Annotated in this window: 51 protein-coding genes, 3 tRNA genes, 1 rRNA gene, 1 other RNA gene and 1 other annotated feature; of the genes, 30 read left to right on the top strand and 26 right to left on the bottom strand. The window is 39.0% G+C overall.

Translation table 11 applies throughout. From position 1 onward, the window contains the following. Positions 1-266: 266 nt before the first annotated feature. The 15 genes from FZF09_RS20340 to FZF09_RS20270 all read right to left on the bottom strand — a co-directional run bounded on the left by FZF09_RS20340 (position 267) and on the right by FZF09_RS20270 (position 14482). Positions 267-341 (bottom strand) — tRNA-Glu (locus FZF09_RS20340). A 10-nt stretch (positions 342-351) separates the two neighbouring features. Continuing rightward, positions 352-427 (bottom strand) — tRNA-Lys (locus tag FZF09_RS20335). A 677-nt stretch (positions 428-1104) separates the two neighbouring features. Beyond that, the gene (locus tag FZF09_RS20330; RefSeq protein ID WP_158738395.1) at positions 1105-2394 is read right to left on the bottom strand and encodes an adenylosuccinate synthase; all 1290 of its coding nucleotides are present in this window, start codon (positions 2392-2394) and stop codon (positions 1105-1107) included. A gap of 329 nt (positions 2395-2723) precedes the next feature. Continuing rightward, entirely contained in the window at positions 2724-4091 is a 1368-nt protein-coding gene (gene dnaB / locus FZF09_RS20325; protein ID WP_158738394.1) for a replicative DNA helicase, read from the bottom strand. Between the two features lie 24 nt (positions 4092-4115). Further along, entirely contained in the window at positions 4116-4559 is a 444-nt protein-coding gene (gene rplI, locus FZF09_RS20320) for a 50S ribosomal protein L9 (protein ID WP_091586373.1), read from the bottom strand. Next, positions 4556-6526, bottom strand: coding sequence for a DHH family phosphoesterase (locus FZF09_RS20315; protein WP_158738393.1), 1971 nt, complete (start codon positions 6524-6526; stop codon positions 4556-4558). Before FZF09_RS20315 ends, rplI begins: the two co-directional genes overlap by 4 nt. 11 nt (positions 6527-6537) lie before the next feature. After that, positions 6538-7476 carry a YybS family protein gene (locus FZF09_RS20310; RefSeq protein WP_158738392.1) on the bottom strand — a complete coding sequence of 313 codons (939 nt, stop codon included), beginning with the start codon at positions 7474-7476 and terminating at the stop codon, positions 6538-6540. Positions 7477-8229: 753 nt separating this feature from the next. Beyond that, positions 8230-9354, bottom strand: coding sequence for an IS110 family RNA-guided transposase (locus tag FZF09_RS20305; RefSeq protein WP_158738391.1), 1125 nt, complete (start codon positions 9352-9354; stop codon positions 8230-8232). Positions 9355-9592: 238 nt separating this feature from the next. Beyond that, positions 9593-9733, bottom strand: coding sequence for a hypothetical protein (locus FZF09_RS20300; RefSeq protein WP_158738390.1), 141 nt, complete (start codon positions 9731-9733; stop codon positions 9593-9595). A 283-nt stretch (positions 9734-10016) separates the two neighbouring features. Further along, positions 10017-10244, bottom strand: coding sequence for a 30S ribosomal protein S18 (gene rpsR / locus FZF09_RS20295; protein WP_091276909.1), 228 nt, complete (start codon positions 10242-10244; stop codon positions 10017-10019). 54 nt (positions 10245-10298) lie between these two features. Beyond that, complete coding sequence (gene ssb / locus FZF09_RS20290; protein ID WP_158738389.1) at positions 10299-10790, bottom strand: single-stranded DNA-binding protein; 492 nt, start codon at positions 10788-10790, stop codon at positions 10299-10301. Positions 10791-10814: 24 nt separating this feature from the next. Further along, on the bottom strand, positions 10815-11102 hold the full coding sequence (gene rpsF, locus FZF09_RS20285) for a 30S ribosomal protein S6 (protein ID WP_158738388.1): 288 nt from the start codon (positions 11100-11102) through the stop codon (positions 10815-10817). A gap of 199 nt (positions 11103-11301) precedes the next feature. Then, positions 11302-12402 (bottom strand): redox-regulated ATPase YchF, encoded by a 1101-nt coding sequence (gene ychF / locus FZF09_RS20280; protein WP_158738387.1) that lies wholly within the window; start codon positions 12400-12402, stop codon positions 11302-11304. 190 nt (positions 12403-12592) lie between these two features. Beyond that, positions 12593-12793 (bottom strand): DUF951 domain-containing protein, encoded by a 201-nt coding sequence (locus FZF09_RS20275; RefSeq protein WP_158738386.1) that lies wholly within the window; start codon positions 12791-12793, stop codon positions 12593-12595. A 672-nt stretch (positions 12794-13465) separates the two neighbouring features. Then, positions 13466-14482: a YkvI family membrane protein gene (locus FZF09_RS20270; protein ID WP_158738385.1), complete on the bottom strand. Its 1017-nt coding sequence runs from the start codon at positions 14480-14482 to the stop codon at positions 13466-13468. 102 nt (positions 14483-14584) lie between these two features. Here FZF09_RS20270 and yyaC point away from each other — a divergent pair, with 102 nt between their 5' ends. Next, entirely contained in the window at positions 14585-15289 is a 705-nt protein-coding gene (gene yyaC, locus FZF09_RS20265; RefSeq protein ID WP_158738384.1) for a spore protease YyaC, read from the top strand. A 369-nt stretch (positions 15290-15658) separates the two neighbouring features. On the opposite strand, the gene FZF09_RS20260 is transcribed toward yyaC, so the two are convergent. From FZF09_RS20260 to rpmH, 10 genes are all read right to left on the bottom strand, one after another. Continuing rightward, a complete protein-coding gene (locus FZF09_RS20260) occupies positions 15659-16522 on the bottom strand; it encodes a ParB/RepB/Spo0J family partition protein (protein WP_158738383.1) in 864 nt (287 codons plus the stop codon). Further along, positions 16515-17276 carry a ParA family protein gene (locus FZF09_RS20255; protein ID WP_158738382.1) on the bottom strand — a complete coding sequence of 254 codons (762 nt, stop codon included), beginning with the start codon at positions 17274-17276 and terminating at the stop codon, positions 16515-16517. The genes FZF09_RS20260 and FZF09_RS20255 overlap by 8 nt, the downstream gene beginning before the upstream one ends. Before the next feature lie 370 nt (positions 17277-17646). Next, positions 17647-18510: a nucleoid occlusion protein gene (gene noc, locus FZF09_RS20250; RefSeq protein WP_158738381.1), complete on the bottom strand. Its 864-nt coding sequence runs from the start codon at positions 18508-18510 to the stop codon at positions 17647-17649. Positions 18511-18654: 144 nt separating this feature from the next. Beyond that, on the bottom strand, positions 18655-19371 hold the full coding sequence (gene rsmG / locus FZF09_RS20245) for a 16S rRNA (guanine(527)-N(7))-methyltransferase RsmG (RefSeq protein ID WP_158738380.1): 717 nt from the start codon (positions 19369-19371) through the stop codon (positions 18655-18657). A gap of 127 nt (positions 19372-19498) precedes the next feature. Next, entirely contained in the window at positions 19499-21388 is a 1890-nt protein-coding gene (mnmG, locus tag FZF09_RS20240) for a tRNA uridine-5-carboxymethylaminomethyl(34) synthesis enzyme MnmG (protein ID WP_158738379.1), read from the bottom strand. 30 nt (positions 21389-21418) lie between these two features. Beyond that, positions 21419-22795 (bottom strand): tRNA uridine-5-carboxymethylaminomethyl(34) synthesis GTPase MnmE, encoded by a 1377-nt coding sequence (gene mnmE / locus FZF09_RS20235; RefSeq protein ID WP_158738378.1) that lies wholly within the window; start codon positions 22793-22795, stop codon positions 21419-21421. Positions 22796-23551: 756 nt separating this feature from the next. Beyond that, a complete protein-coding gene (gene jag / locus FZF09_RS20230; RefSeq protein WP_158738377.1) occupies positions 23552-24175 on the bottom strand; it encodes an RNA-binding cell elongation regulator Jag/EloR in 624 nt (207 codons plus the stop codon). Next, entirely contained in the window at positions 24172-24948 is a 777-nt protein-coding gene (gene spoIIIJ, locus FZF09_RS20225) for a YidC family membrane integrase SpoIIIJ (RefSeq protein ID WP_158738376.1), read from the bottom strand. Before spoIIIJ ends, jag begins: the two co-directional genes overlap by 4 nt. Positions 24949-25124: 176 nt before the next feature. Beyond that, complete coding sequence (gene rnpA / locus FZF09_RS20220) at positions 25125-25478, bottom strand: ribonuclease P protein component (RefSeq protein ID WP_158738375.1); 354 nt, start codon at positions 25476-25478, stop codon at positions 25125-25127. A 92-nt stretch (positions 25479-25570) separates the two neighbouring features. Next, complete coding sequence (gene rpmH / locus FZF09_RS20215; RefSeq protein WP_091586336.1) at positions 25571-25708, bottom strand: 50S ribosomal protein L34; 138 nt, start codon at positions 25706-25708, stop codon at positions 25571-25573. Positions 25709-26371: 663 nt separating this feature from the next. Here rpmH and dnaA point away from each other — a divergent pair. From dnaA to gyrA, 7 genes are all read left to right on the top strand, one after another. Next, positions 26372-27724 (top strand): chromosomal replication initiator protein DnaA, encoded by a 1353-nt coding sequence (gene dnaA / locus FZF09_RS20210; RefSeq protein WP_158738374.1) that lies wholly within the window; start codon positions 26372-26374, stop codon positions 27722-27724. Positions 27725-27874: 150 nt separating this feature from the next. After that, complete coding sequence (gene dnaN, locus FZF09_RS20205; RefSeq protein WP_158738373.1) at positions 27875-29017, top strand: DNA polymerase III subunit beta; 1143 nt, start codon at positions 27875-27877, stop codon at positions 29015-29017. Between the two features lie 216 nt (positions 29018-29233). Continuing rightward, the gene (gene yaaA, locus FZF09_RS20200; protein ID WP_158738372.1) at positions 29234-29458 is read left to right on the top strand and encodes a S4 domain-containing protein YaaA; all 225 of its coding nucleotides are present in this window, start codon (positions 29234-29236) and stop codon (positions 29456-29458) included. Positions 29459-29469: 11 nt separating this feature from the next. After that, the gene (gene recF, locus FZF09_RS20195) at positions 29470-30591 is read left to right on the top strand and encodes a DNA replication/repair protein RecF (protein WP_158738371.1); all 1122 of its coding nucleotides are present in this window, start codon (positions 29470-29472) and stop codon (positions 30589-30591) included. A gap of 18 nt (positions 30592-30609) precedes the next feature. Further along, positions 30610-30894 carry an extracellular matrix regulator RemB gene (gene remB / locus FZF09_RS20190; protein ID WP_158738370.1) on the top strand — a complete coding sequence of 95 codons (285 nt, stop codon included), beginning with the start codon at positions 30610-30612 and terminating at the stop codon, positions 30892-30894. A 333-nt stretch (positions 30895-31227) separates the two neighbouring features. Next, positions 31228-33144, top strand: a complete 1917-nt coding sequence (gyrB, locus tag FZF09_RS20185; RefSeq protein WP_158738369.1) for a DNA topoisomerase (ATP-hydrolyzing) subunit B — start codon at positions 31228-31230, stop codon at positions 33142-33144. 357 nt (positions 33145-33501) lie between these two features. Beyond that, the gene (gyrA, locus tag FZF09_RS20180; protein ID WP_158738368.1) at positions 33502-36036 is read left to right on the top strand and encodes a DNA gyrase subunit A; all 2535 of its coding nucleotides are present in this window, start codon (positions 33502-33504) and stop codon (positions 36034-36036) included. 128 nt (positions 36037-36164) lie between these two features. Here the strand turns inward: gyrA and FZF09_RS20175 are convergent, their stop codons facing one another. Further along, positions 36165-37106, bottom strand: a complete 942-nt coding sequence (locus tag FZF09_RS20175; protein ID WP_158738367.1) for a YaaC family protein — start codon at positions 37104-37106, stop codon at positions 36165-36167. A 414-nt stretch (positions 37107-37520) separates the two neighbouring features. Between FZF09_RS20175 and guaB the strand changes: the two genes are divergently transcribed. The 22 genes from guaB to FZF09_RS20065 all read left to right on the top strand — a co-directional run. Next, a complete protein-coding gene (guaB, locus tag FZF09_RS20170) occupies positions 37521-38978 on the top strand; it encodes an IMP dehydrogenase (RefSeq protein WP_158738366.1) in 1458 nt (485 codons plus the stop codon). Between the two features lie 239 nt (positions 38979-39217). Then, positions 39218-40531 carry a D-alanyl-D-alanine carboxypeptidase family protein gene (locus FZF09_RS20165; RefSeq protein ID WP_158738398.1) on the top strand — a complete coding sequence of 438 codons (1314 nt, stop codon included), beginning with the start codon at positions 39218-39220 and terminating at the stop codon, positions 40529-40531. 187 nt (positions 40532-40718) lie between these two features. Then, complete coding sequence (pdxS, locus tag FZF09_RS20160) at positions 40719-41603, top strand: pyridoxal 5'-phosphate synthase lyase subunit PdxS (RefSeq protein WP_091586318.1); 885 nt, start codon at positions 40719-40721, stop codon at positions 41601-41603. A 43-nt stretch (positions 41604-41646) separates the two neighbouring features. Beyond that, positions 41647-42252: a pyridoxal 5'-phosphate synthase glutaminase subunit PdxT gene (gene pdxT, locus FZF09_RS20155; RefSeq protein ID WP_158738365.1), complete on the top strand. Its 606-nt coding sequence runs from the start codon at positions 41647-41649 to the stop codon at positions 42250-42252. Further along, positions 42250-42462: a binding site (T-box leader), on the top strand. Its footprint overlaps the gene before it by 3 nt. 117 nt (positions 42463-42579) lie before the next feature. Then, complete coding sequence (gene serS / locus FZF09_RS20150; RefSeq protein ID WP_158738364.1) at positions 42580-43860, top strand: serine--tRNA ligase; 1281 nt, start codon at positions 42580-42582, stop codon at positions 43858-43860. A 319-nt stretch (positions 43861-44179) separates the two neighbouring features. Next, positions 44180-44632, top strand: a complete 453-nt coding sequence (locus FZF09_RS20145) for an Lrp/AsnC family transcriptional regulator (RefSeq protein WP_158738363.1) — start codon at positions 44180-44182, stop codon at positions 44630-44632. Between the two features lie 30 nt (positions 44633-44662). Further along, positions 44663-45700 (top strand): ABC transporter ATP-binding protein, encoded by a 1038-nt coding sequence (locus tag FZF09_RS20140; protein WP_304503075.1) that lies wholly within the window; start codon positions 44663-44665, stop codon positions 45698-45700. Further along, positions 45678-46700: an ABC transporter ATP-binding protein gene (locus FZF09_RS20135; RefSeq protein WP_158738396.1), complete on the top strand. Its 1023-nt coding sequence runs from the start codon at positions 45678-45680 to the stop codon at positions 46698-46700. The genes FZF09_RS20140 and FZF09_RS20135 overlap by 23 nt, the downstream gene beginning before the upstream one ends. Before the next feature lie 73 nt (positions 46701-46773). After that, positions 46774-48570 carry a peptide-binding protein gene (locus tag FZF09_RS20130; RefSeq protein WP_158738362.1) on the top strand — a complete coding sequence of 599 codons (1797 nt, stop codon included), beginning with the start codon at positions 46774-46776 and terminating at the stop codon, positions 48568-48570. Positions 48571-48672: 102 nt separating this feature from the next. Further along, entirely contained in the window at positions 48673-49638 is a 966-nt protein-coding gene (locus tag FZF09_RS20125; RefSeq protein ID WP_158738361.1) for an ABC transporter permease, read from the top strand. A gap of 10 nt (positions 49639-49648) precedes the next feature. After that, positions 49649-50530, top strand: a complete 882-nt coding sequence (opp4C, locus tag FZF09_RS20120; RefSeq protein WP_158738360.1) for an oligopeptide ABC transporter permease — start codon at positions 49649-49651, stop codon at positions 50528-50530. Positions 50531-50734: 204 nt separating this feature from the next. Continuing rightward, positions 50735-50827: transfer RNA gene (locus FZF09_RS20115), tRNA-Ser, on the top strand. 202 nt (positions 50828-51029) lie between these two features. Next, entirely contained in the window at positions 51030-51185 is a 156-nt protein-coding gene (locus FZF09_RS20110) for a hypothetical protein (protein ID WP_199256834.1), read from the top strand. A gap of 43 nt (positions 51186-51228) precedes the next feature. Beyond that, the gene (tadA, locus tag FZF09_RS20105; RefSeq protein ID WP_199256835.1) at positions 51229-51723 is read left to right on the top strand and encodes a tRNA adenosine(34) deaminase TadA; all 495 of its coding nucleotides are present in this window, start codon (positions 51229-51231) and stop codon (positions 51721-51723) included. 73 nt (positions 51724-51796) lie between these two features. Continuing rightward, the gene (locus tag FZF09_RS20100) at positions 51797-51961 is read left to right on the top strand and encodes a YycC family protein (protein WP_158738358.1); all 165 of its coding nucleotides are present in this window, start codon (positions 51797-51799) and stop codon (positions 51959-51961) included. Positions 51962-52115: 154 nt separating this feature from the next. Next, positions 52116-52381: signal recognition particle sRNA large type (ffs, locus tag FZF09_RS20095), an RNA gene on the top strand. A gap of 306 nt (positions 52382-52687) precedes the next feature. Next, positions 52688-54406 carry a DNA polymerase III subunit gamma/tau gene (gene dnaX / locus FZF09_RS20090; RefSeq protein WP_158738357.1) on the top strand — a complete coding sequence of 573 codons (1719 nt, stop codon included), beginning with the start codon at positions 52688-52690 and terminating at the stop codon, positions 54404-54406. Between the two features lie 36 nt (positions 54407-54442). Next, positions 54443-54754, top strand: coding sequence for a YbaB/EbfC family nucleoid-associated protein (locus FZF09_RS20085; RefSeq protein WP_158738356.1), 312 nt, complete (start codon positions 54443-54445; stop codon positions 54752-54754). Between the two features lie 12 nt (positions 54755-54766). Beyond that, the gene (gene recR / locus FZF09_RS20080; RefSeq protein WP_158738355.1) at positions 54767-55363 is read left to right on the top strand and encodes a recombination mediator RecR; all 597 of its coding nucleotides are present in this window, start codon (positions 54767-54769) and stop codon (positions 55361-55363) included. A gap of 14 nt (positions 55364-55377) precedes the next feature. Then, the gene (locus FZF09_RS20075) at positions 55378-55599 is read left to right on the top strand and encodes a YaaL family protein (protein ID WP_158738354.1); all 222 of its coding nucleotides are present in this window, start codon (positions 55378-55380) and stop codon (positions 55597-55599) included. 124 nt (positions 55600-55723) lie between these two features. Further along, positions 55724-55990 carry a pro-sigmaK processing inhibitor BofA family protein gene (locus tag FZF09_RS20070; protein ID WP_158738353.1) on the top strand — a complete coding sequence of 89 codons (267 nt, stop codon included), beginning with the start codon at positions 55724-55726 and terminating at the stop codon, positions 55988-55990. Positions 55991-56348: 358 nt separating this feature from the next. Further along, a 16S ribosomal RNA gene (locus FZF09_RS20065) occupies positions 56349-56415 on the top strand; the annotation flags it as partial.

Here is a 56415-nt window from a genome sequence, read left to right as displayed (position 1 = left end):
AAAAAGACCGATTAGCTTTAGGACGAATCTCTTCGTCAGCTGCTCTCGTTCTGTCAGTCACGTACTTTAGTACGCTCCTTCCTTCTCTCCTTTGCTTCCTCGACCTTCTTGATTCTTATTCAAAAAAGACCGATTAGCTTTAGGACGAATCTCTTCGTCAGCTGCTTTCATTCTGTCAGTCACGTACTTTGGTACGCTCCTTCCTTCTCTTCTTTGAAAAGGCAGTTGGATGAAGAAAAGGTTGTACTTAACTGTAATAAATAATATGGTGACCCGTAGGGGATTCGAACCCCTGTTACCGCCGTGAAAGGGCGGTGTCTTAACCACTTGACCAACGGGCCGTTTTGAAAATGGTGAGCCATGGAGGATTCGAACCTCCGACCCTCTGATTAAAAGTCAGATGCTCTACCAACTGAGCTAATGGCTCTTATTTATAAATAGCACATTTATTTACTATGCATACCTTATCTTTATTAAGGCGTTTTTTATTTTTGTCCCTCACTGCGTGAAGAACGAAAAATAAACATGGTTGATGCTTATTCATTGATGTCTTGTGCTCGTCGCGTCATGCTTCGCATCACTGCTCCTCGCAAACCTACATTGTTGACTACTCAGTGGGGTTTACGGTTCGCTAATGGCTCTTATTTATAAATGGTGCATTTATTTACTATGAATACCTTATCTTTATTAAAGCGTTTTTTATTTTTGTCCCTCACTGCGTGAAGAACGAAAAATAAACATGGTTGATGCTTATTCATTGATGTCTTGTGCTCGTCGCGTCATGCTTCGCATCACTGCTCCTCGCAAACCTACATTGTTGACTACTCAGTGGGGTTTACGGTTCGCTAATGGCTCTTATTTATAAATGACACATTTATTTACTATGCATACCTTATCTTTATTAAAGCGTTTTTTATTTTTGTCCCTCACTGCGTGAAGAACTTAAGTGATCATGGTTGATGCTGCTTCCTTGACAGCGACAAGATTAATAATACCACGTTGATTTTTTATTTTCAAGGAGTTTTCTTAAAAAAATTTCCCCCGTCTGCTTTTTCATGTAACAAGCTTAAAAAGCAGACGAAGAAAGAGGGAAATGAAGTGTTTTTAAACACCCCATACGCCCCTGACCATATTCGTTTGATTGCGATCCGGACCAACAGAGAAAATGCTGACAGGAATATTCGTCAACTGCGAAACCCGCTCCAAATAATGGCGAGCATTCTCAGGAAGATCTTCCAATGATTTTACTTCTGTGATGTTTTCGTTCCATCCAGGCATTTCTTCATAAACAGGCTCACATTCAGCTAGTACCTTAAGACTAGCTGGAAATTCTTCAATAATTTCTCCACGGTATTTATACGCCGTACAAATTTTCACCTTATCTATTCCAGTGAGAACATCAATGGAATTAAGGGATAAGTCAGTTATCCCGCTGACTCTTCGTGCGTGTCGCACAACGACGCTGTCAAACCAGCCTACTCGACGCGGCCGCCCTGTAGTTGTTCCATATTCATTACCTACTTCACGAATTTTGTCCCCGATTTCATCCGTAAGTTCAGTCGGAAACGGACCATCTCCTACTCTTGTGGTATAGGCTTTCGATACACCTACAACATGATGGATTTTAGAAGGACCCACACCAGACCCAATGGTCACTCCGCCTGCAATAGGATTAGAAGATGTAACGAACGGATATGTCCCTTGATCGATGTCTAGCATAACCCCTTGTGCTCCTTCAAAAAGAACCCGGCGTCCTGTGTCAATGGCATTATTTAACACCACGGACGTATCACAAACATAGTCAGCAAAAAACTGGCCGTATTCATAATATTCGTCAAGAATATCTTCTTTTTGGAACCCTTCTACTTCGTATATTTTTTCAAGTAGACGATTTTTTTCTTGCAATGTTCTTTCTAGCTTTTCACCAAATTCTTCTTTATCTAGTAAATCTGATATACGGATCCCTGTTCTAGCTGCTTTATCCATATAAGCAGGGCCAATTCCTTTTCGAGTTGTCCCGATTTTATTCGATCCCTTACTTTCTTCTTCCACAGCATCTAGTTTCACATGGTATGGCAAAATGACGTGAGCACGATTACTAATCCGTAAGTTGCTAGTGTCCACACCGCGTTCATGCAAATATTTCAACTCTTCCACTAAAGCTTTTGGGTCTATTACCATGCCGTTTCCAATGACACAAGTCTTGTTATCATAAAAAATACCTGATGGAATAAGGTGCAGCTTATACTTTTTACCATTAAAAACAATCGTATGGCCTGCATTATTTCCACCTTGATACCTTGCAACGACTTCTGCATTTTCTGAAAGATAATCCGTGATTTTTCCTTTTCCTTCGTCTCCCCACTGGGTACCAACAATTACTACTGACGACAAATCGTCCACCTCCGGCACCTGTATTAACAGGCTGCTTTGATAATTCACTATCTTTTATATGTAGTTAGTTACAATCAGAATAAAACCCTCAAATAGTGTATCAATTTCGCAGAAAGAAGTCAATCAAACACGAACATTATGTATTAAAATCTATAAATATGTTCGTGATAAATAGAATGGAAAGCTGATCTTTGCTTTCCATTGACGAACCGAAGGAATCTCGAGCGAGTAGGCGCTGGAGCTAGACATGTAAAACGCCAAAATTTATACTTTCTTACCTAATAAAAAAACCCGAATTGGTATGTGAAAATCCAATCCGGGTTTTATATTCATGCACCAGGCGGCGCTTGACTTTCATCATGACGCCGGTCCAAGTTCACAAATTTATTATACTCTTTTATAAAAGCAAGCTCTACGTTACCTACCGGGCCGTTACGCTGTTTGGCAATGATTATCTCGATGATGTTTTGATTTTCAGCTTCTTGATCATAGTAATCTTCTCTATAAAGAAAAGAAACAATATCAGCATCTTGTTCAATACTTCCAGATTCACGAAGATCCGACATCATTGGACGTTTATCTTGCCTGGATTCTACTCCACGTGAAAGCTGGGACAAGGCGATAACAGGAACATCCAGTTCACGAGCAATTCCTTTCAAGCTTCTTGAAATCTCTGAGACTTCTTGTTGACGGTTTTCTCCACTTTTTGAACCGGATCCTTGGATTAGCTGCAAATAATCAATCAAGATCATTCCGAGACCGCGTTCTTGCTTAAGCCGCCGGCATTTAGCTTGTATATCATTTACTTTAATCCCCGGAGAGTCATCAATGTATATACCTGCCGAAGACAGACTGCCCATTGCCATTGTGAGTTTTTCCCAATCCTCTTCTTCTAGTGCTCCGGTTCTCATTTTGGTTGCATCAATATTGCCTTCTGCACAAAGCATCCGTTGAACAAGCTGCGATGCTCCCATTTCCAAACTAAATATAGCTACATTTTCCGACGTTTTCGTGGCTACATTTTGAGCAATGTTTAAAGCAAAAGCTGTCTTCCCCATAGAAGGCCTTGCAGCTACTATAATTAAGTCGCTCCGTTGAAAACCAGCTGTCATATGATCAAGTTCAGCAAACCCGCTTGATATACCAGTAATATCATTTTCACGGTTTTGAAGCATTTCAATATTATCATAGGTTTCTATTAAAACATCTTTAATAGATACGAATGCTCCGGAACTTCGCTGCTGTGCAACTTCTAAAATAGACCGTTCTGCATCGTTTAAAATATCTTCTACTTCTTCTTCGCTTTCATAACCTTCAGATGCAATATCAGTTGCAGCACGAATGAGCCGGCGCAGTATTGATTTTTCTTGTACAATTTTGCTGTAGTATTCCACGTTTGCCGCAGTGGGCACAGCGTTAGCAAGATCTGTTAAGTAAGAGATGCCTCCTACTTCTTCCAACCATTGATAATCTTGAAGAGCAGATGTGACTGTGACGAGGTCTACCGGACTTCCTTTCTCACCGATTTCAACCATTACACGGAAAATTCGCTGATGAGAGACACGATAAAAGTCTTCAGGTGTGAGACGCTCTGTCGCTGTAACGAGTGCTTCTCCTTCAAGAAAAACAGCCCCAATAACGGCTTGCTCCGCTTCGATGTTTTGAGGCGGCTTCCGGTCTGTTAACACATCACTCATGACTGCCCCTCCTGCCTTTCATTCTTACTCTTCTTTGACGTGAACATCTACCGTTGCAGTTACTTGCGGATGAATTTTAATGGGAACCTTTGTGACTCCCAGAGTACGGATTGGATTATCAAGCTCAATTTTTCGTTTATCTACTTTCAAATTCATGCTTTTTAATGTCTCTGCGATTTGTTTTGTTGATACTGCCCCAAACAAGCGGCCGCCATCTCCAGCTTTTGCTTTTATTTCTACTTTGGTCTTTTCTAGTTTTTCTTTATATTCTTTTGCTTCTTCAAGCTGCTGCTGCGCTTTTTTATTTTCACTTTCCTGCTTGGCTTCTAGGTTTTTAAGGTTTCCTTTAGTTGCCTCTACAGCAAGATTATTTGGAAATAAGTAATTTCTCGCATAACCCTCAGATACGTTTTTTACTTCCCCTTTTTTCCCTTTTCCTTTTACATCTTGATTAAAAATTACTTTCATTCTTTTGTTCCTCCTTCCAAGTACTCATCTATAGCTTGCATTAATTTGTCTTCTGCTTCTTCGATAGATACACCCTCAAATTGGGTAGCTGCATTGGTTAGATGGCCGCCGCCATCTAATGCTTCCATAATTAGCTGCACATTCACTTCCCCTAAAGAACGGGCACTGATACTTGTTTTTCCATCTTGTCTTTTAGAAATCACAAAAGATCCTTTTACATCATTCATCGTAAGAAGGGTGTCTGCTGCCTGAGCAATAAGTATTTGATCATACGTTTCTTCTCTAGAAGCTTTTGCAATCGCCATACCATCACGATAAATGGACGCCTTTTCGATTAATCTTGATCGTCTCACATATTGTTCAATGTCTTCTTTAAGAAGCATTTGTACTAATGTTGTGTCTGCTCCATGAGACTTTAAAAACGAAGCAGCATCGAAAGTCCGCGAGCCTGTACGAATCGCAAAACTTTTCGTATCCACGATAATACCAGCAAGCATCGCCGTTGCTTCTAACACATCCATGTTCAATTTCTGAGGCTGATATTCTAATAGTTCCGTTACTAATTCAGACGTAGAAGAAGCATAGGGTTCCATGTATACCAGTACCGGGTCTTTTATAAACTCTTCTCCTCTGCGGTGGTGATCGAGTACAACGACCCGGTCGACCGCATCAACTAACCGCGGTTCTATAACAAGAGATGGTTTATGCGTATCTACTACGACCAGTAAGGTATGGCGAGTCAGTTCATCTAATGCTTCATCCGGTGTAATAAATTGAGACCAAAGATGTTCATGTTCTCCCACTTCGTCCATGAGTTTCTGAACATCAGGGTTAATATCATTAGGGTCAACGACAACATAAGCATCAGTATTATTAACGTCTGCAATCTTTAACACACCAATTGCTGCCCCAATCGCATCCATATCTGGATTTTTGTGTCCCATAATAATCACTTGATCGCTTTCTAAAACGAAATCACGAAGAGCATGTGAAATGACACGGGCACGTACACGGGTTCTTTTTTCCATGGCATTAGATTTTCCGCCGTAAAAACGGACTTTCCCATTTGTATCTTTAATTGCTACTTGATCTCCGCCTCTTCCAAGAGCAAGATCAAGACTTGATTGAGCAAGATTTCCTAATTCTCTTAACGAAGATTCTCCACTGCCTACTCCAATGCTTAATGTAATGGGAACTTTTTCTTTTCCTGTTACTTCTCTAACTTCATCGAGCAGCTCAAACCTTGTTTTTTCAAGCTCATCTAACGCCTTTTTATTCATAACTGCTATAAAACGGTCTGAAGCAATGCTTCTAAGCAGAATTTGATACTCATTGGCCCAGTAATTTAATGATGACGTTACGTGACTCATTAGTTTACTGCGGATCTGATCATCCATTCCTTGTGTCACTTCATCATAATTATCTAAATAAATAAGCCCAATCACTGTTTGCTCGTCTTGATACAGTGACCTTGTTTCTGCTGTGTCTGTCATATCAAAAAAGTACAAAAGGCGTTCCTCTTGCCTTATATAAACAAAGTAATGCCGTTCATTTAGGGTCAGCTCTGTTTCATAATCCCCTTTTTTGATAGCTGGAATAAGCCCGTCGGAAATCTTTTCTAGTGATTCTCCTAAAAATTCCCGCGGCAGAAAGTTCATCATAAACGGATTTGCCCATTGTACTTCATACTCTTCATTAAACAATAAAATCCCTATCGGAAGTTCTGTCACCGCTTCTTCCCCAGCTTTATTTACTCGGTGAGAAAGCGTTGATATATATTTCTCCAAGTCTTTTTCAAATGATTTTCTAGCCTGAATGATATATATCACTAAGAGGCTTAGCAAAAAGTAACCGAGTAAACCAAGCTGCCATTGGTAAAAAGTCAAAAAAGCGATAAAAAGCACTGCTACAAAAAACAGAGACACCACATGATAACCGTGCCACCGCCTCAATAAAAACCTAGGCATAATGTCAACCCCTACTTCGTGTCAGGTTTCAGACGTTTTTTCAATTGAAATCCTAAATCAATTATACCCAAAATACGAGCAAGAAGAAGAACAAAGGGTAAAAATAATCCAGAAATAAGCAATATTATAGGAAAAACTTTATGAATAGACTTAACATAACAATAATAAAACACAACCGTAAACCCCTGCAAAGCCATTGCTGTTTCCAATAACGGGAATAGGTTCCACATAACTACATACAACGCTGTTCCTTCTTCAGTTCCTATGAAAAAAATGATAGAAGTAATTAGATAATACCAAAGCAAGGAACGTGGAAAATTCCACTCTCTAAGAGGAGGGAAAGGCTCTACACTGACTTTTATCCGCTGCAAAACCATATGGGCAGCTAATTGTGTAATTAATCCATATACAACACCTGTAAAGACAATCAATACCGGGCCAAGATACCCAATTTGATTAATCATTTCCTCCCAAATTTCCAGGTTTTCAGAAGGCTCTTGTCCAAGTGCCCCCAGCATAGACTCTGCTTGCTGTGTTGATTGCCGCATGACATCTTGCATCGCATTTATAGGATCTATATCTAATATTAGAATGGACCCGGCATACAGCAGTACAAGTACACCTATATAAGCAATACTGCTTCCAGCGAGCACAAATAAAGCTTCTTTCTGACGACGAATAAGTTCACCAGCAGTAAGCCCGCCCGCTCCAGCTAGTAATGCATGAGGCAAACCTATAACTCCTCCAATAATCCCTGAAAGTAAAATAGTTACTGCAAACATGATAAATCCGGGTTTTAACCCATGCCGTACTGCAAAAACAATAAATGGAAGAGGTAAAAACCACATCAAAATAGTAATAAGGAAAGGCACAAAAATAGAAAGAAGCAGCATAACTATAAATACACCACTTAATACTGCACCTTCCGTTAATCCTCTTGTTTGCCGCAACACCGTCACCTCATCTATATTTCCGTAATCACATTTTTTAATATAAATCCATTCGTCTATTGTAATTGATTCTTTTTAAAAAAGAAAGATTATATGAAATTGCGTAAGTACTTTGGTCAAAATACTGCCTGCGAAAAGACGTTAACAGATAGAAATACGTGGTTTGTCGAACGGGGCTTTATAACATTAGAAAACTCGGCTTGCCGCCAACTCCAAATGATGAAATCATAGTATTGCTTATACTGATATGAACGAAACTGTCAAATTCCCCTCCAATTTATTTAAATATACATTTTTTGGATAACCTTAAGTAAAGAGTCTTTCACGGCTCTTTTTTTGATTTATATTCTGTAAGCAGTAATATGCTACAATATCTCCTTCTTCTTAGCTTAACAACCTTTCCTCAACCCACTGATTGATAGTCAAGGAAAGCACTTGACAATCAATCAGTGGGTTGAGACACTACAAAATGCTAAGAAGCACGTAAGGTTATCTCCTTTCTTTTATATATAAAGGAGATAACTACACGGCACGAAGGCAAAAATCTCTACTCCGATGAGCATACTGGTATCCGTGGGTTTTCACATTTTATCTCTCCGTCTAAGGAGCTTTCACGAACTTTGAGCGTGCATTCACCAATTCATGGCTAGCACAAGTATAAGTCGTGCGTTCTCCTTTACGGTTTTCACCTTTGCCTCCGAGCCCTATATTCATTCCCTTTTTACATCATCTTTTTTCTAGTTTATTCGTAACTTAATCCGCACCATTCGTTTGAACTTCACCATCAAACTCATGGGAAATCGCCCAAATGAAACCTGCTAATTCTCTCGCAATGGCCGTAATGGCTTTCCCACTCTCTTTTCCGCGTCCTAATAGACGGAAATATTTTTTATGCAAGCGATTTTGAGCCTTCCATGAAATGCCCAAAATATTAGTCGGGTGTCCTTTTTGTCGTTTTTTCAACTCCCCTTTGACTGCAGGTTGATATCTATAGCTCCACGCGGCCTCTATCAACAATATCCGTACGTGCCGATTCCCTGTTTTGGTTATGCTACCTAATCTCCGGCATTCCCCACTGGAACTTTCACTTGGTACCAGCCCTGTGTATGCCATAAATTGTGTTGGAACCTGGAATCTCTTAAAGGATCCGATTTCCGCAGCCAAACTAGTCGCTGTATTAACGGCTACTCCTCGTAATGTCATAAGAGTTTGGATCATTGGGGCATGAACACCTTCTTTGGCTTGCTCTTCAATTTCCTTTTCCAATACGTTTAATCGTTGCTGAAACTCTTTTAGTTGCTGCAAATATTCTTGGAATACCACCCGGGATGCCGATCGTTTAAATGTCAATTTATCCAGCCAATCCCAATATTTTACTGTCCATTTTTTTGTGCCTCTAGGCGGTTTGATTTCATTTCTTAGAAGGAATTTTGTTAGTCTATGCTTAGCTCTTAACTTATCTTCTTTTACATCCTCCCGTGCTCGAACTAAATCACGTAAGGCCTCATCATCTTCTGTTGGTACATAGATAGGTGTCAATTCTCCAGCACGATAAAGTTTGGCAAGATTAATGGCGTCGCGTTTGTCGGTCTTTACACGATCGCCGGGCTTCTGTGGGATCAACGATGGGGCAATGACTTCACATTCAATACCCATACTCTTCAAAAGTCGATAGAGTCCGTATCCAGTTGCTCCAGCTTCATAACAAACTCGAAGTAGTTCAGGTTCTCCTAGTTTTTTCATTTGTTTTCTAATGTCCTCTACCGTATAGGGAATCATACCAACATATCTTGGGTTAGAACGACCCTCCTCTGCTACCGCTACTGCAATTTTTTCCTTTGATACGTCTAAACCTACGTATTTTGTGATATCATTCATATTACTAGCTCCTTTCGTATTGTAGCTCTGCTTTGGTAATGTTTACTAGTCATTTAGTATTACCAAATTAATCTACGTTGTTACGATTAGGGGCTAGTTTCGTTCATGATAACTTTGATCTTTTAACAAATGTAAATTTTCTAAAGTACAAAAAACCCGAATCACAGACGACCATTTTTGCGTCTATCATTCGGGCTGCTGCCGTTTCCTTTATTAATTTTTGAAATAATCAAACTTTTTATTTCGCAGTAGGAAGTTTAAAACTAAAGGATGTTGCAGGAAAAACCGAACGATCAAAATCTGCTATTTCCTTCTCCTCTTTCTTTTTCAACTCTTCTAATTGATCATTAATGCGAGTAATGTATTCTTTTACTTCCATTTTTTCTTCCTCCTTAACATTTTAAATATATTTTGAAGAAATCAACTATGTTTTTGTAAAATGTTTGCTGTTATTCATATTCCTACCCATAACCCGCACTTCCTCAAACTTCTCCGTTGATAAATAAGAAAAAAGGACTATCGATTCCAGACAACAAAACCCAAAATTGTCTTACACACTTTATTCTTTTAGAATAGTTATACTTTGATCCTTTAACAAAGGTAAACTTTCCTGAAGCACAAAAAACGTTCCCCGGAAGACGGCCGGGGAACGCTGAAAGAATTTACTGCTCTTTAACGTAAGGAAGCAATGCTACGTGACGAGCACGCTTAATTGCTTTTGTCAATTGACGTTGATACTTAGCGGAAGTACCAGTTACACGACGCGGTAAAATCTTACCACGTTCAGAAATAAACTTTTTCAACAAATCTACATCTTTATAGTCAATTTTTTCAATTTTATTGACTGTAAAGTAACAGACTTTTCTGCGCTTTCCTCTACGACGTGCCATCGTTTCAACCTCCTTTAAGAAAGATTATTATTTATAGACGCGGGAGAATGTTTCCTAGAATGGTAAATCGTCATCAGATATATCAATAGGCTGGCCATCGTTAGCAAAAGGATCATCATTAAGGTTAGAGGAGCCTCCTCCTTGGTTCTGTTGACCGTACCCTTGATTTCCTCCGCCTTGAGCACCTGCATAATCATTACGAGGGCTTCCGCTGCCGCCAGAAGCGTTGCGTGGTTCTAGAAATTGTACACTTTCCGCCTGAACTTCTACAACGTTTACACGACGGCCTTCCTGATTTTCATATCTGCGGCTTTGCAGTCGGCCATCAATACCGGCTAGGCTGCCTTTTTTCAAGTAATTTGCAACGTTTTCCGCCTGTTTTCTCCAAACGACACAGTTAAAAAAGTCAGCTTCTCTTTCCCCCTGCTGGTTTGTAAACGGACGGTTGACGGCAATCCCGAAATTTGCGACAGCCACACCATTTGGTGTATACCTTAATTCGGGGTCGCGGGTCAGACGGCCAACCAAAACGACACGATTTATCATCGGAACCCCTCCCATTTTAGGTCATTATTCTTCATCTTTTACAACAATATGACGGATGATATTATCATCCATTTTCACGAGACGATCGAATTCGTTTGTTGCTTCTGGGCCAGCTTTTGTGTATACCACAACGTAATAACCGTCTTTTAAATCATTGATTTCATAAGCAAGACGGCGCTTTCCCATTTCTTCGACTTTCTCGACTTCAGCTCCATTATTTGTTAAAACGTTGTTGTAACGTTCAATGGTTTCTTTTACACCATTTTCGTCAACGCTTGGAGCAATGATATAAAGCACTTCATATTTACGCATGCTGCGTCACCTCCTTTTGGTCTTACGGCTCTTTTTCAAAAAAGAGCAAGGAGCAAAATACGGTTAATGAATTTTACTCACAATTAATGATTATAGCAGAACGAGTATCCCGTGACAATAATACAAAGTTAAACATTCCTAAAGTATAAAAGAAAAAGCTGGACATAACACTCATTACCGTCCAGCTTATTGATACATGTTATACATTAAATCGGAAATGAACGACATCTCCATCTTTCACGACATAGTCTTTACCTTCTAACCGCACGTTACCTGCTTCTTTGGCAGCATTCATATTACCAGCAGCAACAAGGTCTTCGTAGCTTACTACCTCCGCACGAATAAATCCTCTTTCAAAGTCCGTATGAATCACACCAGCAGCTTGAGGTGCCTTTGTTCCGCTGCGAATGGTCCAAGCTCTTACTTCTTGTTCACCGGCAGTAAAATATGTTTCTAACCCAAGAAGAGTGTAGGCAGCTCTAATTAATTGATCTAATCCTGCTTCTTCTATACCGAGCTCCTCAAGAAATTCTTGTTTTTCCTCCCCTTCAAGTTCAGCGATTTCCGATTCTATTTTTGCACAGACTGTGATTACCTCAGAACCTTCTTTAGAAGCATAATCTTTTACAGATTTTAAATAGTCATTGTCTTCATCACTGAGTAAGTCCTCTTCGCTTACGTTAGCTGCATAAAGGACAGGCTTCATCGTAAGCAGCTGGAACCCATGCACAATTTTTTTTTCTTCCTCTGTTAAATCCAGGCTTCTAGCAGGTTTTTCTTCTTCAAAAGCAGTAATCAGCTTTTGCAGCACTTCATGTTCAGCTATAGCATCTTTATCTTTTGACTTAGCAAGCTTAGCTACTTTAGCTGCTCGTTTTTCTACCGTTTCCAAATCAGCAAGTATAAGTTCGAGATTAATAACTTCAATATCACGAATCGGGTCCACACTTCCCGAGACATGAGTAATATCTCCATCATTAAAACAGCGGACAACATGAGAAATTGCATCTACTTGACGAATATGAGATAAAAATTTATTTCCTAAACCTTCCCCTTTGCTGGCTCCTTCTACAATTCCTGCAATGTCGGTAAATTCAAACGCCGTGGGAACCGTCTTTTTAGGATTAACAAGTTCAGTTAGTTTTTGAAGACGATAATCAGGCACTTCCACAATACCGACATTAGGATCTATCGTACAAAACGGGTAATTGGCAGATTCAGCCCCCGCTTGGGTAATGGCATTAAATAATGTAGACTTTCCGACATTTGGAAGGCCTACAATCCCTGTTGTTAAAGCCATATAAAGTCACTTCCTTTTCCATTACATTAACCAATTATTGGTTTATTATAAAGACAGCTCTGTTCCATTTTTGTTGTGTTTATCCTTCCCAATTATAGAAAGAACTTTATAAAAAGACAAGGATATATGTTTTTACTACGTATGTAAGAAGGAGCAAGTCTTTTTAGACTGCCCCTTGCTCATTCATTTCTTATGCATTTTTCTCGCTTTCTAAGACTTTCTTTATCTTTTTTCTGAACTCTCGGCGGGGAAGCATGACACTATGGCCGCATCCCTGACATTTGATTCGGATATCAGCGCCCATGCGAATAATTTTCCACCGGTTTTCACCGCATGGATGCGGTTTTTTCATTTCTACAATATCATTTAATGAAAACGGAATATCCGGCATTTCCGTCACCTCATTTCTACATACCTTCCTTTTTAATTAACCAGCACAAACTCCAGTAAAACCTGCTAAGGCAGAAGTTACATGTCTATTTATTATCCTATCCTATCTCTTTAAAAGAAACAATCATTCCATAAGAAAAGTGCAAGCGCCCTGGTCAGCGCGACAGGTTCTGGAGCTTTCGCGCAGGGTCGCCTGCCGCCCGGAGTCGAAAGGGAAGACATCAGACGTTCAGCTCATTTTCATGAACTTCTACTAAGATCGCACACGTCGACGCATAGGATGTGCGAATGTCGCCAATGCCACAGGACGTGGCGTTTTTGGCGACGAGTGTGCATCGTGTGGAAGTACGTCTGTGACAACGCTGAACTGGCTTACACAGGAGGTGTTGACTTTTGCGTTGCAACAGGACGTTCACGGTTTTAGCAAAAGTTCCTCTTTATCATGTGCGCCTGAGCGGCTGGGCGCTGGAGCTAGACATTTAAAACGCCAAATATTTATAATTTCTTACCTTTTTAGAAAAACTTGGCTTTGCACCAAGTCCAAACGGCTGAAGTTGTAATTTGCTTATACTTTAATCCTTTAACAAAAGAAAACATTAAAATATAAATCATTTCCCAGGTAATTAGAACCTTCATATCGAAATATATCTTTAAAAAATATTTAAAAATAGGTTTAAGATCTTTTTTTTAGGTAAAAAGGATGAATTAAGACAACAACCAGCAAGTATAAATTTACAAAACCGTATAATGGGTATAGAAAAGCAATTAAACTTGAAAAACCAATTCGAGTCACTGGAATCATTAAACATAAAAGCACAAGAGCCAGTGCCCAAAGAGGAAGAGGGATAATAGAATGAAGCCTGCTTGATAAGCCAAATAACCCTGAGGCCGCGGTTGTAAAGATCGCTGTCCACAAAAGAACGGCCATAAAAGCGGTCATATAATCTGGGTAGGATTTCAATAAAGCAAACAAAGGTATTTCATACAACATGATATCTTCTGCGGCTGCAATTAATGACTCATTATATAGAAATGATATTCCTCCTAGAGTTACTCCGCTTCCAACACTAGCTATCCATATCTCACCATAATTCCTTATTTGTTTACCTGTAGCTGATAATACAGCAACAAGCGGAAGTAAGTTCAAAGAAGTAAAGGTAAATGCAGCTGGCCAATTATGTTGTGTTTTCCAATCTATTCCTTCAATGTCGGCATTAAACCAAAAAAAGGATAAAAGTGTAACTGCTAAACTAATAATTAACACAGGCATCAAAAAACTATTAACTCCTGTCAACCCTTTAACTCCACGAACGGCTACAATGAGAAGCAGCACACACATAAATATTACTCCGGCTGAAAAGGGAACATGGAAAAATTCAAGAGCTGCTCCACCTCCTGCTATCATGATGCCCGTCGTTGTAAATAAATAAAATACAATAATAACATCATATCCCTTTGAAAAACGCGGTCCCATCAATTCTAAAAGTACTTCTGCATAATCATCGGTTTGATGACGAAAACTTATGCTTAATACAACATGGCAGCTTGTAACAAAAAGAAGAGTAAATAAAATAATAGCCAGTCCACTTTCATGACCAAAAAATTGCCATATTTCACGTCCTGAAGCATATCCTGCACCAATAGTTGTACCAATAATTAAAAACATCCATTTTAATCCATTGACTATCATCTGCTCTCTCCCTTTGTCTAGGCTCACCTTCTATAGAGGCGAACGTATAGAAATTGAAAAAGGTTCCTATACTGGGACTAATATGAAAAAGGAGAGACCAATATGCTTGGAAAAAAACCCGCTTCCACTCGAATTCCCTTTTCTTATCAAGTTCATTCAGAAGAAAACGGGGCAGCTTCTAGACTAGCTTCCCAGTTAGCAGAGCAACTGGATAAGGTTCCATCCTACCGTGATATTGTGGTTGTTTGTATTGGCACAGATCGATCAACTGGTGACTCTTTAGGACCTATTATCGGTTCTTCTTTAGAAAAGAGTTCTCTTAAGCGGCTATATGTATATGGAACTTTAGCCAAACCCGTTCATGCGGTTAATTTAGAGGAAACTATAGAAATGATTCATTGTTATCATCACCGTCCATTCATAGTAGCTATTGACGCTTGTCTCGGCCGAGTCAAAAATGTAGGGAAAATAAATTTTTCCGAAGGTCCAGTCATCCCTGGAGCAGCTATGAAAAAGAAGCTTCCACACGTAGGAGAAATGCACGTGACAGGTATTGTCAATGTTAGTGGAATGATGGAATATTTTGTTTTACAAAATACGAGGTTATATACAGTAATGGCAATGGCAGATTGTATATCCCAAGGCTTCATATTAGCTGATAATAAATTAAAAGTTCATTCTGGCTCTATTACAAAAAATAATGTTTCCCAAACACCAGTTCACACAAAAGGGTTATCCAAAACAGAGTTAGCTTTTTCACTTCAACAAAGTCTTCATAAAGAAAACCCGCCGAGTGACGAGTCTTAAACATGTAAACAGAGGGGGCGACTGTACTTATACTGCCTTTGAAAATCACTTAAAATTCTGACTAATTATAATTTGCAAACAATGGATACTGCTGTTATCTCAAATGCTCATCAAGCCCCCACCCCTCACAATTATTGCATGGAAGAGCAACGATAAGCAAAAAACAACCAATTTACCCTATTGAAAGATTTTGAACCGCTTCCACTACAAGTACTTACTGTCCTATCCATTGTGGATGCAATTAGAAGAACTTGGCTTGCCGTCATGTTTAAAGGAGGCCGTCCAGGTAAAGGAATATCTACTAAACGTTCACGAAGCACAAAAAAAGCCCCTTTTTGCGGGACTTTACCATTGTTAGACAGAAAAAGATTATTTTTTCTCTTCTTGCTCTAATAATTCAAGAATTCTCTCCAAATCATCCTCTGTTATAAATTCAATTTCAATTTTTCCTTTTCTTTTTCCTTTTTTTATAGAAACAGATGTCCCGAAATAAGAACGTAATTCTTCTTCTTTCGATTTAATAAATATAGAGGTATTGTCAGACGTTTTAACTTCTTTTTGTTTTGTTTCACGTGAAACATTATTTATTTGTTGAACTAATTCTTCTGTTTGACGGACATTTAAAGATTGTTTTTCGATTTTATTTAATACTTCGCTAGCCTTTGTCTTATCATTTAACCCTAAAAGCGTTCTACCGTGCCCCATTGAAATTGTTTTATCTGCAAGTTTATGCTGGACATCTTTAGGAAGCTGCATTAAACGCAGGTGATTTGCAATATGAGGCCTGCTTTTTCCCAGTCTCTTTGATAACTCCTCTTGCGTAACCCCTAAATATTTCATTAACTTCTCGTACGCTCTAGCTTCTTCTAATGGATTTAAATTTTCTCTTTGTAAATTTTCAATAAGGGCTACTTCCATCATTTTTTCGTCTGAGAATTCTTTTTCTACAGCTGGCACTGTCTTTAACCCTGCTGCTCTTGCCGCTCTGTACCTTCGTTCGCCGGCTACAATTTCATATCCTTTAATACTTTTTCGTACAATAAGCGGTTGAAGTACTCCATGCTCTTCAATCGACTCTTTTAGCTCTGAGATTGCTTCTTCAGTGAAAGATTGTCGAGGCTGATAAGGGTTAGGACGTAAATCTTTTATTTTTACGTCTTTAATAACGTTATCTTGTCCCTTCGTCTCGTCAGGAAAAAAAGCATTTAACCCCCTGCCAAGTCCTTTACCCACCGGCCACCACTTCCTTTGCTAGGTCTAAATATACTTCCGCCCCTCTTGATTTAACGTCATACAAAATAATCGGGAGTCCATGACTAGGTGCTTCTCCTAAACGCACATTTCTTGGAATAATAGTATTAAACACTTTTTCTCTGAAGTATTTCTTCACTTCTTCAATCACTTGCAAACCTAAGTTGGTGCGTGCATCCAGCATCGTCAACACCACCCCTTCAATAGCAAGGTCTGTATTCAAATGCTTCTGTACTAAACGAACGGTATTTAGAAGTTGACTTAATCCTTCGAGGGCATAGTATTCGCATTGTACAGGAATTAACACAGAGTCAGAAGCCGTTAATGCGTTAATCGTTAATAAACCAAGCGACGGGGGACAATCTATAATTATATAATCGTACTCCCCATCAACTTCACTTAGTGCTTTTTTTAAACGAATTTCCCTGGAAATAGTCGGCACTAATTCTATTTCTGCTCCTGAGAGTTGAATAGTAGATGGAACAACATGCAAGTTTTCTACACTTGATTGTTTGATAACTTGATTAATTTTTGCATCCTCTACTAAAAGGTTATAAACACATTCATCAACATCCCCTTTTTCAATACCTGCACCGCTCGTTGCATTACCTTGCGGATCAATATCTACCAGAAGTACTTTTTTCCCTATGTATGCTAGGCACGCACTTATATTCACGGCAGTAGTAGTCTTCCCTACACCGCCTTTTTGGTTTGCGATAGCAACTACTTTTGCCATCGGGACACCTACTTTCCTTTCTAGCTGCTTATCTTTTTCACTTGATATAAAATAATTATTTTTATTCATTGTCTTTTATTTTATCATGTTTTCTGAATAATTTCGCAAAGGTTTTTTCGACAACTTTTCCGGTTCATTTTTGAAAAAGTGCGATTAAAAATGGACGTGAAGTACAGAACGTGATTTTAGTAAGAAAAGCGCAAGCGCCTTGGTCAGCCGCGACAAGTCCTGGAGGGTCAGCTGATCTTTGCTTTCCATTGACGAACTGAAAGGTTCTCGAGCGAGTAGGCGCTTGCGTTAGACATGTAAAACGCCAAATATTTATAATTCTTACCTTTTAAAAAAATAATCTACCGTTTGCTTTGGTAGATTATTTCTTCGGGATTCGTATCGTAAATTGATAATATTCCTCATTTTCTTCTTCATCCGTCTCAATATTCATTCCGCTTTTGGTCACCATATCTACTGATTGCCTTATAGTATTCATTGCAAGACGAGTATCTTTGGAATAATGTTTCCTGGTTGGTTTTTTCTTTTTAGGTTTTTGTTCTTTTCCTTGAAAGTTTTTTATTAGCTCTTCTGTTTGTTTAACATTTAATTCATTATTAATAATTTCTTTTAATATTTTTTCTTGTTTTTCTGCGTCCTTAATAGGCAGAAGAGCCCGAGCATGCCTTTCGGTTATTTTTCTTTCTTTCAAGGCGTTCTGAGCGTTCTCTGTTAGATGGAGAAGCCTGAGTTTATTTGCAACAGTAGACTGGCCTTTACCGAGGCGCTGTGCCAGACTTTCCTGTGTTAATCCGTGTAAATCCAGAAGCTTGGCGTATGCAGCAGCTTCTTCAATAGCAGTTAATTCTTCTCGTTGGAGATTTTCAATAAGAGCAACAGAAGCTGTCTGCGTATCATTAAAATCTTTAATTATTGCTGGAATCTCTTCCATGCCAATACTTATTGCTGCACGCCACCGGCGTTCTCCTGCTATTATTTCATAACGGCTTTCCCGCTGTCGTACAGTTATTGGCTGCAACAGCCCATGAGTGCGAATCGATTGTGCAAGCTCCGCAATCTTTTCCTCTTGAAAAATCGTACGCGGCTGAAATGGATTGGCAATAATATTATCAACAGGAAGGTATTTCACTTCCTCTTGCGGACGTTCCTCTTGTTCCACTTTTTCTTCTTCCTTGCCATCATCTTGGTCTCCAAGGCCAAACCACTTTTGAAGCGATTGCTTCATTGCCTGACACCACCTTACTAGAAACTACAATATATCATTTTCGCCGCTGCCGTGCGAAAACCCTTCTTTTAACCTTCGACCTTTTCTGCATATATTTTACCACGCTTGAATCCTTTGTCTACCATGTTAAGGGCAGACATAACTTTAAACCAGCGGTTTTTTTGATGGCGTTCCAGGTTTTCGAGGATAAGTTTTAGGAGTAGAATCAATTTTTTCCATCCGAAGAATATACCTTTCACTCTTTTCATTTGGAAGTTTCAACGAACAGGGATCCAGCCATTTTCCACCAAGTGTCCGACATGCTTTACCAGCTTCTTCTTTTTCCTCTAATCCAGTTGATCCTTTCATAGCCAAAAGTGTCCCGCCTCTTCTTACAAATGGGAGACAAAGTTCTGTTAGTACAGACATCTTCGCTACTGCCCGAGCAATCGCGACATCATATTTTTCACGGTGTGCAGGATTGTGTGCTAATTCTTCGGCACGTCCATGCAATAAGTCAATATTTTGCAGTTGTATTTCCCCTGCAAGCTGTTCGAGAAATCTCGTTCTTTTTTGCAATGAATCGACAATAACGACTTTAAGGTGAGGGAAACATATTTTTATTGGTATACTCGGAAAACCAGCACCTGCGCCAATGTCCACCAAGTCATTAACGTTATGGAAGTTATGGGAAAATACAGCAGTTAATGAGTCATAAAAATGTTTTTCGTACACTTCAGCTTCTTCTGTAATCCCAGTCAAATTAATCTTTTGGTTCCAATCTACCAGCATTCGGTAATACACTTCAAATTGTTTCTCCTGCTTTTCTGTCAGTTGTATTCCTTCTTTTTGCAGCCAGCTTCCAAATTGATGCTTACTCATTAAAATAAGCCACCTTTACCTGTTAAAGTATAAAAGTCTCCAAATTTCACTTAGATTTTTTTATGTAAGATAAATAACTCCAGCGCCAACCCAAACTTTAAAGTAAATAGGGGCGCTGGAGCTGCTATTACGCTTCAGCTGTTTTTGCCAATCTTCCCTGCTCCAAATATACAAGTAAAATCGAGATGTCAGATGGATTCACACCTGAAACTCTAGAAGCCTGGCCTACCGAAATAGGACGAACTTCAGCAAGTTTTTGCCTTGCTTCTGTTGCGATTCCAGAGATTTGTTCGTAATCCAGGTTTTCTGGAATTTTCTTTTTCTCCATCTTTTTCATACGCTCTACTTGTTCTAATTGTTTCGTAATATATCCTTCATATTTTGTCTGAATTTCTACCTGTTCAGCGACATCTGGAGAAACATTTTCTTCTCCTGAAGCAAACGGAATAATATCTTCATACCCAAGTTCCGGACGTTTAAGCAAATGAGCAGCTGATACTGCTTCTTTCATTGGTGAAGATTGTTTTTCCTCAAGTAATTGCTGCAATTCATCACTTGGTTTAACAATCGTTTTTTCCAATCGGGCTTTTTCTTTTGCAATAGAATCTTTTTTATTGTTGAAGCGTTCATAGCGCTCTTTTGGAATTAGACCAATACGATAACCAATATCGGTTAGACGAAGATCAGCATTATCATGACGCAATAACAGACGATATTCTGCTCTTGATGTTAGCAAACGATACGGTTCATTTGTTCCTTTTGTCACCAAGTCATCAATCAAAACGCCAATGTATGCATCTGAACGATCTAAAATAACTCCATCTTTACCTTGCGCTTTGCAAGCTGCATTTATTCCGGCCATAATGCCTTGACCCGCTGCTTCTTCATATCCGGAAGTGCCATTAATCTGTCCTGCTGTAAACAAATTTTCTACTTTTTTCGTTTCAAGAGTCGGCCAGAGCTGTGTCGGCACAATTGCATCATACTCAATTGCATAACCTGGACGCATCATTCGAACATTTTCAAGCCCAGGAATTGTTTTTAACATTTTAAATTGTACATCCTCAGGTAAGCTGGTTGAAAGTCCTTGTACATAAACCTCAGACGTATTTCTTCCTTCTGGCTCGAGGAAGATTTGATGCTTTGGTTTATCATGAAAACGTACTATTTTATCCTCAATCGATGGACAATAGCGTGGTCCTGTGCCTTCAATCATTCCACTGTACATCGGGGACCGTGTTAGATTTTCGTTAATAATAGAATGTGTTGTTTCACCTGTATACGTCAGCCAGCAAGGCAGCTGATCCGTAATATATTTTGTCGTTTCATAGGAAAAGGCACGAGGTTTGTCGTCTCCAGGCTGAATTTCAGTTTTATCATAATCAATACTGCTTCCATTTACACGTGGAGGAGTTCCTGTTTTAAATCTCACCATCTCAAAACCTAGCGACTTTAAACTATGAGAAAGGTTGACAGATGGCTGCATATTATTCGGTCCGCTTTCATACGCTAAATCTCCGAGAATAATTTTACCGCGCAAATACGTTCCTGTTGTAACGATAACCGTTTTCGCATAATAAGAGGCACCAGTATTGGTAACGACTCCCTTACAAATTCCGTCTTCGACAATGAGTTCTTCTACGAGCCCTTGACGAAGAAGAAGGTTTTCTTCCTCTTCCAATGTTTTTTTCATTTCATGTTGATATAAAAACTTATCGGCCTGAGCACGCAATGCCCGTACAGCTGGACCTTTCCCTGTATTAAGCATTCTCATTTGAATATGAGTTTTATCTATATTCTTCGCCATTTCACCGCCTAGCGCATCTATTTCACGAACGACAATACCTTTAGCCGGTCCACCAACGGAAGGGTTACATGGCATAAACGCTACGGCATCCAAGTTCAGTGTAAGCATTAAGGTCTTTGAGCCCATTCTAGCAGCAGCAAGACCAGCTTCTACCCCTGCATGACCTGCACCAATAACAATGACATCAAATTCGCCGCCTTCATAATGCATCCTTATTACCTCCTTTTAATTTTTACTTTCTTATTTTCCTAAACAAAACTGTGAAAACAGCTGGTCGATAAGGCTGTCATGAACGTTATCTCCTACAATTTCACCTAACTGCTCCCACGCTCTCGTAATATCTATCTGCACCATGTCTACCGGAACTTCCAGGTCTGCCGCTTCTAATGCTTCATCAATCGACCTTTTTGCTTGATTTAACAATCCAATATGGCGAGCATTTGAAATATAACTTAAATCCGCGGTTTCAACCCCTTCTTCAAAGAACATCCTTGAAATAGCTTGTTCTAGCTCTTCAATTCCTTCATCTTTTAATAAGGAAGCCGCAATAATCGGTCGGCCAGAAGCTAATTCTCGAACTTTTTCCACATCGATTTTTTTATCGAGGTCAGTTTTATTCATAATAACGACTGCATTTAAACCTTGAATCGCTTGAAATAGAGCTTTGTCTTCTTCTGTCAGATCTTCTGCGCTGTTAATTACTAATAAAATAAGATCTGCTTCCGTCAAAACTTGCCGGGAACGCTCGACTCCAATTTTTTCAACAATATCTTCAGTCTCGCGAATACCAGCTGTATCAATAAGTCGAAGGGGGACGCCGCGTACATTTACATACTCTTCTAGTACATCACGTGTAGTACCAGGTACATCCGTAACGATCGCTTTATTCTCATGAACAAGGCTGTTCATTAAAGACGACTTGCCAACGTTTGGACGTCCTATAATGGCAGTAGCAAGTCCTTCACGTAATATTTTACCTTGTTTGGCCGTCGCAAGAAGCTGATCTATTTCGTCCCTTACTTCTACAGCGTGTTCTTTCAACCTTTCAAGAGTGACAGATTCTGCATCATACTCTGGATAATCTATATTAACTTCCACATTTGCCACAGTTTCAAGGAGCTTCTGACGAAGACGTCTCACTTTATCAGATAAGCGTCCATTTACTTGTTTTAAGGCAACATTCATGGCCCGATCCGTCTTGGCGCGGATAAGATCCATCACTCCTTCTGCTTGAGAAAGATCAATACGGCCATTTAAAAACGCACGTTTTGTGAATTCGCCTGGTTCAGCTAATCTTGCTCCATAACTTAGAACCAAATCGAGCACTTTATTTACAGATACTAGTCCGCCATGACAATTTATTTCAACGACATCTTCTCTTGTAAATGTCTTAGGGGCCCGAAGGACGGATACCATCACTTCTTCTACTGCCTCCTCGATTTTAGGGTCAAATAGATGTCCGTAATGAATAGTGTGAGTCTGTGCTTCTATTAATCGGCTCTTTCCTTTATATAATTTATCTGCAATCGACAAAGCATCCTCTCCGCTTAATCGTACAATAGCGATAGCTCCTTCTCCAGATGGTGTTGAAATGGCAGCGATCGTATCAAATTCCATCCTTCTTCACCTCCTTTAATTTTATTCTTTAGGAATGTTTAACTTTGTTTAAGGATCAAAGTATAAGGAAAACTACGTCATCCGCCATTTAGACTTGGCGGCAACACGAGTTTTTCTAATCGCAAAACAGTATATGAACCCCACTTTTATCCTTGAATGCGGCACTATGCAATCTATCTTAATAATATATATTTAACAGTATGAACAACATTGGAATAATTTTATAATACAAAGGGATCTAATATATCCCCAACTTAATAGAATACCATATCGCAGTCATTTGAAAAAGACAAATAATATCCACATGTGGATAATTTATTTTATAGCTTTTTACCGCTTTTATCAACAGTGAGAAGAAAAAAAGAAGCACTTTAGAAAAACAAGCTCTCCACTCAGCCCGTGACAGGTTCTGCAAATCATAGGATGTTTCATTAGAGCACTCCTTTAGCAAATTTAAATTTTCTAAGAAAAGCACAAACGCTTTAAAAGAAGGAAGTTCGGCTACGAGCGTCACGTCCTGTGACAACGCTGAACGGGCTTGCACTGGAGGTGTTGCCTTTTGCGTTGCGACAGGACGTTCGCGGTTTTAGCAAAAGTTCCTCTTTATCGTGTGCGCCTGAGCGGCTGGGCGCTGAAGCTAGACCAAATATTTATAATTTCTTACCTTCCAATAAAAAAAGCATTCGCACTGGTATTAACCAGATGACGAATGCTTTTATACATGTTTTTTCAGTAAAATTCGGGAAAATAATGCAACTAAGAAAGAGGAGTTATAACTACATGCCGACGAGGTTCTTTACCATCTGAGTGAGTCTCTACTCCTTCTTTTTCTTGAAGAGCAGCATGAATGATTTTCCGCTCTCTGGCATTCATTGGTTCAAGTACTACTTTTTCACCAGTTCTAAAAGCTTTTGCAGCCAGACGTTCCGCAAGCTGCTCAAGCGCTTCCTGCCTTCGTTCTCTGTAGTTTTCTGCGTCTAATACAATTCGCGCATACCGATCAGCATGTCGATTTGCTACTAAATTTACTAAATATTGAAGAGAATCCAATGTTTTCCCGCGCTTTCCAATCATGACTCCAAGATCTTCTCCTATTAAGGAAAGTTCTGTTTCCCGGCCGCGTTTTTTCACTTCCACATTTACATTTACCTGCATATCTTGGATGACTTTTTGGAGAAACTGTACCGATTCATCAATCGGGTCGGGTTTTAACGACGCTTCTAATACTGCTGGTTTCGTTCCGATCAAACCTAAAAAGCCTTTAGAAGGTTCCTCAATCACTTTATAATCAATTTCCTCTTTATTAGCTGCTTCAAGCTGTTCTAACGCCTCATTTAATGCTTCCTCTATTGTTTTTCCCGAAACTTTTACTGTTTTCACTTTTTCTTCGCTCCCCCCGCTTTAGCTTCTGCTTTTTCATCTGCTCGTTTTCTTGCCCCAGGTCCAGTAATAAAGTAGGTTTGAGCAATCATAAACAGGTTACCAATTACCCAATACAATGCCAGGGCAGAAGGGAAAAAGAAAGCAAATCCGGTAATCATAAAGGGCATCATATACATGAGAATTTTCATTTGGGGATTATCTGTAACCATCATCATTTTTTGTTGAATAAACGTGGTCACCCCGGCAATTAATGGAAGAACATAATCCGGCTGCCCTAATTCAAACCATAAGAAAACGTGTCCTTCTATTTCCCTTGTCCGCATAATTGCGTGATAAAAAGCAATTAATATCGGCATTTGTATGAATATAGGAAAACATCCAGCTAACGGATTAATATTTTGTTCCTGGAACAGCTTCATTGTTTCCTGCTGCAGTTTTTGCTGTGTCTGCTGATCCTTTGCACTGTATTTTTCTCTTAACTTCTGCATTTCAGGCTGAAGTTCCTGCATAGCACGGGCACTTTTTGTCTGTTTAATCATTAATGGCAAAATGATAATTCGCAATATTATAGTAACAACAACAATAGAAAGTCCATAATTTTCTCCAGCTGATTCTGCTACTGTGACAATCAACCAGTGTAGAGGATAAACAAAAAACGAATTCCAAATTCCTTCACTATCCTCAGTTATCGGGTCGTCAATATCCAGACAGCCCGTCAATAACGTCATTAGCAAAATCACCATTACTGTCAGACCTATTTTCTTGTACACAAGAGTTTCCTCCTTGGTAATATTAGCAACCGAAAAAAGCGCATGACAGCGCTGACATTGGTTACACAAATTTACGTTGAACACATTACATTTTAGCGGAGAATAGACAAGAAATAAAGAAAACAATTGTAATTCTGCATAAGAAAAAAGCGTTGAAAAGTCCAATCGTGATTTTTTTACTTTTTATATCGTTTATTCATTACACCAGCTACACCCATCACGTGCCTGAGACTTTTTTTAATTTCTTCATAGGACATATCAATAACTGGTTTTCTTGCAATAATAATATAGTCTTTTTCCCCTTTTAATTGATCTCCTATTTCTCTCAACGCTTCTCTTAAAAGTCGTTTAATTCGATTTCTCGTTACAGCATTCCCCATCTTCTTACTAACAGTCAATCCCGCTCTAAAATGAGGCTGATCCTCTTTATTTAGCACATAAACGACAAATTGACGGTTCGCAAAAGAGGTGCCTTTTTCAAAAACACGACTGAATTCATGGTTTTTTTTAATTCTATACCCCTTTTTCAATCTTCTTGCCCCTCCGTTAAACCATTTTCAACAGAATCTTTTATGTAAACCGCTCTAATAGTGGAAAAAAGACCACTGTAAAATCAGTGGTCTTAAGCGGATAATACTTTTCTTCCTTTACGGCGGCGGTTCTTAAGAACATGACGACCATTTTTTGTACTCATACGTGCGCGAAAGCCATGAACTTTTTTACGCTTACGATTATTAGGCTTAAAAGTTGGTTTACCCATTTTATTTTGCACCTCCCTGAGGACTTTCAACTATTTATGACATTCCCGTAAATTATATAGATGATTACTTCTTATTGTCAAGGTTCCTTTAAAAATGAAATCAATACTACGAGTTTCACTCTAACTCATCATTCTCCTCTAATACGCTTGTGGATAAATATTAACACCCGAACAGTCATTTTTCGACACGATTATCTACAACTTACACACATAATATAGTGGTGTGGACAAAACTAATACACAAGTTATTGATTATGTGGATAACCTGTCCAAATGCCGTTGTCACTAGATTTTATTTTTGGTATGATGTATTTGTTTTTATTCTGGATAACTAATTACTGCTTATTGCTTTTCCACAGCTGTTAATAACTATGTGGATAATTTTCCACACCCTTTGGACTAGTTTATCCACACTTTTGTTAATAATGTGCATACTTCGAATTTCTACTATATTATAATTAATTAGATAGTTATGCAGGATGCTGGGGATAAGTATGAAGTGTTCCCCTCGTATTTTCCTAACAGTGTCAAACATTTACTTAACTCGTAAATAGCTCACGAAGGCTTCCTTCTTCCCATCTAGAAAGAATTGGAGGCCTTTCTTGCCCTTTAAGAGAAATAGGGGATCGGATTACAAATATAAAGTAAAGGAGGGTGCCGTTTATGGAGAATATTAAAGATTTATGGGATCAAACGTTAGAAGTTATTAGAAAAAAAGTTAGTAAACCTAGTTTTGAAACGTGGTTGAAATCAACAAAAGCTTCAGAACTTCACGAAGATACCATAATCATTACAGCTCCTAATGAGTTTGCAAGAGATTGGCTGGAAAACCGGTATTCCGGTCTAATTTCGGATACGTTGCAAGATATAACCGGAGCTGAATTACAAGTAAAATTTATTATCCCTGACACTGGGGAAGAAAACGACATTTCCATAGAGCAAGAAGTAAAAAAAATGCCGGCTGGATCCGATCCTCAAACAGATGAAGTTCCAAAAAGCATGCTCAATGATAAATATACTTTTAATACGTTTGTTATTGGTTCAGGAAACCGTTTTGCTCACGCAGCATCGCTTGCCGTTGCAGAAGCACCAGCTAAAGCGTATAATCCTCTATTTATTTATGGAGGGGTAGGACTAGGAAAGACTCACTTAATGCACGCTATCGGTCATTATGTAATAGATCATAACCCCGAAGCCCGTGTCGTTTACCTATCTTCAGAGAAATTTACAAATGAATTCATTAATTCTATTAGAGATAATAAAGCTGTAAATTTTCGAAATAAATATCGCAGTGTTGATGTGCTTTTGATAGATGATATTCAATTTTTAGCTGGAAAAGAACAAACACAAGAAGAATTTTTCCACACATTTAATGCTCTGCACGAAGAAAGTAAGCAGATTGTCATCTCAAGTGACAGGCCGCCAAAAGAAATACCAACATTAGAAGATAGACTGCGTTCTCGTTTTGAATGGGGATTAATTACAGATATTACTCCTCCAGATTTAGAAACAAGGATTGCTATATTACGGAAAAAAGCAAAAGCAGAAAAACTTGATATCCCAAATGAAGTGATGCTTTATATTGCAAATCAAATTGATACGAACATCAGGGAGCTAGAAGGAGCATTAATCAGGGTGGTAGCTTATTCGTCTCTTATTAATCAGGATATGAACGCTGACCTTGCCGCTGAAGCATTAAAAGATATTATTCCTAGTTCCAAACCAAAAAAAATTACCATCCCAGATATCCAGGAAACAGTGGCACAGCAATTCACCATACAAGTTCAAGAACTAAAAGCAAAAAAACGGACCAAGACGATTGCTTTTCCTCGTCAAATCGCTATGTATTTATCAAGAGAGATGACAGAATCATCTTTGCCGAAAATTGGTGAGGAATTTGGCGGACGCGATCATACCACTGTTATTCATGCTCATGAAAAAATATCAAAATTGCTGCAGGCTGATACTGAACTGCAAAAACGTCTGCAGGAAATTATCGACAAGTTAAAAACATGATGTGTAAAAGTATCCATAATTGTACACAGTTTATCCACATGTGAATAAGTCTGCGGGACAGCATATATTGTCGATTATCCACATAGTGCACAACCTCTATTACTATTACGGCTATTATTTATTAAATATATATATAAAGGGAGATGTAGTATGCATTTTGTCATTCAGCGTGAACATTTTGTTCATAGTGTACAGCACGTTAATAAAGCTGTATCTTCCAGAACAACCATTCCAATCCTGACAGGAATAAAAATAGAAGCTTCATCAGAAGGAGTGACACTGACAGGAAGTGACTCAGATATATCTATTGAATCTTTTATCCCGTCTGCTGATGAAGAAAGAGAATATGTAGAAATAAAAAAAGAAGGCAGTATTGTTTTACAAGCTCGATTTTTTGCTGATATTGTTAAAAAGCTGCCTGGCAATGAAATTGAAATCATTGTTCAAGATCAATTTGCTACCACATTGCGTTCTGGCAGTGTTGTATTTAATTTAAATGGATTAGACCCAGAAGAATATCCACATCTTCCTAAGTTAGATGAAAACCGAACGTTCAGTCTGCCGCAAAATTTATTAAAAGATATGATTAAACAAACGGTATTTGCAGTGTCCACTCAGGAAACACGTCCAGTGTTGACAGGTGTAAACCTTGAAGGAGAAAACGGACAACTAACCTGTACTGCAACAGACAGTCACCGTTTAGCTATGCGAAAAGCTTTCATGGAAACAAATTCGGAAGATCTGGAACTTTCTAATATAGTGATTCCTGGAAAAAGTTTAAATGAGTTAAGCAAAATTTTAGAAGACACAGATGAACTGATAGAAGTTGTTGTAACAGACAGCCAGGTACTGTTTAAATTTAAATACTTGCTTTTCTTTTCCAGATTGCTAGATGGAAAATATCCACTAACTAAAAATATGATTCCAGAGCAATCTAAAACTCAAATGGAAATCCCTGCAAAAGAGTTGCTGCAATCTCTTGAAAGAGCATTGCTCCTTTCAAAAGAAGCGAAAAACAATGTCATTAACCTGAAAACATTAGAGGGAGAAGTGTTAGAAATCACGTCGATTTCATCAGAGGTAGGAAAAGTAACCGAAAAAATAAACTGCCGCCGTCTAGAAGGTGAAGAATTACGTATATCTTTTAACGGTAAAAACATTATAGACGCATTAAAAGTTATCGACAGCGAAATGGTTCACATTATGTTCACCGGGGCGATGAGTCCATTTATTCTTCGTCCGACAGATCACGATCAAATGCTTCACTTGTTTTCACCCGTCCGCACCTATTAAATTTAAGCAGTCCCTGGGATTTCCTGGGGACTTTCTTACTCTGTTAACAGGAATTTGATGGTACTTCACGTTTTCTTCTTTGTTCCTATTGGCGTTAGGCTTATATTTTAGTAAAATATATAATGTATTCATGTGTCGTTCGAATGGTATTAATTATTTTAAAAATGAGGAACGGAAATGAACGTCGATGTAGTAAGCAAGCACAGGAGGGTTAACATGAGTCAATCAATTGAGATAGAAACGGAGTATATTACACTAGGACAGTTTCTAAAAGAAGCAGGTGTTATTGACACTGGCGGTATGGCGAAATGGTTTTTGTCAGAGCATGAAGTCCTTGTAAATCAAGAAGTGGAACAGCGGCGCGGAAAAAAGCTGTACAGCGGTGATGAAATTAAAGTTGAAGGAGCCGGCACTTTCGTGGTTTCTTCTACTCAAAAGTAAGAGGGATTTTCTTGCATATTAATTCACTCTACCTTAAACAATTTCGCAATTACAGTCATATTGAACTAAATGCAGAGAACAAAGTTAATGTCATTCTTGGAGAAAACGCTCAAGGCAAAACAAATCTAATGGAAGCTATCTATGTGCTTGCTTTTGCTAAATCACATCGAACGTCCAAAGATAAAGAATTAATTCAGTGGAATGAAGATTTTGCTCGTTTAGAAGCAGATCTTTCCCGTAAAAATAGTTCTCTTTCCCTAGAAGTCATTGTTTCTTCTAAAGGGAAAAAAACAAGGGTTAACGGACTTGAACAAAGAAAATTGAGCGAATTTGTTGGTTCTTGTAATGTGGTAATGTTTGCTCCTGAGGATCTAAGTCTTGTGAAAGGCGGACCGCGTATGCGGCGCCGTTTTATTGACATGGAATTAGGCCAGATTAGTGCTGTATACCTTCATGACCTTACCATTTACCAGCGTATCTTAAAACAAAGAAATCAGCTGCTTAAAAGTATGTTTCCTGTTCCTGACCAAGAACAGGAAGTTATGCTCGATGTTTTGACAGATCAACTGTCTCAAGCTGCAGCTAAAGTGATAAAGAAAAGATTCTCTTTTCTGGAAATGCTCCAAACCTGGGCTAAAGACATCCATTCACAAATTACAAGAGAAAAAGAAAACCTCATTCTCACGTATGTTCCTGCCGCACAGGTATCAGAAGACATGGATTTGTCGAAGATAGAAGAGAGAGTTCAATATAAATTAAAAGAGGATAAACAAAATGAAATTCGTCGAGGAATGACGTTGAGCGGACCTCATAGAGACGAATTATCACTTTTGATTAACAATAAAGAAGTGCAGATTTTTGGTTCTCAAGGACAACAGCGAACAGCAGCGCTATCTTTGAAACTTGCAGAGATCGAACTAATACACGATAACATCGGGGAATACCCGATTTTATTATTGGATGACGTACTTTCTGAATTAGATCATTATAGACAGTCTCATTTACTAAACACTATACAAGGGAAAGTCCAAACATTTGTAACTACGACCAGCGTAGATGGAATAGAACACGAAACATTAAAACAAGCCTCCACGTTTTATGCTGAGGCAGGCACAGTGAAACAAATGAAATAATGAAATGAGGTGGAATCAATGTTTATTCATTTAGGCGGAGATACGGTTATACGTTCTAAAGATGTTGTAGCTATTCTAGATCAAGATACACATGACTCTTCAAGTATCACCAAACAATTTCTATCTTCGCATGAAAACCGGGATGTAATAGAAATTTCAAAAGAGCTTACAAAGTCCGTAGTTGTGACGATCGACAGAGTATATTTATCTCCCATTTCTTCTTTAACATTAAGACGTCGTGCTCAAGTGGTTTCAGAGTTTGAAGATTATAGTGAAGATGTTGGGGAAAGTTCTCAGTCTTAACGATGCTTTAAGATATTGAATGAAGAAATGAAAACTTGGTGTCTGCTCTTCTAGAGAAACTTTGCTTATCGGTAAGTCAATGGCGAAAGCGTTAATTATTACTTTTATTTTATTCTAGAAAAGGCAGCATCTATAGATTGGCCAAAGAGCCTATTAAAATGTAGATTCGGCGAAAGGCCTAAGTCTTTCCAATACTGATAGGAAATTTTTAAATAAAACCGGTAAAGAATACAAGACAAACTACTTTCGCCTGATGACTCGGCGAAACATCAGTTTGCCTAATAGTTTTGCTTATGTTCAAACGAACATGTAGGGAAGTGAAGGTGAATAGAATTGTCAATAGAACAGCATTCATACGATGAAAGCCAAATCCAAGTACTTGAAGGGTTAGAAGCAGTGCGCAAAAGACCGGGAATGTATATCGGTTCAACAAGCGGACGGGGCCTTCATCATTTGGTTTGGGAAATCGTAGACAATAGCATTGACGAGGCCATGGGCGGTTATTGCGATTATATTTATATTACAGTTGAAAAAGATAACAGCATTACGGTTCAAGATAATGGCCGCGGCATCCCTGTCGGTATGCACGAGAAAATGGGAAGACCAGCTTTAGAGGTTATTATGACCGTATTACATGCTGGCGGTAAATTTGGCGGCGGAGGCTACAAAGTTTCCGGTGGTCTTCATGGTGTAGGGGCTTCTGTAGTTAACGCTCTATCACAAATGTTAGAAGTAGAAGTGCATAGAGATGGAGAAGTGTATTATCAGAATTATAAACGAGGAGTTCCACAGCAAGATCTCCAAGTTATCGGGAAAACAGAAAAACACGGAACAAAGATTCATTTCAAGCCAGACACCGAGATTTTTAAGGAAACAGGTGAATTTGATTACGATATACTTGCCACTCGTCTAAGAGAACTTGCTTTCTTAAATAAGGGATTACACATTATATTTGAAGATAAACGTGATGAAGAAGTAGAGCCAGTTGAATATTATTACGAAGGCGGTATTGCTTCTTTTGTTGAGTATTTGAATCGTCAAAAAGAAGCTCTTCACGAGCCGCCGATATTTATTGAAAGCGAAAAAGATGAAATTCAAGTAGAAATAGCGGTGCAATACAATTCCAGTTATACGAGCAATATTTACTCCTTTGCTAATAATATTAATACGCATGAAGGCGGAACCCATGAATCTGGTTTTAAGACCGGGTTAACACGTGCTATTAATGATTACGCGAGAAAGCACAATTTATTCAAAGAAAATGATCCTAATTTAGTTGGAGATGACGTACGTGAAGGCTTAACCGCTATTATTTCTGTAAAAATTCCGGATCCGCAATTTGAGGGGCAGACTAAAACGAAACTTGGAAATAGTGAGGCTAGAACAATAACAGACTCTTTATTCAGTGAGAACTTTTCAAGGTTTTTAGCAGAAAACCCTGATACGGCTAAAAATATTGTTGAAAAAGGGCTCATGGCTTCACGAGCGAGAGAAGCGGCAAAGAAAGCAAGAGAACTTACTCGCCGGAAAAATGCATTAGAGGTTAGTTCGCTGCCAGGGAAGCTAGCGGATTGTTCTTCACGAGATGCTTCTATTAGTGAAATATATATTGTGGAGGGAGATTCTGCTGGAGGATCTGCTAAACAGGGAAGAGATCGGCACTTCCAAGCTATACTGCCGCTTAGAGGAAAAATTATCAATGTCGAAAAAGCAAGGTTGGATAAAATTCTTGCTAACAACGAAATTCGTTCCATTATTACCGCTTTAGGGTCGGGTATTGGAGATGAATTTGATATAGCTAAAGCAAGGTACCATAAAATTATTATTATGACCGACGCAGATGTAGACGGGGCTCATATCCGCACATTGATTTTGACCTTCTTCTATCGGTATATGCGTCCATTGATCGAAAAAGGATATATTTATATTGCCCAGCCTCCTTTATATAAAATTCAGCAAGGCAAGTCGGTGCGTTATGCATATGTAGAAAAGGATCTAGAAAAGGTTCTTGCAGAACTTCCTTCTCAGCCAAAACCCGGCTATCAAAGATATAAAGGGCTTGGAGAAATGAACCCTTCGCAGCTTTGGGAAACAACGATGAACCCGGAGACACGATCTGTCCTGCAGGTGACACTTGAAGATGCGATGAAAGCTGATGAGATCTTTGAAACGTTAATGGGAGACCGTGTAGAACCACGAAGAGACTTTATTCAAGAAAATGCTCATTACGTTAAGAATTTAGATGTTTAAGCAAGCAGGCGCCTGTAATAGCCATTCAGGGCGCTTGTCCTTTGTGCTTAAGAGGTATTGAAATGTAGAATACAGCGCGAGCCCCGGTCGTTTAGAGGCCGACAAGTGTATGGTGAATGATCAGCATCGAATGTTATTTTTTTAGGGCTCTTGCGCTTTTCTTAAATGATAAGAAAGTATAAATATTTGGCGTTTTACATGTCTAGCTCCAGCGCCTACTCGCTCGAGATTCCTTCGGTCCGTCAATCGAAAGCAAATATCAGCTTTCCATATGTCGCTCCTCCAGGACTTGTCGCTCGTTAGCAAGGCGCTTGCACTTTTCTTATCACAGCTCCAAAATTTTGGGAGGTTGCAGGAATGGCAGAGAACGAATCAAGAGTAACAGAAATAAATATTGGCCAGGAAATGCGGACATCTTTTTTAGACTATGCTATGAGCGTTATTGTCAGCCGCGCACTTCCGGATGTAAGAGATGGCCTTAAACCTGTCCACCGCCGCATATTATATGCAATGAATGAACTAGGTATGACACCGGATAAGCCATATAGAAAATCAGCTCGTATTGTCGGTGACGTGATTGGTAAGTATCACCCTCATGGTGATTCTGCTGTGTATGAAACGATGGTCAGAATGGCCCAAGATTTTAGTTATCGAAATATGTTAGTTGATGGCCACGGGAATTTTGGTTCAGTTGATGGTGATGCAGCTGCAGCAATGCGTTATACGGAAGCGAAAATGGCCAAAATTTCAATGGAAATGGTACGCGACATTAATAAAGACACGATTGACTATCAAGACAACTATGACGGAAATGAAAAAGAACCGATAGTCCTTCCAGCCAGGTTTCCTAATTTACTTGTTAATGGTGCAGCAGGAATTGCTGTTGGAATGGCTACTAATATTCCCCCGCACCAGCTTGGTGAAGTGATTGATGGAGTGCTGGCACTCAGTAAAAATCCTGATATTACTGTACCTGAATTAATGGAATATATTCCTGGGCCTGATTTTCCAACCGGTGCTTCCATTCTTGGACGCTCTGGTATTAAAAAGGCTTATCAAACAGGCAGAGGCTCGATTATTATTCGAGCAAACGCTTATATTGACGAACAGAAGAGTGGTAAGCAATCAATTATTGTGGATGAATTACCGTACCAAGTCAATAAAGCGCGATTAATAGAAAAAATTGCTGAACTAGTAAGAGATAAAAAAATTGAAGGTATCACGGATTTGCGTGATGAATCGGACAGAAATGGAATGCGGATCGTTATTGAAGTCCGAAAAGACGCCAATGCAAATGTATTGTTGAATAATTTGTATAAGCAAACGGCCCTTCAAACAAGCTTCGGAATTAATATGCTTGCATTAGTAGACGGCCGTCCGCAAGTATTGAACCTAAAAGAGTGTTTGAGTTACTATCTTGAACACCAAAAAGAGGTAATTAAGCGCCGCACTGCTTTTGAATTAAGAAAAGCAGAAGCAAGAGCCCATATTTTAGAAGGTTTACGAGTAGCTTTAGATCACTTGGATGAAGTAATTGAACTAATCCGCAGCTCGGAAACGACAGACATTGCACGAAACGGATTAATGGAGAAATTTTCTCTCAGTCACGATCAGGCCCAGGCTATTTTAGACATGCGTCTGCAGCGTTTGACAGGTTTAGAGAGAGATAAAATTGAACAAGAATACAAAGATCTTTTGGAAAAAATTAAAGAATTAAAAGCTATTTTAGCAAGTGAAGAACGTGTACTCGAAATTATTCGAGAAGAAATAACTGATTTAAGAGAAAGGTTCAATGACGAACGCAGAACTGTTATTACCGCAGGGGAAAACCAAATTGAGGATGAGGACTTAATTCCTCGTCAAAATGTTGTTATTACCATTTCTCACCATGGTTATTTAAAGCGTATGCCTATTGATACGTATCGCAGTCAAAGACGCGGCGGCCGCGGTATTCAAGGAATGGGAACAAACGACGATGATTTTGTCGAACATTTATTTACAACAAGTTCTCATCAAACGATTCTCTTTTTCACTAATAAGGGGAAAGTGTATCGGTTGAAAGGATATGAAATTCCCGAATTAAAACGAACTGCTAAAGGGATTCCGATTATCAATCTCTTACAAATAGATAAAGATGAAGAAATTAGCACAGTGATTCCGGTTGAAGAGTACTCCGATGAAGCGTATCTCTTTTTCTTAACAAAAAAAGGGATCGCTAAACGAACGGCACTTTCCGCTTTTTCGAACATCCGCAAAGGCGGTTTATTTGCAATCAATGTCAGAGAGAACGATGAGCTTCACGGAGTCCGATTGACGAAGGGAAATGAAAACCTCATTATCGGGACAAAACACGGTATGGCTATCCATTTCCATGAAAAAGACGTGAGGTTCATGGGGCGCACGGCAACTGGTGTTAAAGCTATTTCCTTAGTTGGAGATGATGAAGTAGTTGGGATGGATATTTCTTCTGAAGATAAAGATGTTTTAATGGTTACAAACAAAGGATATGGAAAACGAACCCCGGTCGATGAATTCAAGATACAAAATCGTGGCGGAAAAGGTCTTAAAGCCTGTAATTTGACAGAACGTAACGGTGATCTTGTTTCCATGAGATGTATATCAGAAGATCATGATATTATGGTTATGACTATTCATGGTGTTTTAATACGTATGGAAACCCAAGAAATTTCTCGACTTGGCCGTTATGCACAAGGAGTCAAATTAATCCGTCTCGCTGATGGCGAAGAAGTCTCTACCGTGGCACCAGTTGAAACTCCCGAAGAGGAACCAACCGAATCAAGCGAACCAAGCAGTCAAGAAACATTAGAAAATGAAAAAGAGGAAGAATCGACAACTACTTCTACAGATGAAACGAGTGATTCTGACGAATAAGACCAACCTTCGGCATATAGCCGAGGGTTTTTTTACGTTTTTAATAAAAGTTACAGGTAAGCAAAACGGTAGTATTTAAGTCAACATATGTTTCCAACATGATTACGTAGCTTTACTTATCCTTTTTGCTAGACAAAGAAAGATTGGAAAAGAGAAGGAACTTTTTCACCAGCAATGGTTAAATATGTTTTGATCATGGGGAAATCCTCTGAAAATTGTTGTGAAATCACCTCTCCCCACCATTCTCCTTCATATCTGCAAATCATACTTAAGTTATATAACAGTAAGTAATGTAAGCACAACTCAGGTAGACAGCAGTATTTAGATGGAAATGAAGGTGGCAGGTAGAGTTGATTATTGTGCTTTAAAAGTAGAGATTTTTGATCATTGGTGATTGATTTCACTTTAAAAGTAATAGATGAATCACTTATGTTAGTGACATGGTCAGTAGATATGTTTATGTTTTCAAGCGCTTTAGAAAATAGTTCAGCGTCTTCTCTTTGAATTTGTTTGCTTGTTTGTATAGTGAAAAATGAATCTTCTATATACACTTTATACAAATCCTCTGTTCCCCTCACTTTAAAATAGAGGGAGGCCATGCCATCAATGAGCAAAAGCAATTCATTCATTTTCCATTTTTCTCCTGGTAAATGTTCCACGTGAAACAGATAATTTGAAAAATGAGGGAAAAAACCTCTTTTTTGAATCTTGATTTCATCTTCCAAAAAGGTATACCCTTTCTTTTTTCTTTTTCTTGCCGTAACTCCATGCGCTAAAACTTCAACGGAAGCAGGATAACGTGGGTCTTCTATTAAAACAAGACCTTTTAACAAGTGGGTAAGTCCATAAAAAAGAAGCAGAGGTTTTATCAATAAAGAAGAATTGATACCTTCCATCCAATAATTTCTTCCAATTAGCCATTCATAATGAAAAACAGAGGTATTTTGGTAGCTCCAAGTATAGGCCTCCTCTTTAAAAGCAGGCCGAAGCTGATAGCTTTGTAATAGCCAGCGGCGCAGTACTTCTTGTGATTCGAAAGGAGAGTAATAAGAAAAAAAATCTGTATGCATAGTTGTGTCGAATCCTCCTTTTATTGGCAAGTCTCTCCTTCCCAAGTATGATTATATTACAACATTCAAATAATTATTGATTGCGTTTTCATTCCTGTTATGATAATTGTTATGTTCCTTAGGAAGTGTTTTTAGTCTCATCGATCTCAGTTAGAGATTCTTTTCAGTTGATTTGTCGGAATGTTTAAACTTATTTCTTTTACTCGTGCCGTTCCAAAAAAAATGATAAGATATTAGAAAATATCAGGAATAAAGACACACTAATTGTTTAAATTAAAAATCTTAAATAGTCATCATTTATTTTAGTTTGAACAACAGTTGAGTTAATTATGACGGGTGGTTTTCTAGAAAAAAGCACTTAGTCACGTCCACTAATTTTGTCTAAGAAAACATAAAAGAAAGGATGAAATAACTGTGAGAGAAGACAAGTTTACTAAAGAAGGCTTGACATTTGATGATGTGCTGTTGGTTCCGGACCGCTCAGATATTCACCCGCGTGACGTATCCGTGAAAACCTCTCTTTCTGAGAAATTAAATTTGAATATCCCTATTATTAGTGCCGGAATGGATACCGTTACTGAAGCTTCACTAGCTATAGCGATTGCTCGAGAAGGCGGATTGGGAATTATTCATAAAAATATGTCCATTGAAGAGCAAGCTGAGATGGTAGATCAGGTAAAACGTTCAGAAAGCGGTGTAATTACAGATCCTTTCTTTTTAACACCAGAGCGACAAGTGTTTGATGCAGAACATTTAATGGGTAAATACCGTATTTCAGGGGTGCCTATTGTCAATGAAGATCAAAAACTAGTTGGTATTTTGACAAATCGAGACTTGCGTTTTATTGAAGATTATTCCATTAAAATAGAAGATGTCATGACAAGTTCCAATCTTGTCACAGCACCTGTTGGAACCACTTTAGAGGAAGCAGAAAAAATTCTTCAGGAACATAAAATAGAGAAACTTCCTCTTGTAGAAAAAGACCAAACGTTAAAAGGTCTTATTACCATTAAAGATATTGAAAAAGTTATTGAATTTCCTCATTCGGCAAAAGATGATCATGGCCGTTTATTAGCAGGGGCAGCGGTAGGCGTAACAAATGATGCATTAAAGCGTGTGGACGCTCTAGTTAATGCAGAAGTTGATGTCATCGTTATTGATACAGCACACGGTCATTCGCAAGGCGTTTTAAATAAAGTGAAAGAAATTAGAGAAGCACATCCCAGCTTAACCATTATTGCAGGAAATGTAGCTACTGCAGAAGGGACAAGAGACCTTATTGAAGCAGGTGTTGATGTGGTGAAAGTAGGAATCGGTCCAGGTTCGATTTGTACTACACGTGTTGTAGCAGGTGTAGGAGTGCCGCAGATCACTGCTGTATATGATTGCGCTCGTGAAGCAAGTAAATATGATACGCCAATCATCGCGGATGGCGGTATTAAATACTCCGGTGATATTGTTAAAGCATTGGCAGCGGGAGGCCATGCAGTGATGCTTGGCAGTATACTAGCTGGTGTGACGGAAAGCCCAGGGGAAACAGAAATTTATCAAGGCAGACAGTTTAAAGTGTATCGCGGTATGGGTTCTATGGGAGCGATGGAACAAGGAAGCAAAGACCGCTATTTCCAAGAGAATAATCAAAAATTAGTGCCTGAGGGTATTGAAGGAAGAATCCCTTATAAAGGACCATTGTCTGATACCTTGCACCAATTAATTGGGGGTATCCGTGCAGGTATGGGTTACTGCGGAACGGAAACCCTGCAAGACCTCAGAGAAAATGCTCGTTTTACCCGCATTACCAATGCCGGTTTAAGGGAAAGTCACCCCCACGATGTTCAAATAACTAAGGAAGCTCCTAACTATAACTTATAAGACCAGCCTATAATTAGTTACTGTCTCAAAAAGATATTTCTGAATAAAGAAGGTTGTTGTCTTTCTTTTAAGAGAGACAACACCTCAGAAATATCTTCTTTTGAGGCAGTTTTTTTCTTTCCCGGGAAATATTGGTGGAGACAGGAAATAGGTCTCATGTCTATCTATTTTTTTACTTCTACCTATGATAAAATATCGTTTGTGCAAGAAGACCGTGGGGGTGCAATAATTTGAAAAGAATGAATTGGATAAAAAAAAGTGTTATTTTTTCTGTATGTTTAAGCGTTCTATTTGGGACAGGGCATATAGTGTCAGCTGCAGAGCCTGAATTAGAAGCAGATTCTGCGATTTTAGTAGAAGCAGAAACTGGAAAAATTGTTTATCAAAACGATATAGATTTGATTTTGCCGCCGGCTAGTATGACTAAAATTATGTCAGAGTATTTAGTTCATGAAGCGGTTAATAATGGAGAAATTTCTTGGGATGAAGAAGTGGACATTAGCGATAAGGTACGGCAGCTGTCACTGGATACGGCACTTTCTAATGTTCCTTTGCGGCAAGATGAAACATATACAGTCCAAGAGTTATATGAAGCAATGGCCATCTATTCTGCGAATGGGGCTACGGTGGCATTAGCAGAACATGTTGCCGGTTCAGAAAGCAATTTTGTAAATATGATGAATGAAAAAGCAGAACAATTAGATTTGGAAGAATATGAGTTCGTTAATTCAACTGGACTTAATAATAAATCAATGAACGGAGCTCACCCAGACGGAACAGAAGCAGATGCTGAAAATATGATGTCTGCAAGAGCTACCGCTGTCCTTACGTACCATTTATTAAATGATTATCCAGAAGTGCTTGACACAGTAAGTATTGCGGCAAAAACATTTAAAGAAGGCACAGAAGATTACATAGAAATGCAAAATTGGAACTGGATGCTTCCAGAGGGACCCATGCCATACGAAGGTGTGGATGGATTAAAAACTGGTTTTACCGACCTCGCTGGTAATGCTTTTACTGGAACAGCTGAAAAAAATGGACTTCGTTTTATATCTGTAGTTATGCGAACCGAATCAAGAGAAGCACGTTTTGAAGAAACGGCTAAATTACTTGATTATGGATTTGATGATTTCTCTTTTGAAGAAGTTGTCGCAGAAGGAGCCCAATTTGAAGAACAAAAAACAGTTCCTGTTACAAAAGGAAAAGAAGATGAAGTCACTGTCTCTGCAGGTGAATCTTTGTCTGTGTTAGTTGAAGAGGGAGAAGCAGAAAATATGAAAACAGTAGTGTCATTAGATGAAGAATTACTCGATGAAGAGGGGCAGTTAGAAGCACCAATTGAATCGGGGTCAGTCGTTGGAACTGTAACAGTGGATGAAGAAGGAAATAATTACTTGCAAGAAAACATGGCAGATAACAACCAAGTGCCATTGGTCGTGGATGAAGATGTTGAAAAAGCAGGGTGGTTAGCATTGACTGCTCGCGGTATTGGCAGTTTTTTTGGAAGTGTGTGGAGTAATGCAGCCAGTTTTGTTAGAGGTTTATTTTAAAAGCAGATAATAATAAAGATTGGGTGACAGCATAACAGCAATAACCGGAAAGAAGAGGATAGTACTTTATTCTCGGAAAAGGTAGTGTTACAATAATTATCATAATAAAATCCAATCTATATTCTTGTGATTTACAGGTAAACAATACTAATAAATATATTTTTCGATAATGCGGGAGGAATAAAAGATGGCAGACAGAGGAACAGACAGAGTAAAACGTGGAATGGCAGAAATGCAAAAAGGCGGCGTCATCATGGACGTTGTAAATGCAGAACAAGCAAAAATTGCAGAAGAAGCTGGAGCTGTAGCGGTTATGGCTTTAGAGCGTGTACCAGCAGATATTCGTGCTGCTGGAGGAGTAGCTCGCATGGCTGATCCAACCATTGTAGAAGAAGTGATGAGTGCTGTATCTATTCCAGTAATGGCTAAGGCACGTATTGGTCATATTGTGGAGGCGAGAGTTTTAGAAGCTCTTGGGGCAGACTATATTGATGAAAGTGAAGTATTAACTCCCGCCGATGAGGTTTATCATCTAGATAAAAGTGAATATACTGTACCTTTCGTGTGCGGCGCCCGTGATTTAGGCGAAGCGCTTCGACGTGTTGGGGAAGGTGCTTCCATGCTTAGAACAAAAGGCGAGCCAGGGACAGGAAATATTGTAGAAGCTGTACGTCATATGAGAATGGTGCAGTCTCAAGTGAAAAAAGTCACTGGATTATCAAAGGATGAATTAATGACAGAAGCGAAAAACTTGGGAGCTCCTTATGAATTGCTGCTTGAAATTAAAGAAAACGGAAGGCTGCCTGTCGTAAACTTTGCAGCTGGCGGTGTAGCTACTCCGTCAGATGCAGCGTTGATGATGCAGTTAGGAGCAGACGGTGTATTTGTTGGCTCCGGTATATTTAAATCAGACCAGCCTGATAAATTTGCACGAGCTATCGTAGAAGCAACAACTCATTATGAAGATTATGAATTGATTGGACGTCTGTCTAAAGGTCTTGGTACTGCAATGAAAGGTATGGAGATTTCTAATCTTGAGCCTTCCGAACGTATGCAGGACCGCGGCTGGTAAACGAGCCCTCAATAAACAAATTTAACATGAAGGAGGGTTAACCATGTTAAAAATAGGAGTACTCGCGTTACAGGGTGCTGTTCGGGAACATGTTAACTGTTTACATGCCCCTGATGTGGAAGTGAAGATAGTAAAACGTGTGGAAGAACTGGAAAAAATTGATGGTTTAGTGTTTCCCGGCGGAGAGAGTACAACTATGCGCCGTTTAGTTAATAAATATGGCTTTTTTGAACCGCTTCGCCAGTTTTCTGAAGCGGGGAAACCGATTTTTGGTACTTGTGCTGGTTTAATTTTAATGGCTGAAGACATTAAAGGTGAAACACAAAGCCACTTGCAATTAATGGATATGGAAGTGCAAAGGAATGCTTTTGGCCGGCAGCGGGAAAGTTTTGAAACAAAGATTTCCGTCAAAGATGTAGGAGAAGATGTCGAAGCAGTATTTATTCGTGCTCCCCTTATTACCGGAGTAGGAAAAGAAGTAGAAATTCTTTCCGAGTTTGAAGGAGAAATTGTCGCTGCCAGACAGAATCATTTATTGGCTTGTTCGTTTCATCCTGAATTAACAGAGGATGCACGGTTTCATCAATATTTTGTACAAATGGTAAGAGAATCAAAAGAAGCAGCTGCTGATTCAATGGCATTGACATAAAAAGCGTTGAGGAGCAATAGTAATTGCATTTCTGACACCCAGAGAGCCGGTGGTTGGTGTGAACCGGCTGCAGAATGCAATGAATCCTGCTCTGAGCGAGAGAGTGAAAATAAGTAGTTCTCTCCGTTTCATCCGCGTTACAGGATCCAAAGAGGCAGAGATTAAATCTTTGCAAATTGGGTGGTAACGCGGGTGAAACCCGTCCCTGTGAGAGAAGGGACGGGTTTTTTTATGAATGTATAGGTAAGACAATCGGTGAACTCACCTTCACCATAGTATGGCCAGCCGCCTTCTCTAATGGAATTATAGATAAAGGAGGAACTTCCTATGCTTGATGTAAAAAGACTTCGTAATAACTTTAACGAGGTAAAACAAAAGCTGGATAAACGGGGAGAAAATATCAGTGAAATTGACAAATTTCAAGAACTAGACGAAAAACGCAGAACGCTTATCCAAAAAACAGAAGAGTTAAAACAGCGAAGAAATACAGTTTCACAACAAGTAGCTCAGCTAAAAAGAGAAAAGAAAGACGCTGATGATTTAATAAAGGAAACAAAAGAAGTTTCAGCTGACATTAAATCGTTAGATGAAGAATTAAAGCAAGTGGAAGAAATGTTGAACCATCTCATGCTTCGTGTTCCAAATATTCCTCATGAAAGTGTCCCGTACGGAGAAGATGAGACAGATAATGAAGAAATTCGACAATGGGGTGAAATACCTTCCTTCCTTTTTGAAGCGAAAGCTCATTGGGAACTTGCCGATGAATTGCAAATGATGGATTTTGAAAGAGCTTCTAAAGTAACAGGAAGCAGATTTGTGTTTTATAAGGGTGCTGGAGCAAAATTAGAACGGGCATTAATTAACTTTATGATGGACTTACATGAGGAAGAGCACGGATATGAAGAACTGCTCCCTCCTTATATGGTTAATCGTGACAGTATGACAGGTACGGGGCAGCTTCCAAAATTTGAAGAAGATGCTTTTCAGATTAAAGAAGAAGATTACTTTTTAATACCTACAGCGGAAGTCCCAGTAACAAATTTGTACCGCGATGAAATTTTACAAGCTGATGATTTACCGATTGCATACGCTGCATACAGTGCTTGTTTTCGCTCCGAAGCAGGTTCTGCAGGAAGAGATACGCGTGGTTTAATTCGTCAGCATCAATTTAATAAAGTGGAGCTTGTTCGTTTCGTAAAACCAGAAGATTCTTATGAAGAATTAGAAACATTAACAGGACACGCTGAAAAAGTTCTTCAGCTTCTAGAACTCCCGTATCGTGTTATGAATATGTGCAGTGGAGATCTTGGATTTACTGCAGCTAAAAAGTACGATATCGAAGTGTGGCTTCCAAGCTATCTAGACTTTAAAGAAATTTCTTCTTGCAGTAATTTTGAAGACTTTCAAGCGCGACGTGCTAACATACGTTTTAAAAGAGATAAAAAGTCTAAGACGGAATTCGTGCATACATTGAATGGTTCTGGTCTTGCCATTGGAAGAACGGTTGCTGCTATTATGGAAAATTATCAGCAAGAAGATGGCAGTATAAAAATTCCTCAAGTTTTACGATCCTATATGGGCAGCAAAGAATATATCAAAAAGCCATAAAACGAAGAAAAAAGAAGGCGGGTATGTATAACTGCCTTCTTTTTACTTTTTCTGTACGGTTAAGTATTTGTAAAATTTAAGGGCACCCGATTTTGTGGAATAGGTTGAAATGATTGAATTTAATGGGAAAATTTTAAGTGTATATAAAATAAAGATTCGAAAAAAACTGAAAACTGGATTGCAATATATATTATAATTACTTATAATAACTTTGATTGCAGGTATTTTACGAATTTATTAACAAACAGTCTAGATACCTATTTTTTTCGTAAAAAATACAAAGAGATTCTTAAAATAGTAAGGAAATGAAGTGAGGTATATGAAGACTTTAGACCAAACTGATCTCTTAATTTTAGGTTATCTTCAAGAAAACGGGAAACGTTCTTATAGTGAAATAGCTCGTTTTCTTGACGTTAGTGAAGGTACTGTGCGTTCACGTATTAATAAAATGTTGAAAAACAACGTGTTTGAATTTATTATCCATACAAATCCAAACAAAGTAGGACTGAAAGTTCAAGCGATTATAGGTTTATCGACAAAATTAGGAAAGCAAGAAGATATAGCTGAATGCTTGAATACCTATTCAGAAGTTCGATTTATAGGTGCTTTTTCAGGAAAACATGATTTAATTATACAAGCTTACTTCAGGAATAATGAGGATTTAGTCCAATTTGTCAATACAGAATTATCGCAGATTGACGGAATTTTAAATGCGGATGTAAATGTCGAATTAAAACAGTACAAAGATTCGTTTTCTTATATACTCCCATAGAAAATCATGTAAAAACAGGAAACGATAAATATGCGGGGTGTGTATATGAAAAATGAGCCGCTGCTTGAGGTGAATGGATTAAAAACCTATATTACACTTGAAAACAAGAAGCAAGCGAAAGCGGTCGATGGAGTGGACTTTGTTATACATAAAGGAGAAACAACAGCCTTAGTCGGAGAATCAGGAAGCGGAAAAAGTATGACATCTATGTCGATTATGCGACTTATTCCAGAACCGTCCGGCAAAATTGTAGAAGGATCCATTAAGCTTGAGGGAAAAGAATTACTTAAGCTTTCCGAAAAGCAAATGGAAAAGGTGCGAGGCAATGAGATTGGAATGATATTTCAAGATCCTCATTCTTCTTTGAATCCTGTGTTTACAATAGGTATGCAAATAGCTGAACCATTAAGAAAACATAAGAAAATGAAGAAAAAAGAAGCATACAAAAAAGCTGTCGAATTATTAGTAATGGCAGGTCTGCCCAATGCAGACCAAATAGTAAAGATGTATCCCCATCAATTATCAGGAGGAATGGTACAAAGGGTAGTCATTGCTATCGCTATGTCTTGTGATCCGAAACTGATTATTGCAGATGAACCGACCACTGCTCTTGATGTTACCATTCAATCACAAATTCTTGGTCTGATGACAGAACTGAAGGATCAAACAAATTCGGCCGTTCTTATGATTACCCACGATATTGGAGTCGTTTCCGAAGCGGCAGATAAAGTGATGGTGATGTATGGCGGCCAAATTGTCGAAAAAGCTTCAGTGAAAGAATTGTTCCGTAATCCAAAGCATCCTTACACGATTGGACTTTTAGCAAGTGTACCCAGAATAGAAGTTGAACAAGAAAGACTAGAGTCTATTCAAGGAACGGTACCGCCTTCCCACGCTTTTCCAAAAGGATGCCGATTTGCACCAAGATGTAAGCATGCTATAGAAGCTTGTACAAAAACAGTACCTGAACTAATAGAAAGCAGCAATGATCACGAGGTTCGGTGTATTCTGTATAGAGGGGAGGAGACTAGACCCTGTGACAATCATGAACAGCGAAACACAAACTAATTCTCTTACATCATCAGAGACAAAAGATAAATTAGTAGAGGTGAAAAATCTCAAAAAATACTTCCCTGTGAAAGGCGGCATTTTAAAAAGGACAATTGGACACGTAAAGGCAGTGGAAGACGTAACGTTAAGCATTTATCAAGGTGAAACACTTGGTCTCGTTGGAGAGTCAGGATCTGGAAAGTCAACACTTGGCCGCTTAATTTTAAAACTGCTTAATCCTACGGAAGGCAGAATCATTTTTAATGGCAAAGACATTACCAGCTATTCTCAACGAAAAATCCGTCCTTATCGAAAGAACATGCAAATGATATATCAAGATCCGTATAGTTCACTTAACCCTAGAATGAGCGTTGGAGATTTAATTGAAGAGCCGCTCATTTTGCATGATAGATTGACAAAAAAGGAACGACAAAACCGGGTCATTGAGCTTCTGGGCACTGTAGGACTTGGTGAAGACACTCGGTTTAAATACCCGCATGAGTTTTCCGGAGGACAGCGCCAGAGAATTGGAATTGCCCGTGCCCTCTCTCCCCGTCCTGCATTAGTTATTGGAGATGAACCTGTCTCATTGCTAGATGTTTCTGTACAGTCGCAAGTTCTTCATTTAATGAGTGAATTGCAAATAAAGTTAAACCTTACATATTTATTTATTTCTCATGATCTAAGCGTTGTAAAACACATGTGTGACAGAATAGCAGTTATGTATTTAGGCAGAATTGCAGAGATGGCTCCGAAGCATTCATTGTACAAAGAGCCGCTTCACCCTTATACAAAAGCACTTATTGCAAGTGTTCCAGGTGTAGATAGAAAACGAGAAAAGGTAAAGCTCGAAAGAAATATGCCTAGTCCATCAAATCCACCTTCTGGCTGTCCTTTTCACACTAGATGTCCGGAATCACATAATCGTTGTACAATAGAACGGCCTGAATTAAAAAATATGGGTAATGATCACTATGTTGCCTGTCATCTATATACAGAATATGACGTTCAGCGATGAAAACAGAAAATCTTACGTCAAAAAAGGAGGAAAAGCCAAGTTTTTCTACTGAAAAGATTAAGGGGGTAATAAAATGAAAAAGCAAAGTTTGCAGTTTATTTTCATTTCTCTGTTTTCCTTTGGATTTATCCTTTCAGCTTGCACAGGGGAAGATGAACCAATCGAAGAAGAAGAGACAGATGCAGCTGAAGGCGAAGATCCGACAGAAATAAAAGAAGAAACGGTGGAAGAACCAAGCGGGGAGCCGCAACATGGCGGAACCATTACAGCCGCAATGTATTCAGCGCCGGGAGGACAATTTAATCCAATTTTTTATGAAGATGCATATGAAAACAATATATTGTCTTTTACACATGATTTTTTAGTAGCCCAGGACGAAAACCTGGAATTCACCCCGGAATTAGCTCATGATTGGAAGTTTAATGAGGACCAGACGGAGATTACTTATTTTCTTGAAGAAGACGTAACTTGGCATGATGGAGAACCATTTACCGCAGATGACGTCGTATTTACTTTTACCTCTATGGCAGACCCGGAGTACATTAATTCAGGCGGATTACGAACAGAATTTGTAAATAAGCTAGTAGGATATGAAGAATATACAGCTGGTGAAGCTGATAAATTAGAAGGTGTTCAAGCCGAAGATGATTATACGGTCACCTTTACATTTAAAGAACCGAATGTAACTGCACTTTATAATACAAGTTTTCCGATAATTCCTAAACATGTGTTTTCTGATATAGCAGTCGAAGATATGGCTGAAGATCCTGCCTCCACGGATGCTGGCGAAGTGATAGGTACAGGGCCATTTAAATTAACTGAGATGGAGGATGGAGAGCAGTACATTTTAGAAAAACATGAGGAGTATTGGAAAGGAGAACCTTATCTCGATAGGATACAGTGGCAGGTAATTGATCAAGAAATTATGACTGGAATGCTTGAAAATGGAGAGCTTGACTTAGTGAAAGATCCTGGCGGTGTGCCAAAAGCAGATATAGAAACGGTCGAACAAATGGAACATATTACAATGTTTGAACAGCAAGACCTAGGGTATCAGTATCTTGGCTTTCGACATCATCGTGGACCAAATGATTCTGTAACAGATAAAAGCACATGGGAGCAAAACGACAAAGTGCAGGATAAAGAACTTCGTCAAGCTATCGCACATGCCATTAATCGGGAAGGCATCATTGAAGGGCTGTTGTATGGAAGCGGTCAAGTTCTAAATGCTCCTTTCCCAGAAGCATCCTGGGCTTATGATTCGGATGCTGTGCATCAATATGAACACAGTGAAGACAAGGCAAATGAACTTCTTGATAAAGCAGGATATGAAGACACAAACGAGGACGGATTCCGCGAAAATCCGGAGGGAGAAGAGTTTGTGTTAAATCTTGATTATCCTACAGGAAACAAAGTGCGTGAAGATACTGCTCCGATAATTAAAGACAACCTGGAAAATGTAGGATTAAAGGTTGATCTGCGCAATCCTCGTGATGCATCTGCTCACTTTGTAGAACTTGAAAAAAATAATACCGATTGGGACATGTATTTGGCAGGGTGGGGCCTTGCTTCTGGTGATCCGGATCCGGCTCCTCTTCATGAGTCTGAATCCGCTTATAATTATTTGCGTTGGGATAATGAAGAAAGCGATAAACTTATTCAAGAAGCAAAACAGGCGCCTGAAGCATTCGATTTGGAGTATAGAGAAAAAAAGTATGCAGAATGGGCAGCGTTATTTTCTGAAGAGCTTCCTGAAATCCCGCTTTATTCCGAGAACAATGTATTTGCTCACAACAGCAGTTTACATGGTATTACAAAAAAACCTCACACAATCGTGGATAATTCCCACGAATGGTGGTTGGAACAATAATCTAAAACAAAGGGGGCGTATGGCTGAAATACGGCCGTACGCCTAATAATGTGAGGATTTTAACATCATTTCTGATGTTCTTAAAAAGGAGGAAAAGAAATTATGTACATATACGTTATACGAAGGATCCTTCTTTTTATTCCTATGTTGATTGCTGTTTCATTTATTGTGTTTATGCTTGCTTTTATTGCACCAGGTGATCCGCTCACAGGAGAACGTATAGACCCAGCGGTGGATGCTGAAGTGTTGGATCAACGACGTGAAGCTTTAGGGATAAATGATCCCTTTTATGTGCAGTACTTTGATTGGCTCGGTTCTGTGGCGAAAGGGGAGTTAGGAAACTCTATCAACTATAATAGCCGCACCGTAGAAGGGTTGATTCTATCGAGGATAGATAATACGTTATACTTATCTGTCTTTTCTTTACTTTTTACTATAATAGTTGCATTGCCTATCGGTATCTATTCGGCTAGAAAACCATATTCTCTTTTAGATTATGGAGCTACTACGTTTGCATTTTTAGGACTTGCAATACCTAATTTTTTTGCTGGTCTCCTGCTAATTTATGTTTTTGCTTTTCAACTAGGGTGGTTTCCATCACAGGGCTCTGTCTCAACCGTAGGATTGTCAGGATTTGATTATTTTTTTGATAAAATAAGACATTTGATTCTGCCAGGTACTACGCTTGGATTAGCCAGTACAGCTATTTATATGAGGTACATACGAAGCGAGATGCTCGATGTGATGACGAGCGATTTTATTCGAGCAGTAAAAGCTAAAGGAATGGGAAATAGAAGTGTATTATACAAGCATACGCTGCGTAATGCCCTTATCCCTGTAATTACCCTGCTCGGATTTGAATTTGGCATGCTATTAAGCGGAGCAGTTATTACTGAAGCTGTATTTAATTATCCTGGTCTTGGTACGTTGTTTCTAGATTCAATCATTAATCGGGATTATCCTGTTATCATGGGAATAAATCTTATTCTCTCGGTAACCATTTTAGTCGGAAATCTTCTAGCTGATATCTGTTATGCCGTGGTTGATCCGAGAATTCGATACGATTAGGAGGGAGCTTATGGAACATGCTCCTTATAAAATGCAAAAGGGACACAGCCTGCTTACATTGGCCACGAAACGGTTTCTAAAAAATAAACTAGCTCTTATAGGTATTATTATTCTTGTTTTTTTTACATTTATTGCAATTTTTGCTCCGTTTTTGACGACGCATGATCCTACCAAACATGATTTATTAAATGTGATGGCTCGGCCTAATGCGGAAAATTGGCTAGGCACGGATAGTTCAGGAAGAGATAATTTTGCAAGGTTCGTTTACGGATCACGCGTTACACTTCTTATTGGTTTTTTGTCCATGTTCTGTGTCATTATTGTTGGGGTGATTCTAGGATCGCTTGCTGGATACTACGGTGGATTAGTAGACGGGATTATTATGCGTGCGGCAGATATTGTTTTAACTCTTCCTTTTCTTTTATTTGTATTAACCATCATTGCAATTATTCAAAATATAACGATCCCACTATTTGTGTTGGTTATCGCTGCAACTAATTGGCCCAATACAACGAGAATTTTACGTGGTACGTTTTTATCATTAAGAGAAATGGATTTTATTTTAAGTGCGAGATCAGCAGGATGTTCAGATTGGCGTATCATTACGAAACACTTTTTACCAAATGCTGTTGGTCCCATTATTGTTAACGCAACGATATTGATGGCTTCTATGATAATACTTGAATCAGCACTAAGCTTCGTTGGTTTTGGCATACCGCAGCCTACACCTACATGGGGAAATATGGTTAATGAAGCAAGGAGCATGAGAGTATTAACAGGCGCTCCAGAAGCATGGGTACCGCCAGGGCTGGCTATTTTATTGACTGTGCTGGCTATTAACTTTATTGGTGACGGTCTTCGTGATGCATTTGACCCGAAAAGCAATAAATAATAAAATGGCAGCAGGCTTAACTTATGCGTTAGGAACGTTTAACTTTATTAAAGCACAATGTATAACAAAAACTAAGAGTTCCGCCATTTGGGTTTGGCATTGCTGTTTGAAAAATTTCTTTATTTTTTTTAGAAAAGATACTTGCTTCGTTATTGGGGTTGTGCTATTATAGTCTTTGTCAGCGAAAAAATACATATTTCACACGGAGGAGTACCCAAGTCTGGCTGAAGGGAGCGGTCTTGAAAACCGCCAGGGGCTTCACGGCCCGCGGGGGTTCGAATCCCTCCTCCTCCGCCATACTTATTATTTATGTCAATAAATAACACAGTTGTATATAAACAATAATATTAGTGCCTCCTAGGAAATCTAGGAGGTTTTTTGTGTCGATTTTGAGGAACCAGCCATTTCGGAGGGGAGGCGATAAAGGATTTTTTCTACAAAAGGAATTATTGCTGGGGTAGTGTTTTGCCCGGCCGAAGGAGAATTTGGAGCAACCTTAATGGTGGCAGGTAATATTCCTGTTAAAACGCAAACATTATCTATTGATATCTACGATGCAGTACAAGCAAATCGTATGAATGAAGTGCACCTTATGGTTTTGACTATCACTACTATTTTCATTTTATTGGTAACGACAAAGTTTTTAAAGCAGTAATACAAAGTCAAATAGATGATTTTATTTCCGGGGTGTTAAAATGATGAAGACTCCACATGAAAAATGGATGCAGTTTGCAGTAGAACAAGCATACAAGGCTCAAGAAAAAGACGAAGTCCCTATTGGCTGCGTCATTGTTCACGATGGCATTGTAATTGGGGCGGGATATAACCAAAGAGAAACGAAACAGCAGTCAGCAGCGCATGCAGAATTGATAGCTATTCAACAAGCATGTGAATACATAGGGAGCTGGCGTCTTGAAAATTGTACGTTGTACGTAACACTAGAACCATGTCCTATGTGTGCGGGGGCTATTGTGCAGTCGCGAATTCCACATGTTGTGTTCGGTGCGGCAGACCCAAAAGCAGGCTGCGCTGGTACCTTAATGAATTTACTAGAAGAAGAGCGTTTTAATCATCGTGCTGAAGTCACTAACGGAATATTAGAAGAGGTATGCTCAAACCTTTTAACCACTTTCTTTCGACAGATACGTAAAAATAAAAAAAATAAACGACATAAAATGTTTAACCAAGAATAAATCTGGTGGATTGGATTCCTCTTTCGCCCATGATATATTGAATATAGTAATGTTAATAGTGGGAGGGGAAAACGTGCGTCCAAATCAATTTTCTGCTGAAACAGCTCAGAAACTGGCTAAAAAGCTGAACATGCCCATAGAACACATCGTTCATACACCACCTCATGTGATCATGGAAAAAATTGCTGAACTTGAAAAAAAAGAACAACAGCAAGAGCAAACTGCAGATAAAAAATAAGAAGTGATATATACATCAGCGATATTTATGTTCTTTAGTTACAGAGACAGATAAGTAATGGCGATCTTTTTAAATTTACTATTGCATTCTTTGTCTATAAAAGATATAATGAAAAATGCGCTGAAAAAAGCGCCTTAAAAAGTTATCGAATTTGCCGTGCTAAGTGGGGAGGTAGCGGTGCCCTGTACTCGCAATCCGCTATAGCGGGACCGAATCCCTTCTTTAGGCTTTGTTTCCGTGAGGTCTGCCCTGAGTAAGTGGTGTAGACGTCCGGGTTCTGCGCAACGAAAACCCGTGAACCCTGTCAGGTCCGGAAGGAAGCAGCAGTAAGCGGACTCTTTCGTGTGCCGCAGAGTCGCCTGGGCCGAGCTAACTGCTCGGGTAACGCTCATGGAAGCATTGCCGACAGAAGGTGCACGGCTTTATACATACAATGATGAAGGACGGCTCCTGATGGGGCTGTTCTTTTTTTTAAAGGGTATAAATATTTGGCGTTTTACATGTCTAGCTTCAGCGCCCAGCCGCTCAGGCGTACACGATAAAGAGGAACTTTTGCTAAAACCGCGAACGTCCTGTCGCGGCTGACCAGGGCGCTTGCGCTTTTCATACTCTCATAAAATGTAATCCGAATAAAATAAGGGGAAAGAGAATAGTTTGTGCTTTGAAAATTCGCCATTTAATCGGTATAATTAAGAATGAAAAAAGTGAAGGAAGGAGGTCCCGGGAGTGAGCTATAAAGCACTTTATAGAGTGTGGAGACCCCGATTCCTGCAAGATGTGGTAGGACAAGAACATATTACGAAAACACTTCAAAATGCTCTAGAACAGCAAAAGTTTTCTCATGCATACTTATTCAGCGGTCCAAGAGGAACGGGGAAAACCAGCGCTGCCAAAATTATTGCTAAAGCTATAAATTGTGAACAAGCACCGGTCAGAGAGCCTTGCAATGAATGCCGGGCTTGCCAGGGAATTGCAGATGGTTCTGTAGTAGACGTAATTGAAATTGATGCTGCTTCTAATAATGGTGTAGATGAGATAAGGTATATCCGTGAAAATGTAATGGCTGCTCCTAGGGACATTCAATATAAAGTATACATTATAGACGAAGTTCACATGCTCTCCACAGGTGCATTTAACGCTCTCTTAAAAACACTAGAAGAACCGCCAAAGCATGCCGTTTTTATTTTAGCCACCACGGAACCTCACAAAATACCGTTAACCATCATCTCCCGTTGTCAACGATTTGATTTCAAAAGAATTACCGCAAGAGATTTAGTTATGAGAATGAAATACATTATGCAAGAGCAGGGGTGGGAAGCAGATGAAGAGGCTTTACATCTAATTGCTCGTTCAGCAGAAGGCGGTATGAGAGATGCTTTAAGCCTGCTCGATCAAGCTGTCTCTTTTTCAAAAGAAAAGGTAACAGCAGAAAATGTTTTAGCCATCACAGGAACCGTTTCACAGCAATTTTTAACGAAAGTGGTTTATTCTTTAAAAGAAAAAGATACGGCACCTGCTGTAGAAGCAGCCAATACACTGATTCAGGAAGGAAAAGACCCTCTTCAGTTTATGGAAGATTTGATATACTATTTTCGGGACATGCTTTTGTATAAAACCGCCCCTCGCCTTGATGAAGTTATGGACCGCGTTTCGGTTGATGAATCTTTCAAGGATTTAGCAGCGAACACTGAAATGTCATGGCTGTATGATGTGATCAACGGCTTAAATGAATATCATCAAGAGATGAAGTGGGCAAGTCATCCTAAGATTTTTCTTGAGATGGCTCTCATTAATATATGTCATACGCCGAAAAGTTCATCTTCTGAAACGGCTGAAGTATCGGGGGAAGTGGCTGATCTTAGAGGGAAAATTGCTCAATTAGAGCAAGAAGTGAAAAAATGGAAACAGCCTCCGCCGAACACTCAAGAAAGTACAGCTGTTACCGAGACGATTCAAAAGAGTAAGGCCGCCCGTGAACAAACATCCAAAACGATAGCAACCGGTCTTGAAGGAGAAGGAAAAATAAAAGCTATTCTTGAAGGGGCGACAAAACAAGAGCTTCAATTCGTTACTAGCAGCTGGCCTGATGTGATGAAACGAGTGAAACAGCAAAGTGTGCCAGCGCATGCATGGTTAAGTGACGCAAAGCCTGTAGTCTCAGATGGAGAAACCGTCTTACTGTCCTTTCAAAATGAAATGCATAGAAATATGGTGGACACAAAGTTCCGATCTTTAGTACAAGAAGCTTTAGAAGGAGTATGCGGGAAAACGTTACAGCCTTTAACCATTATTTCTGGGCAGTGGGAGAAAATAAAAGAAGGCTTTAAGAAAATACAGCAATCAACAGAGGAAACTTCTTCATCTGAGGAAAAAAGCAAGGACCCTGTTATCGATGAAGCCATTAAATTAGTCGGTCCTGAATTAGTAGAAATAAAAGAAAAGTAATAAAGTGTAATTAATTCAAAAATGGAGGCTCTTAAAATGAAAAACATGGGTAATATGATGAAGCAAATGCAAAAAATGCAAAAGCAGATGCAAAAAGCACAGGAAGAATTAAAAGAAAAGACGGTTGAAGCTACAGCAGGAGGCGGTGCTGTTAAAGTTACAGCTGCTGGAGATAAACGTATTGTTGACATTGAAATTGATGAGGACGTAGTGGACCCAGAAGACGTGGAAATGCTCCAAGACCTTATTCTTGCTGCAATGAATGAAGCGTTGAAGAAAGTGGATGAGCTCGCAGAACAAGATTTAGGTAAGTTCACCAAAGGAATGAACATCCCAGGAATGTTTTAGGAGGAGGATGCGGTGCAATATCCAACGCCTATATCAAAGTTAATAGAAGGATTTATGAAATTGCCGGGTATTGGCCCCAAAACGGCGAGCCGCCTGGCTTTTTACGTTCTTGATATGAAAGAAGAGGACGTTTTAGATTTTGCTAAATCACTAGTAAATGCTAAACGGGATTTAACATATTGTTCTGTGTGTCATCATATAACAGACATTGATCCTTGCAGAATTTGTGAAGATCAACAGCGGGATCAGTCCGTGGTTTGTGTCGTGCAGGACTCAAAAGATGTTATAGCCATGGAAAAAATGCGTGAATACTCTGGTTTATATCATGTTCTGCATGGTGCTATATCACCAATGGATGGTGTTGGACCGGAAGATATTAAAATACCTGAGTTAATTAAACGCCTTCAGAATGACGAGATTCAAGAAGTAATTGTTGCGACCAATCCTACGATTGAGGGAGAAGCAACGGCCATGTACATTTCCCGTTTGATCAAACCCACCGGTATTAAGGTAACCCGTATAGCGCACGGTCTCCCAATTGGAGGAGATTTAGAGTATGCCGATGAAGTGACGCTCTCAAAAGCTATTGAGGGGAGAAGAGAACTTTAGGGTGGTGGAATCACTTGCTTTTTCGAAAAAAAACGATACGAAAGGCAGAAAACGAGCGATTGGCTCAAATCATTTATGCAGTAAAACAAGAACTCGACCGTTATGAATACATCGTAGCCAATAGTGTAGAGCCCTCACAAGAAATTCAAGCGGATCTAAAAAAGAAGAGGGCGAAATATATGTTTTTATTAAAAGAGGCTCGTTACCGTAAATTAAATAGTGAGCAAAATATGTAATGACTCAAGCTGCTTCGGAGATTCCGAGCAGTTTTTTCTTTTCTTAAGGATAATCCATCAGCTTGTACATATATATGTGATGAAAATAAATATTTAGTGTTAATTATGCTGCAGGAGGGAAAACATGGATCCAATACTTTACATCTCAATAGCAGGTGTCGGTGTTTGTTTGTTCTTGTTGCTGGGTGGCGGGATGAAGGCGTTTAGATGGACCGGTGGAATTTTTGTTCGCTTAATTATAGGAGCGCTGGCTTTGTTTTTTCTAAATGCTTTTGGAAGTGCTGTTGGTTATCATCTTCCTATCAATGCCTTTACAGTAATGGTTTCAGGGTTGCTTGGTATTCCAGGGGTAGTCATGCTTGTTGCCGTGGACCTTTTCATTCTTATGTGAAGTTCTATTATAAAAATTGTTATTGACATTTACCGTAAAGAAGTTACAATAGGAAATCCGTGATTATAAACAAACAAAAAACAAAAGCAATTAAATTTATTTTTTTTTGAATAAACTATTGCACTTTTTTATCACGAATGTTAAATTATTATTTGTCGCTGAAAAGAGCGAACAGATTTTAAAAAACTCATAAAAAATATTATAAAAGTTGTTGACATCGTTTTGGCAACTTGTTATGATATTACTTGCCGCTTTGAAAGACAGCGCCAAGTTGTCCTTTGAAAATTGAATGAAAGTCAAGCGTCTGTTAATTTCTTTAATGATTATGTAAGATACAGCTTGTATCAAACAAACCAGTTTATTGGAGAGTTTGATCCTGGCTCAGGACGAACGCTGGCGGCGTGCCTAATACATGCAAGTCGAGC

It is taken from the genome of Alteribacillus sp. YIM 98480, assembly GCF_009765375.1.
GTDB lineage: Bacteria > Bacillota > Bacilli > Bacillales > Marinococcaceae > Alteribacillus.
Note: the sequence above shows the minus strand (reverse complement) of the source record. Positions and strands in the feature narration are given on the sequence as shown.

Excerpts from the sequence above, each read along its gene's own strand:
- rplI (WP_091586373.1), bottom strand. The coding sequence starts at position 4,559 with ATGAAAGTAATTTTTAATCAAGATGTAAAAGGAAAAGGGAAAAAAGGG.
- FZF09_RS20275 (WP_158738386.1), bottom strand. The coding sequence starts at position 12,793 with ATGCCGGATATTCCGTTTTCATTAAATGATATTGTAGAAATGAAAAAA.
- tadA (WP_199256835.1), top strand. The coding sequence starts at position 51,229 with ATGAAGACTCCACATGAAAAATGGATGCAGTTTGCAGTAGAACAAGCA.
- FZF09_RS20175 (WP_158738367.1), bottom strand. The coding sequence starts at position 37,106 with ATGCATACAGATTTTTTTTCTTATTACTCTCCTTTCGAATCACAAGAA.
- pdxT (WP_158738365.1), top strand. The coding sequence starts at position 41,647 with ATGTTAAAAATAGGAGTACTCGCGTTACAGGGTGCTGTTCGGGAACAT.
- mnmG (WP_158738379.1), bottom strand. The coding sequence starts at position 21,388 with ATGCATTATGAAGGCGGCGAATTTGATGTCATTGTTATTGGTGCAGGT.
- FZF09_RS20070 (WP_158738353.1), top strand. The coding sequence starts at position 55,724 with ATGGATCCAATACTTTACATCTCAATAGCAGGTGTCGGTGTTTGTTTG.
- dnaA (WP_158738374.1), top strand. The coding sequence starts at position 26,372 with ATGGAGAATATTAAAGATTTATGGGATCAAACGTTAGAAGTTATTAGA.
- FZF09_RS20085 (WP_158738356.1), top strand. The coding sequence starts at position 54,443 with ATGAAAAACATGGGTAATATGATGAAGCAAATGCAAAAAATGCAAAAG.
- FZF09_RS20145 (WP_158738363.1), top strand. The coding sequence starts at position 44,180 with ATGAAGACTTTAGACCAAACTGATCTCTTAATTTTAGGTTATCTTCAA.
- dnaN (WP_158738373.1), top strand. The coding sequence starts at position 27,875 with ATGCATTTTGTCATTCAGCGTGAACATTTTGTTCATAGTGTACAGCAC.
- FZF09_RS20125 (WP_158738361.1), top strand. The coding sequence starts at position 48,673 with ATGTACATATACGTTATACGAAGGATCCTTCTTTTTATTCCTATGTTG.
- FZF09_RS20305 (WP_158738391.1), bottom strand. The coding sequence starts at position 9,354 with ATGAATGATATCACAAAATACGTAGGTTTAGACGTATCAAAGGAAAAA.
- yaaA (WP_158738372.1), top strand. The coding sequence starts at position 29,234 with ATGAGTCAATCAATTGAGATAGAAACGGAGTATATTACACTAGGACAG.
- yyaC (WP_158738384.1), top strand. The coding sequence starts at position 14,585 with ATGCTTGGAAAAAAACCCGCTTCCACTCGAATTCCCTTTTCTTATCAA.
- ssb (WP_158738389.1), bottom strand. The coding sequence starts at position 10,790 with ATGATAAATCGTGTCGTTTTGGTTGGCCGTCTGACCCGCGACCCCGAA.
- rpmH (WP_091586336.1), bottom strand. The coding sequence starts at position 25,708 with ATGGGTAAACCAACTTTTAAGCCTAATAATCGTAAGCGTAAAAAAGTT.
- FZF09_RS20300 (WP_158738390.1), bottom strand. The coding sequence starts at position 9,733 with ATGGAAGTAAAAGAATACATTACTCGCATTAATGATCAATTAGAAGAG.
- noc (WP_158738381.1), bottom strand. The coding sequence starts at position 18,510 with ATGAAGCAATCGCTTCAAAAGTGGTTTGGCCTTGGAGACCAAGATGAT.
- rsmG (WP_158738380.1), bottom strand. The coding sequence starts at position 19,371 with ATGAGTAAGCATCAATTTGGAAGCTGGCTGCAAAAAGAAGGAATACAA.
- dnaB (WP_158738394.1), bottom strand. The coding sequence starts at position 4,091 with ATGAGTGATGTGTTAACAGACCGGAAGCCGCCTCAAAACATCGAAGCG.
- FZF09_RS20165 (WP_158738398.1), top strand. The coding sequence starts at position 39,218 with ATGAATTGGATAAAAAAAAGTGTTATTTTTTCTGTATGTTTAAGCGTT.
- pdxS (WP_091586318.1), top strand. The coding sequence starts at position 40,719 with ATGGCAGACAGAGGAACAGACAGAGTAAAACGTGGAATGGCAGAAATG.
- FZF09_RS20270 (WP_158738385.1), bottom strand. The coding sequence starts at position 14,482 with ATGATAGTCAATGGATTAAAATGGATGTTTTTAATTATTGGTACAACT.
- mnmE (WP_158738378.1), bottom strand. The coding sequence starts at position 22,795 with ATGGAATTTGATACGATCGCTGCCATTTCAACACCATCTGGAGAAGGA.
- FZF09_RS20110 (WP_199256834.1), top strand. The coding sequence starts at position 51,030 with ATGGTGGCAGGTAATATTCCTGTTAAAACGCAAACATTATCTATTGAT.
- FZF09_RS20130 (WP_158738362.1), top strand. The coding sequence starts at position 46,774 with ATGAAAAAGCAAAGTTTGCAGTTTATTTTCATTTCTCTGTTTTCCTTT.
- gyrA (WP_158738368.1), top strand. The coding sequence starts at position 33,502 with ATGGCAGAGAACGAATCAAGAGTAACAGAAATAAATATTGGCCAGGAA.
- ychF (WP_158738387.1), bottom strand. The coding sequence starts at position 12,402 with ATGGCTTTAACAACAGGGATTGTAGGCCTTCCAAATGTCGGAAAGTCT.
- rpsR (WP_091276909.1), bottom strand. The coding sequence starts at position 10,244 with ATGGCACGTCGTAGAGGAAAGCGCAGAAAAGTCTGTTACTTTACAGTC.
- FZF09_RS20315 (WP_158738393.1), bottom strand. The coding sequence starts at position 6,526 with ATGCCTAGGTTTTTATTGAGGCGGTGGCACGGTTATCATGTGGTGTCT.
- FZF09_RS20140 (WP_304503075.1), top strand. The coding sequence starts at position 44,663 with ATGCGGGGTGTGTATATGAAAAATGAGCCGCTGCTTGAGGTGAATGGA.
- FZF09_RS20135 (WP_158738396.1), top strand. The coding sequence starts at position 45,678 with ATGAACAGCGAAACACAAACTAATTCTCTTACATCATCAGAGACAAAA.
- rpsF (WP_158738388.1), bottom strand. The coding sequence starts at position 11,102 with ATGCGTAAATATGAAGTGCTTTATATCATTGCTCCAAGCGTTGACGAA.
- opp4C (WP_158738360.1), top strand. The coding sequence starts at position 49,649 with ATGGAACATGCTCCTTATAAAATGCAAAAGGGACACAGCCTGCTTACA.
- serS (WP_158738364.1), top strand. The coding sequence starts at position 42,580 with ATGCTTGATGTAAAAAGACTTCGTAATAACTTTAACGAGGTAAAACAA.
- remB (WP_158738370.1), top strand. The coding sequence starts at position 30,610 with ATGTTTATTCATTTAGGCGGAGATACGGTTATACGTTCTAAAGATGTT.
- FZF09_RS20255 (WP_158738382.1), bottom strand. The coding sequence starts at position 17,276 with ATGGCAAAAGTAGTTGCTATCGCAAACCAAAAAGGCGGTGTAGGGAAG.